General features: G+C 44.6%; 55 protein-coding genes and 2 tRNA genes (2 of these 57 running past the window's edge). 19 read left to right on the plus strand and 38 right to left on the minus strand.

Annotated features, from left to right (window positions below):
• Positions 1 to 80, plus strand: the 3' portion of a protein-coding gene (gene zwf / locus C7475_RS07460; RefSeq protein ID WP_110052668.1) for a glucose-6-phosphate dehydrogenase. Its footprint begins 1,450 nt before the window's first position; the window shows 80 of its 1,530 coding nt (coding positions 1,451–1,530); the start codon falls outside the window, past its left edge; it ends in the stop codon at positions 78 to 80.
• Positions 81 to 199: 119 nt separating this feature from the next.
• Here the strand turns inward: zwf and C7475_RS07465 are convergent, their stop codons facing one another.
• Positions 200 to 640 (minus strand): hypothetical protein, encoded by a 441-nt coding sequence (locus C7475_RS07465; protein WP_110052669.1) that lies wholly within the window; start codon positions 638 to 640, stop codon positions 200 to 202.
• A gap of 186 nt (positions 641 to 826) precedes the next feature.
• Between C7475_RS07465 and C7475_RS07470 the strand changes: the two genes are divergently transcribed.
• Together C7475_RS07470 and C7475_RS07475 are read left to right on the plus strand one after the other, a co-directional pair.
• Positions 827 to 1,645: a helix-turn-helix domain-containing protein gene (locus C7475_RS07470; RefSeq protein WP_110052670.1), complete on the plus strand. Its 819-nt coding sequence runs from the start codon at positions 827 to 829 to the stop codon at positions 1,643 to 1,645.
• Between the two features lie 69 nt (positions 1,646 to 1,714).
• A complete protein-coding gene (locus C7475_RS07475) occupies positions 1,715 to 2,170 on the plus strand; it encodes a VOC family protein (protein WP_199236182.1) in 456 nt (151 codons plus the stop codon).
• 106 nt (positions 2,171 to 2,276) lie between these two features.
• Here C7475_RS07475 and C7475_RS07480 read toward each other — a convergent pair whose 3' ends face one another.
• Positions 2,277 to 3,380, minus strand: coding sequence for an acyltransferase (locus tag C7475_RS07480; protein ID WP_110052671.1), 1,104 nt, complete (start codon positions 3,378 to 3,380; stop codon positions 2,277 to 2,279).
• 167 nt (positions 3,381 to 3,547) lie between these two features.
• Between C7475_RS07480 and C7475_RS07485 the strand changes: the two genes are divergently transcribed.
• Positions 3,548 to 4,198, plus strand: a complete 651-nt coding sequence (locus tag C7475_RS07485; RefSeq protein WP_110052672.1) for a dihydrofolate reductase family protein — start codon at positions 3,548 to 3,550, stop codon at positions 4,196 to 4,198.
• 273 nt (positions 4,199 to 4,471) lie between these two features.
• Here C7475_RS07485 and C7475_RS07490 read toward each other — a convergent pair whose 3' ends face one another.
• Positions 4,472 to 5,401: an exopolyphosphatase gene (locus C7475_RS07490; RefSeq protein ID WP_110052673.1), complete on the minus strand. Its 930-nt coding sequence runs from the start codon at positions 5,399 to 5,401 to the stop codon at positions 4,472 to 4,474.
• A gap of 124 nt (positions 5,402 to 5,525) precedes the next feature.
• Here C7475_RS07490 and C7475_RS07495 point away from each other — a divergent pair, with 124 nt between their 5' ends.
• Positions 5,526 to 5,870 carry a DHCW motif cupin fold protein gene (locus C7475_RS07495; RefSeq protein WP_110052674.1) on the plus strand — a complete coding sequence of 115 codons (345 nt, stop codon included), beginning with the start codon at positions 5,526 to 5,528 and terminating at the stop codon, positions 5,868 to 5,870.
• A gap of 197 nt (positions 5,871 to 6,067) precedes the next feature.
• Positions 6,068 to 6,754: a ribose 5-phosphate isomerase A gene (rpiA, locus tag C7475_RS07500; RefSeq protein WP_110052675.1), complete on the plus strand. Its 687-nt coding sequence runs from the start codon at positions 6,068 to 6,070 to the stop codon at positions 6,752 to 6,754.
• A 124-nt stretch (positions 6,755 to 6,878) separates the two neighbouring features.
• Here rpiA and C7475_RS07505 read toward each other — a convergent pair whose 3' ends face one another.
• Positions 6,879 to 8,249, minus strand: a complete 1,371-nt coding sequence (locus tag C7475_RS07505) for an SDR family NAD(P)-dependent oxidoreductase (RefSeq protein WP_110052676.1) — start codon at positions 8,247 to 8,249, stop codon at positions 6,879 to 6,881.
• 25 nt (positions 8,250 to 8,274) lie between these two features.
• Positions 8,275 to 8,348: transfer RNA gene (locus C7475_RS32925), tRNA-OTHER, on the minus strand.
• A 214-nt stretch (positions 8,349 to 8,562) separates the two neighbouring features.
• On the opposite strand from C7475_RS32925, the gene C7475_RS07510 reads away from it, so the two are divergent.
• Together C7475_RS07510 and C7475_RS07515 are read left to right on the plus strand one after the other, a co-directional pair.
• On the plus strand, positions 8,563 to 10,593 hold the full coding sequence (locus C7475_RS07510; RefSeq protein WP_110052855.1) for a serine hydrolase: 2,031 nt from the start codon (positions 8,563 to 8,565) through the stop codon (positions 10,591 to 10,593).
• A gap of 119 nt (positions 10,594 to 10,712) precedes the next feature.
• The gene (locus tag C7475_RS07515) at positions 10,713 to 12,035 is read left to right on the plus strand and encodes a sulfatase-like hydrolase/transferase (RefSeq protein WP_110052677.1); all 1,323 of its coding nucleotides are present in this window, start codon (positions 10,713 to 10,715) and stop codon (positions 12,033 to 12,035) included.
• 73 nt (positions 12,036 to 12,108) lie between these two features.
• Here C7475_RS07515 and C7475_RS07520 read toward each other — a convergent pair whose 3' ends face one another.
• The 3 genes from C7475_RS07520 to hmpA all read right to left on the minus strand — a co-directional run bounded on the left by C7475_RS07520 (position 12,109) and on the right by hmpA (position 15,331).
• On the minus strand, positions 12,109 to 12,909 hold the full coding sequence (locus tag C7475_RS07520) for a DUF1080 domain-containing protein (protein ID WP_233259783.1): 801 nt from the start codon (positions 12,907 to 12,909) through the stop codon (positions 12,109 to 12,111).
• A gap of 69 nt (positions 12,910 to 12,978) precedes the next feature.
• Positions 12,979 to 13,902 carry a hypothetical protein gene (locus C7475_RS07525; RefSeq protein WP_146217509.1) on the minus strand — a complete coding sequence of 308 codons (924 nt, stop codon included), beginning with the start codon at positions 13,900 to 13,902 and terminating at the stop codon, positions 12,979 to 12,981.
• A gap of 217 nt (positions 13,903 to 14,119) precedes the next feature.
• Positions 14,120 to 15,331, minus strand: coding sequence for an NO-inducible flavohemoprotein (gene hmpA, locus C7475_RS07530; protein ID WP_110052680.1), 1,212 nt, complete (start codon positions 15,329 to 15,331; stop codon positions 14,120 to 14,122).
• A 298-nt stretch (positions 15,332 to 15,629) separates the two neighbouring features.
• Here hmpA and C7475_RS07535 point away from each other — a divergent pair, with 298 nt between their 5' ends.
• Positions 15,630 to 16,493 (plus strand): YciI family protein, encoded by an 864-nt coding sequence (locus tag C7475_RS07535; RefSeq protein ID WP_110052681.1) that lies wholly within the window; start codon positions 15,630 to 15,632, stop codon positions 16,491 to 16,493.
• A gap of 171 nt (positions 16,494 to 16,664) precedes the next feature.
• Here the strand turns inward: C7475_RS07535 and C7475_RS07540 are convergent, their stop codons facing one another.
• Positions 16,665 to 17,450 (minus strand): AraC family transcriptional regulator, encoded by a 786-nt coding sequence (locus tag C7475_RS07540; RefSeq protein ID WP_110052682.1) that lies wholly within the window; start codon positions 17,448 to 17,450, stop codon positions 16,665 to 16,667.
• Positions 17,451 to 17,575: 125 nt separating this feature from the next.
• On the opposite strand from C7475_RS07540, the gene C7475_RS07545 reads away from it, so the two are divergent.
• Genes C7475_RS07545 through C7475_RS07555 form a run of 3 tightly spaced genes read left to right on the plus strand, consistent with a single transcriptional unit; the run spans position 17,576 to position 21,562 of the window.
• Positions 17,576 to 18,910 carry a TolC family protein gene (locus C7475_RS07545; RefSeq protein WP_110052683.1) on the plus strand — a complete coding sequence of 445 codons (1,335 nt, stop codon included), beginning with the start codon at positions 17,576 to 17,578 and terminating at the stop codon, positions 18,908 to 18,910.
• 5 nt (positions 18,911 to 18,915) lie between these two features.
• Entirely contained in the window at positions 18,916 to 19,980 is a 1,065-nt protein-coding gene (locus tag C7475_RS07550) for an HlyD family secretion protein (RefSeq protein WP_110052684.1), read from the plus strand.
• On the plus strand, positions 19,973 to 21,562 hold the full coding sequence (locus C7475_RS07555; protein WP_110052685.1) for a beta-carotene 15,15'-monooxygenase: 1,590 nt from the start codon (positions 19,973 to 19,975) through the stop codon (positions 21,560 to 21,562). The genes C7475_RS07550 and C7475_RS07555 overlap by 8 nt, the downstream gene beginning before the upstream one ends.
• 82 nt (positions 21,563 to 21,644) lie before the next feature.
• Here C7475_RS07555 and C7475_RS07560 read toward each other — a convergent pair whose 3' ends face one another.
• The 4 genes from C7475_RS07560 to C7475_RS07575 all read right to left on the minus strand — a co-directional run bounded on the left by C7475_RS07560 (position 21,645) and on the right by C7475_RS07575 (position 25,386).
• A complete protein-coding gene (locus C7475_RS07560) occupies positions 21,645 to 22,307 on the minus strand; it encodes a hypothetical protein (RefSeq protein ID WP_110052686.1) in 663 nt (220 codons plus the stop codon).
• A 41-nt stretch (positions 22,308 to 22,348) separates the two neighbouring features.
• A complete protein-coding gene (locus C7475_RS07565; RefSeq protein WP_158286443.1) occupies positions 22,349 to 23,767 on the minus strand; it encodes a ThuA domain-containing protein in 1,419 nt (472 codons plus the stop codon).
• A gap of 148 nt (positions 23,768 to 23,915) precedes the next feature.
• The gene (locus tag C7475_RS07570) at positions 23,916 to 24,305 is read right to left on the minus strand and encodes a DUF1801 domain-containing protein (RefSeq protein WP_110052688.1); all 390 of its coding nucleotides are present in this window, start codon (positions 24,303 to 24,305) and stop codon (positions 23,916 to 23,918) included.
• 322 nt (positions 24,306 to 24,627) lie between these two features.
• On the minus strand, positions 24,628 to 25,386 hold the full coding sequence (locus tag C7475_RS07575; RefSeq protein ID WP_110052689.1) for a hypothetical protein: 759 nt from the start codon (positions 25,384 to 25,386) through the stop codon (positions 24,628 to 24,630).
• 178 nt (positions 25,387 to 25,564) lie between these two features.
• Here C7475_RS07575 and C7475_RS07580 point away from each other — a divergent pair, with 178 nt between their 5' ends.
• The 4 genes from C7475_RS07580 to C7475_RS07595 all read left to right on the plus strand — a co-directional run bounded on the left by C7475_RS07580 (position 25,565) and on the right by C7475_RS07595 (position 28,558).
• Positions 25,565 to 26,533 (plus strand): SMI1/KNR4 family protein, encoded by a 969-nt coding sequence (locus C7475_RS07580; protein WP_110052690.1) that lies wholly within the window; start codon positions 25,565 to 25,567, stop codon positions 26,531 to 26,533.
• Positions 26,534 to 26,575: 42 nt separating this feature from the next.
• Positions 26,576 to 27,082, plus strand: a complete 507-nt coding sequence (locus C7475_RS07585) for a hypothetical protein (protein ID WP_110052691.1) — start codon at positions 26,576 to 26,578, stop codon at positions 27,080 to 27,082.
• A gap of 119 nt (positions 27,083 to 27,201) precedes the next feature.
• The gene (locus tag C7475_RS07590; protein WP_110052692.1) at positions 27,202 to 27,810 is read left to right on the plus strand and encodes a Crp/Fnr family transcriptional regulator; all 609 of its coding nucleotides are present in this window, start codon (positions 27,202 to 27,204) and stop codon (positions 27,808 to 27,810) included.
• A gap of 46 nt (positions 27,811 to 27,856) precedes the next feature.
• Positions 27,857 to 28,558, plus strand: a complete 702-nt coding sequence (locus tag C7475_RS07595) for an alpha/beta fold hydrolase (protein ID WP_110052693.1) — start codon at positions 27,857 to 27,859, stop codon at positions 28,556 to 28,558.
• 74 nt (positions 28,559 to 28,632) lie between these two features.
• Here C7475_RS07595 and C7475_RS07600 read toward each other — a convergent pair whose 3' ends face one another.
• From C7475_RS07600 to C7475_RS07645, 10 genes are all read right to left on the minus strand, one after another.
• A complete protein-coding gene (locus tag C7475_RS07600; RefSeq protein ID WP_110052694.1) occupies positions 28,633 to 29,256 on the minus strand; it encodes a hypothetical protein in 624 nt (207 codons plus the stop codon).
• Positions 29,257 to 29,463: 207 nt separating this feature from the next.
• Positions 29,464 to 29,820 (minus strand): DUF1801 domain-containing protein, encoded by a 357-nt coding sequence (locus tag C7475_RS07605; RefSeq protein WP_110052695.1) that lies wholly within the window; start codon positions 29,818 to 29,820, stop codon positions 29,464 to 29,466.
• A gap of 115 nt (positions 29,821 to 29,935) precedes the next feature.
• The gene (locus tag C7475_RS07610) at positions 29,936 to 30,511 is read right to left on the minus strand and encodes a Crp/Fnr family transcriptional regulator (RefSeq protein WP_110052696.1); all 576 of its coding nucleotides are present in this window, start codon (positions 30,509 to 30,511) and stop codon (positions 29,936 to 29,938) included.
• A gap of 131 nt (positions 30,512 to 30,642) precedes the next feature.
• The gene (locus C7475_RS07615; RefSeq protein WP_110052697.1) at positions 30,643 to 30,981 is read right to left on the minus strand and encodes a DUF3140 domain-containing protein; all 339 of its coding nucleotides are present in this window, start codon (positions 30,979 to 30,981) and stop codon (positions 30,643 to 30,645) included.
• Between the two features lie 155 nt (positions 30,982 to 31,136).
• Complete coding sequence (locus tag C7475_RS07620; RefSeq protein ID WP_110052698.1) at positions 31,137 to 32,564, minus strand: C10 family peptidase; 1,428 nt, start codon at positions 32,562 to 32,564, stop codon at positions 31,137 to 31,139.
• 374 nt (positions 32,565 to 32,938) lie between these two features.
• Positions 32,939 to 33,598 (minus strand): hypothetical protein, encoded by a 660-nt coding sequence (locus tag C7475_RS07625; protein ID WP_110052699.1) that lies wholly within the window; start codon positions 33,596 to 33,598, stop codon positions 32,939 to 32,941.
• A gap of 7 nt (positions 33,599 to 33,605) precedes the next feature.
• A complete protein-coding gene (locus C7475_RS07630) occupies positions 33,606 to 34,946 on the minus strand; it encodes an AAA family ATPase (protein ID WP_110052700.1) in 1,341 nt (446 codons plus the stop codon).
• 157 nt (positions 34,947 to 35,103) lie between these two features.
• Positions 35,104 to 35,176: transfer RNA gene (locus tag C7475_RS07635), tRNA-Lys, on the minus strand.
• Between the two features lie 75 nt (positions 35,177 to 35,251).
• Entirely contained in the window at positions 35,252 to 37,675 is a 2,424-nt protein-coding gene (locus C7475_RS07640; RefSeq protein WP_110052701.1) for a penicillin acylase family protein, read from the minus strand.
• 51 nt (positions 37,676 to 37,726) lie between these two features.
• Positions 37,727 to 38,836, minus strand: coding sequence for an 8-amino-7-oxononanoate synthase (locus C7475_RS07645; RefSeq protein ID WP_110052702.1), 1,110 nt, complete (start codon positions 38,834 to 38,836; stop codon positions 37,727 to 37,729).
• A 26-nt stretch (positions 38,837 to 38,862) separates the two neighbouring features.
• On the opposite strand from C7475_RS07645, the gene C7475_RS07650 reads away from it, so the two are divergent.
• Entirely contained in the window at positions 38,863 to 39,459 is a 597-nt protein-coding gene (locus C7475_RS07650; RefSeq protein WP_110052703.1) for a tRNA-(ms[2]io[6]A)-hydroxylase, read from the plus strand.
• Here the strand turns inward: C7475_RS07650 and C7475_RS07655 are convergent.
• Positions 39,456 to 41,696, minus strand: a complete 2,241-nt coding sequence (locus C7475_RS07655; RefSeq protein WP_110052704.1) for a patatin-like phospholipase family protein — start codon at positions 41,694 to 41,696, stop codon at positions 39,456 to 39,458. The genes C7475_RS07650 and C7475_RS07655 overlap by 4 nt on opposite strands.
• A 165-nt stretch (positions 41,697 to 41,861) precedes the next feature.
• On the opposite strand from C7475_RS07655, the gene C7475_RS07660 reads away from it, so the two are divergent.
• Positions 41,862 to 43,346, plus strand: a complete 1,485-nt coding sequence (locus C7475_RS07660; protein ID WP_110052705.1) for an MFS transporter — start codon at positions 41,862 to 41,864, stop codon at positions 43,344 to 43,346.
• Positions 43,347 to 43,403: 57 nt separating this feature from the next.
• Here C7475_RS07660 and C7475_RS07665 read toward each other — a convergent pair whose 3' ends face one another.
• The 10 genes from C7475_RS07665 to C7475_RS07710 all read right to left on the minus strand — a co-directional run bounded on the left by C7475_RS07665 (position 43,404) and on the right by C7475_RS07710 (position 52,773).
• Positions 43,404 to 44,384: a GSCFA domain-containing protein gene (locus C7475_RS07665; RefSeq protein WP_110052706.1), complete on the minus strand. Its 981-nt coding sequence runs from the start codon at positions 44,382 to 44,384 to the stop codon at positions 43,404 to 43,406.
• A gap of 9 nt (positions 44,385 to 44,393) precedes the next feature.
• A complete protein-coding gene (locus tag C7475_RS07670) occupies positions 44,394 to 45,239 on the minus strand; it encodes a hydroxymethylglutaryl-CoA lyase (RefSeq protein ID WP_110052707.1) in 846 nt (281 codons plus the stop codon).
• Between the two features lie 13 nt (positions 45,240 to 45,252).
• Complete coding sequence (gene rlmB / locus C7475_RS07675) at positions 45,253 to 46,044, minus strand: 23S rRNA (guanosine(2251)-2'-O)-methyltransferase RlmB (RefSeq protein WP_110052856.1); 792 nt, start codon at positions 46,042 to 46,044, stop codon at positions 45,253 to 45,255.
• A gap of 38 nt (positions 46,045 to 46,082) precedes the next feature.
• Entirely contained in the window at positions 46,083 to 46,640 is a 558-nt protein-coding gene (locus C7475_RS07680) for an NUDIX hydrolase (protein ID WP_110052708.1), read from the minus strand.
• A gap of 109 nt (positions 46,641 to 46,749) precedes the next feature.
• Positions 46,750 to 47,682 carry a GNAT family N-acetyltransferase gene (locus C7475_RS07685; RefSeq protein WP_110052709.1) on the minus strand — a complete coding sequence of 311 codons (933 nt, stop codon included), beginning with the start codon at positions 47,680 to 47,682 and terminating at the stop codon, positions 46,750 to 46,752.
• On the minus strand, positions 47,666 to 48,580 hold the full coding sequence (locus C7475_RS07690) for an EamA family transporter (RefSeq protein WP_110052710.1): 915 nt from the start codon (positions 48,578 to 48,580) through the stop codon (positions 47,666 to 47,668). Before C7475_RS07690 ends, C7475_RS07685 begins: the two co-directional genes overlap by 17 nt.
• A gap of 41 nt (positions 48,581 to 48,621) precedes the next feature.
• The gene (locus tag C7475_RS07695; protein ID WP_110052711.1) at positions 48,622 to 50,028 is read right to left on the minus strand and encodes a pyridoxal-dependent decarboxylase; all 1,407 of its coding nucleotides are present in this window, start codon (positions 50,026 to 50,028) and stop codon (positions 48,622 to 48,624) included.
• Positions 50,029 to 50,557: 529 nt separating this feature from the next.
• On the minus strand, positions 50,558 to 51,130 hold the full coding sequence (locus tag C7475_RS07700; RefSeq protein ID WP_110052712.1) for a methylated-DNA--[protein]-cysteine S-methyltransferase: 573 nt from the start codon (positions 51,128 to 51,130) through the stop codon (positions 50,558 to 50,560).
• A gap of 101 nt (positions 51,131 to 51,231) precedes the next feature.
• Positions 51,232 to 52,173, minus strand: a complete 942-nt coding sequence (locus tag C7475_RS07705) for a DNA-3-methyladenine glycosylase (protein WP_110052713.1) — start codon at positions 52,171 to 52,173, stop codon at positions 51,232 to 51,234.
• A 69-nt stretch (positions 52,174 to 52,242) separates the two neighbouring features.
• A complete protein-coding gene (locus C7475_RS07710) occupies positions 52,243 to 52,773 on the minus strand; it encodes a helix-turn-helix transcriptional regulator (RefSeq protein ID WP_158286444.1) in 531 nt (176 codons plus the stop codon).
• Between the two features lie 156 nt (positions 52,774 to 52,929).
• Here C7475_RS07710 and C7475_RS07715 point away from each other — a divergent pair, with 156 nt between their 5' ends.
• The gene (locus C7475_RS07715) at positions 52,930 to 54,357 is read left to right on the plus strand and encodes a PLP-dependent aminotransferase family protein (RefSeq protein WP_110052715.1); all 1,428 of its coding nucleotides are present in this window, start codon (positions 52,930 to 52,932) and stop codon (positions 54,355 to 54,357) included.
• A gap of 68 nt (positions 54,358 to 54,425) precedes the next feature.
• On the opposite strand, the gene C7475_RS07720 is transcribed toward C7475_RS07715, so the two are convergent.
• The 4 genes in view from C7475_RS07720 to C7475_RS07735 are tightly spaced (at most 12 nt apart) and all read right to left on the minus strand, a layout consistent with a single transcriptional unit that may run on beyond the window.
• A complete protein-coding gene (locus C7475_RS07720) occupies positions 54,426 to 55,541 on the minus strand; it encodes an ABC transporter permease (RefSeq protein ID WP_110052716.1) in 1,116 nt (371 codons plus the stop codon).
• On the minus strand, positions 55,538 to 56,644 hold the full coding sequence (locus C7475_RS07725; RefSeq protein ID WP_110052717.1) for an ABC transporter permease: 1,107 nt from the start codon (positions 56,642 to 56,644) through the stop codon (positions 55,538 to 55,540). Before C7475_RS07725 ends, C7475_RS07720 begins: the two co-directional genes overlap by 4 nt.
• A gap of 12 nt (positions 56,645 to 56,656) precedes the next feature.
• Entirely contained in the window at positions 56,657 to 57,400 is a 744-nt protein-coding gene (locus tag C7475_RS07730) for an ABC transporter ATP-binding protein (RefSeq protein ID WP_110052718.1), read from the minus strand.
• Positions 57,393 to 57,671, minus strand: the 3' end of a protein-coding gene (locus C7475_RS07735; RefSeq protein WP_110052719.1) for an ABC transporter ATP-binding protein. It continues 645 nt past the right edge of the window; only the last 279 of its 924 coding nucleotides appear in the window; the start codon falls outside the window, past its right edge; it ends in the stop codon at positions 57,393 to 57,395. The genes C7475_RS07730 and C7475_RS07735 overlap by 8 nt, the downstream gene beginning before the upstream one ends.

Genomic DNA, 57,671 nt, shown 5'->3' on the forward strand with positions numbered 1-57,671 from the left:
AACCTTATGCTAAAGAGTGGTATGAGTTACCGTTCAGCAAAACGGTGAAGGCGCTGCCAGACCTTAAAAGCGTACAATAAAATAAAGATCATAAAGGCAGGAAATTCTTCCTGCCTTTATGCTTTAATAAACAGCTTGCACGTTATTAACCACGCGATGTCCGTGTGCTTTTACCGTCGGGGCCAATATAAGCGTGCAATTAGTTCCGGCAGGAAATATCAGGACCGATCTGGATACGATCGGTCGTACAGATATGACTGGGCCAGCTCATACTCCAGGTAGCTTCCCATTTGGGACCGCTGCACCACATCACTCCTACGCCGGGATTCTCCGGATAGATACCGATCGATCCTTCGAGCGGCTCGGCATATGTCACATTAAAAACATACACGCCGGCTTCCCGTTCACCGAAATCGTACGGGAAAGTCGGGTTGTACACGGTTGTTGAATAACCGGTGTAGAAGTTCTTTAACTCAATGGTCAGAACAGGCAGATTGTGGTCATTGTAGGCCACAAACCTCGGACCACATGCAGCTGATGTGGATTCTTTCTTTACAGGCGGATCGCCGTCTTTAGTAGTGAAACCTGCATTAACAATAAACATGGCAGCCGCCAACAGGGCGATAAGTGTTCTTTTCATGGGACAGTGGTTAGATTAAGGGTGACGAGATGGTTAACGTTCGGATACAAATTACGGGGCTTTGTCAGATTAACCTATCCCGTAAAAAGGTGATATTTGAACATGATAGGATTTTCTTATTTAAGGCGCCTTTGGCTATCAATATACCGGCTAATTCATAAATGACTATTTTTATAAAAACAAGCTTTGAATATTCCACCCAATATACAACTGCTCTACACCCCCATACAGCCCTCCGTCAGAGGGACTACGGAAGATGTGGTATATAAGGAATATGCACCTCACCAACAGCTGCAAAACATCATTTACTGTTACTGGCAACTGAAAACCACGCAACCACTAACTGGCGACTTCATTTATCGCGTAGTGGCGGATGGTTGTATTGACGTATATTTTGAACCAGGCAATCCCCCGGAAAACTATGTCATGGGCTTCAGCAGCAAGTATACAGAGTTTTCCCTGGGCCATACGTTTCATTATATAGGCATCCGATTTTTGCCCACCATGTTCCCACAGTTATTCGGTATCAACGCAGCAGAGCTGACTAACCGGTACGAATCATTAAGCGCTGTAGCACCCGCCCTGGCCTGTTTTATAGAGAGCAGCCTTGACGAACAGCTTTCAATGGCGGAGATAATAAGCAGACTGGATATCTGGTTGCTGCAATTATCAGGCAATGCCATATTCAATGCTGACGGCAGGCTTTATGAGGCCATGGACCTCATTGTGAAGAATGCGGGCATAATATCGCTTGAGAGCGGCATTAATACAGGTATCAGCGCCAGGCAGCTGCGCCGGTTGTTTGAGTATTATGTGGGCGATACCCCGAAAGTCTTTAGTAAGATCATACGTTTTCAAAATATCCTCCGTGCGAAACCATCTGTACAAAGCCTGCGGCAGAACAAATTATTCTTTGACGCCGGTTATTACGACCAGGCACACTTTATAAAAGAATTCAAAAGCCTTTATGGCATAACACCCTCCAAAGCATTTGACGCGAAATAATGTTTGTCCGTTTTTTACAATGTTTGGGGCTTCGCTTATCTGAACTTTGTGGTATAAACTACAAGGAACATGAATAAACTAATAATACTGGCAATTGCCCTCCTGTTTGCTACCGGCATGCAGGCACAAAACCAAAAACCAAATAAGATGAAACTAAACGCAGGTATCGTTACAAGCAAGCTCGCGGAGAGCAAAGCCTTTTACACCAATGTGCTGGGATTTGGTGTTACATTCGAAAATGATTTCTATCTGCTGTTGCACACCCCTGGCCGTAAAGCTGAGATCAGCTTTTTATTACCGGACCATCCTTCCCAGCAATCATTGTTTCATCAACCTTTTAATGGAACGGGCATGTATCTGACCATTGAAGTGGAGGATGTAGACAAAATATATAAAGAGATCAAACAAAAAGGTATTGAAATAAAGATAGACTTACGCGATGAGCCCTGGGGCGACCGGCACTTCGCTATAACTGATCCTAATGGCGTGAATATTGATATTGTGCATTATCATGCGCAGCAATAAGCAGCCAGGCGATTCATTACAAATTATCAGCTGTGATAAAAACGATTAGATAGTACGTAATTGAAAGCGGCCATTCCGTTCTATACGAAATGGCCGCTTGTTTGTATTACTTATTTAATTTCCTTTTTGCGGTGAGATACTTTCTTAAAGGCACGTCATACAATACCATCGCGATATATGCGATACCGATCAGCACTATCGTTGAAATACTTATGACCCAGGCCAGTGTTGCGGTATCCGGCTTGTACTGATGAAAATAATTAGCAAACGCCCACATCACTGCGTAGTGTGTCATATACAGCGGATAGGAGATCTTACCAGAAAAGCTACATATGCCTTGTGTACGTGAACTAAGTTTTGAACCAACTCCCAGTGCGACCAGCAGCGGGAAATAAAAGATCACAACAAGCACTTCCGCCAGCCAGTTCAGCTTAAACCAGGGCATCAGCAAAGCTGCCAGCAGTAAAATTGAAAGCCCTATGAACCCAAGTTTGTTCCTGATCGCGATGTTGTAACGATATATCAGCATTCCTGCTGTAAAAGAGTATGAGATACGTGCTGCACCATCCCAGAAGCTGTCTTTACCCCAGCCCCCCATCACGTTACCGGCGCGGAAACCTACATACGCAAGCCATGCCCCTGCAACAACTGCTATTACCAGCAACACCTTTTTATCCAGTCGCCAGAGAATAGCGGCATAAACGAGATTAGCAACATACTCCCAGAACAGCGACCATGCCGGCGCATTGAGACCAAAGAGGTTGAAATATCTGTCTGGCATAACAGGATACGGGATCAACAATATGGAGGTCAGCAATATCAATACCACTTTCCCGAATGAATAAGCAGGAGCTACCGCTGCAAAAGGATCAAAGAAAAACGTCAGTAATCCAAGTACTGAGCCCAGCAATACCAGGGGATGTAAGCGGATTAACCTTGACTTGGCGAATTCCACTAATCCCATCTTCTCTATGCGGCCGTCATACGCATAAGCTATCACAAAACCACTCAGGCAGAAGAAGAAGTCGACCGCCAGGAATCCGTGCCCTGCAAAGTTCTTACTATAGTCGCTGTAAACTATTTCCATAAAGTGAAAGATCACCACCACTATGGCGGCAATGCCTCTCAGTCCGTCCAGTATTTCGAAATGCTGTCTTGTCTGTAATAGATCTGTCCCCGTTTTCGGCGCTGCTACCGTCGCTGTCTGCATAATTACAAGTTGATGAATTGTGTAAAATAATCATCGCAGGCTATATATACAAGGGAAATTATGCCAGCGGCGGCTTCGTCGCAAAATGCCTGCACATTGTCTTAATCACACCGCGTGTTGCTGTGAACGTACATGTAGCTTTGTAACATATCAAAAATGATGATGCCATGAGAAAAGTCATAGTTAGCATGTTTTTAAGTATGGACGGTGTATTGCAGGGCCCTGGCGGACCAGAGGAAGATACCTCTAATCAGTTTAATCTGGGCGGCTGGATCGTTCCCTACTTTGACGAACAGATGGGAACGCAGCTGGATAAGATCCTATCTTCCCCATATGACCTGCTACTTGGCAGGCGTACTTATGAAATATTTGCTGCTCACTGGCCATACCAGGAAAATGATCCGATTGCTGAGACATTCAATCGTATTGAAAAGTATGTAGTGGCTGATTCTCCTGTTGATCTCTCCTGGCAAAATTCGACGCAGATCACTGGCATAGATGGGCTGAAGAAGCTGAAAGAACAGGATGGCCCGGATTTGCTGGTACATGGTAGTGGCAGACTGGTGCAGGCCTTGCTGGCGAATCATCTGATAGATGTGTTACATACGTGGATATTTCCTATTACGCTTGGCCGGGGAAAGAAGCTGTTCGAAGAGGGAACGCAGGCAGTTCAATGGAAACTTACTGATTCAATGATATCAAGTACAGGGGCGATCTTTGCGAGTTATGTACCGGATGGTGAGGTTCGCACCGGGTCAATGCCTGTGGTAGTGAGTGAAGCGGAGATGGCGAGACGCGAGAAACATCGGAAGGGTTGATGTCCTGCTAAATACCGGTGTTACTTTTTAATCGCCAGTGTTCCTTTATTATTGTCAGCATATATTCGGCTGCTTCGGCTTCGGGCGGGTCCCTGGCTGTAGTTCTTTGAAGCTTCGTTCTCTTAGGCTTTATCAAGCGGATGGTCAATTGAATCGCTATTTAACCCCTATCGGTCGTATCAGCGCGCTTCAAATAACTAAGGCCAGGAACTCCGCCCGAGCCTCCGCTGGCGGGACGGCCTGGTTAATTCAGAGAGGAGAATGGATCAGTTGTTAGCGTTGGCTTTGATTGATCTCGTCGTTGATGGAGTGTAGTACGCCCATTTTCAGATCGTACATTGATAAACTGAGCTCGTTTATGCCAATACCTTTGAGGATGTAGCTGGTCAGTATTGCGGCCATTACGATCATATCTACTCTTAGAGGGATCAGTCCTTTCATTGCCGCCCTTTCTTCATGACTGGAGGCTATTAAACGATCCTGCAGCTTCTCATAGGCATCTATGTCTAAAGGTTTGAAAGCAATGTCTCCAATGTCTTCGCCGTTGTTCAGCAGTATCGCGAATGATTCGAATGCGCCTGCTGATCCTATGAGCATTTCCGGCTTATACTGGGCACACGCTGCTTTCAGGTCGCCCAATGTCTGGTCCAGGTGGTTGATGATGGCAGTATGGTCTGCATTGCTGATCGGATCGGAGTTAAAGTATGCCTGCATTAAACGTGCGGCTCCTATGTCGTAGCTTCTTTTCCAGATCATGCCTTTGTCGTTGCAGATGATGAATTCCGTACTGCCCCCTCCTATGTCCATGATCAGAGATGTCTTTTCAATTATCCCAATTGCCTGCACGCCGTTAAAGATCAAAGCAGCCTCCTCTTCTCCGGTGATCACGTCGATCTCAATACCGGCGTTCCTGGCTTCGTTTACAAAGTCTTGTCCGTTAATAGCCTTTCTGACAGCAGATGTAGCTACTGCTTTTATTGCGTCAGTATTGTGTGCGGCTATGGTAGCTTTGAATGATCTCAGGGTGCGGATCCCTCTTTCAAACGCTTCGGGAATGATCATGTTCTCATTGATGCGTCCCTGACCGAGTAGTACGGGTACCGTTGTTTTATAGACGATCTCCGGCGCTTTACCAGTGCCGGAAAGGTCTGCTATGATCAGATGGAATGTGTTTGTACCCAGGTCTATAACGGCCGCCCTCATGATGTCTTTTGTTTTTGCAAATCTAGTTTTTAATGGGTAAACAACTAAACATTTGGCCGATATCAGATAGTATTGTATAATGCGTCAGACAAATAGTTCCTCTACTAACCCAACGTAAACTATCATGAGCAATATTCCATTTCAAACGATAGACTGGAGCAATGTTGAGAAAACAGTACATACCGGAGAGACAGGTACCGCGTACTGGCAAACTATTCAGTTCCAGGGGCTGAGGATCCGGCTGGTTGAATATTCTAAAGGATATCTTGCTGACCATTGGTGTGAAAAAGGCCATATCGTTCATTGCCTGGAAGGCGCTTTTGTAAGCGAACTTAAAAACGGTGATCTTTTCCATTTAAGCAAAGGCATGACGTATGTAGTGTCTGATGAATTGAGCTCTCATCGTTCAATATCAGAGAACGGTGTTAAGTTACTTATTATCGATGGAGACTTTCTAAAGCTTAATTAAGGTTTAGTAGGGCTTGTTAAGGCTCGCTGAATGGTTTATCAGGGTTAATTAAGAGCTAGTGAGGACTAGTGAGGCGTTAGTATGTGTTAATAATGATTTCGTTAATACTATTATTAAATCCTGATGGTATTGTGTAATTTGAGCCTTATACTTCTTTTAAGTATTACATTGTTACAAGTCTACTAGTATTACCAGATATGACAGATCACAAATACGAGGCAGCCAAAGCTGCCAGGGCATTAGTCAGCGCAGGACAAACTATTGGATTGGGGGGCGGCAAAACGATCGCTTATCTGGCAGAGATGCTTGCGGAAGATGTGCAGCTAATGCAATCACTCACTGTTACCAGCTCCTCATTTGATACGACCGTACTGTTACATGAAAAAGGCTTCAGATTAGTAGCGCCGTCGCTTGTCAGTAAACTGGATATCTATTTTGATGGCTGTGATGTGTTTGATAGACAGCTTAATGCATTAAAGAGCGGTGGTGGTATTCATGTCATGGAAAAGCTGCTGGCGGCTGCGGCAGACAAGTTTGTGTTGCTGGGAGACGCCGGTAAATTTCAGACAGCTTTGAATCCTAAATATCCCATAGCAATAGAGTTTCTGCCACAAGCATTGGGTGTTGTGCGTAACAAGATGGAGTTGCTATGTCCAGGAACGAGGTTCGTTCAGCGTATGAGCTCCGAAAAAACAGGGGCAGTGATATCTGATAATGGGAATATGCTGGCGGATGTTTACTTCGATGCATTTCCTGATCTGGAGGCACTGGACATCAGGGTAAAAATGATCCCGGGAGTGGTAGGGCATTCATTGTTCTACAGGATGGCACATCAGGCTGTGATATCCGGAGACAATGGGGTGCAATATATTTATCCTGTGTAATGGGAGAATATCTATAGTGATTATTACCACATGTTGCTGTCATATGGTTATTGTTAGCATGGTTATAATAAGCTGACGGTAACCAGCCTTATTACTACTATCATGTTTGCTGTCAGTCTGATTATTACCAGCTAACTTCTACATAGTCTTTGAATAATTTCCCGAACAATTGCTCGCCATGCATTCCCCTGTATATGGGATCATAGATCCTTGCCGCTGCATCATCTAACATGAGTGGTGGTATCACTCCCTTTTCTTCGAGACGTGTACGCTTTTCTATCGGGTTACCGGTAGAGACCCAGCCTACATCGACACTGTTCATGTAAATACCGTTCTCGGCATAGTCAGAGCCGCTGGTGCGGGTCATCATATTCAATGCGGCCTTTGTCATGTTGGTATGTGGGTGGTAGATGGTTTTTCCTTTGTAGCTGAACTGTCCTTCGGAAGAGCTTACGTTGATGATGTACTTATCACTAAAAGGTGAATTCATTAGCATCTGCTTCAAGCGGCTGTTCAGCATGAACGGTGCGATGTTATTGACCAGATTAGCGGATAAAACTTCAGCAGTGTCCACTTCTTCGAGTTTCATCGTCCATGAGTTACTGCTACGCAGGTCGAGTGGCTGATCAAAAAAGTCTGTCTTATGCGCAGGAAAGAAAGTGTGTTCCGCCAGTAAGCGTTCGTTCGATTCAATCTTAAGTGGTGCGGCCACCATTGGGTTTACCAGCATCCGTGACTGATCATCCTCATGTACAGCACCAAGCTCAATTTTTTTGTCTACCAGTGGTTTATAATAGGCGGCAGGGTAAGAGATCGTTTGCGCCGCATTGTTGATGATGATGTCAATACTTGTGAAGTTATCCCTTACGTATTGCAGGAACATTTCTACCTGGGGAATAGATATCAGATCCAGGCTATAAATGAAGAGACGATGTTTCCAGGTATTGAAGTCGGGTTCTTTACTATAGTTCAGCAAAGCATCGGCTGCAAATCGTGTGGTGCCGATCACGGTGGCGCCATCCCTTAATAGTTTTAAGGTTGTTACATAACCGATCTTCATACGGGCGCCGGTAACGATGGCTGTACGGTTACTTAATTCCAGACGTTGCGCCTTTTTCAGCAAATGGATATCTGCACAAGCAGGGCATAATCTATGGTAATGATGATGTAGTTCTGTGTATGGCATCCGGCAGGCGTAACAAATGATCGCATTTGGTACGGTATGCTGCAGGGGGATGGGAATAATATTGGTGGGTCCCTGGCTAACGGAAATCTGCCTGGCCTGCCGCAGGACTGTGGTGTTTTCAATAGCAGCCAGATTCGCGGCCTTGCGTTCCGCAGCAGCAGTTTGTTTGATATCCTTCTTGGCCGTTTTATAGATTTTAGTGACCAGTCCTTTCAGGCGGTCGGTATCGGGAGAATCGAAGGGATGTTTGCCAAGGAACTGCAAAATTTCATAAAACTTATCCCACTCCTGCTGCGAAAATTCCTGCATGAAGAACTACTTATACTTCAAAAAATGGTTTAGCCGACAGGATTCGAACCTATTCTTCCTACGTGATTGGTGGGCGAGCTTCCAATACTCCACGGCAAACCGTTGCAAATGTATAACATGTACATTTATTATCATACATATTTTTTTCTATGGGAAGGACAAAGCTGTATGCCTGATGACAGGAAAGTGGTAAATTCATGAAGCCAGGAAAAAGCTCTTTGTTCCTGCAACCTTTTTGTAGCTAAAGCGTCTTTAGACATGGACAATGGTTCCTTTTGATAACACCCAACTGACACTATTAAACCTTTTAGACATGCCAGTACCATCTGTTAAAGCAATCTGCATATCTGCGATATGCATTCTCTTTTGTGCGTACTCGTTCGGTCATAACGGGAGTATCGCTTATGCGTACCCTATCAGTAAGATCACTGTTGACGGCGATCTTTCCGACTGGCCGAAAAATGCTGTCAAATATATGATCGCATTAAATCCATCAGACACAAAACCCAAGAGCGGATCAGACCTTTCAGGCTTCTTCCAGCTTGGTTACCGCCTTGACGAACAGTCTTTATACCTTGCGTTTACTGTCACAGACGACGATTTTATGGAGGATACCACTGAGAATGTACGGTGGAATACCCAGGACGGGCTGCAAATAAGCCTTGATGCGCGTCACCTGATCACGGGTTCGGGCGTGGCCTCCTTCATATACAGCAAAAAGCTGCGCCATAGTGATAATGCCTTCTTTGATCCATTTGCCAGCGCGGCCAAATGGGATATCATGGAGGTAGCTATGACCCGCAAAGGCAGCACCCGTTTTTACGAATGGCGTATAAAATTGGGGAATGAACTGGTAGTCGGGAAATCACTCGGTTTTGATGTTAATGTATTCGACAGAGACCAGGATAGCACCTTTTCATGGTCGGCCTGGGGCAAAGGTGATCAGAAATATATGAACCCGAACAGTCTGGGTGATATCGTTATTTTACCTACCGGCGCTAAACTGGCCGCTGTTTCAGGAAAATTAGCCTGGGAGAAACCAATGAAAGCAAAGCTGCCGGCACAGGTCCGTCTGAATGCGCTGGATGGTCCTAAGTTCTGGGTTGCAACATCGGTAGATAGTCTGGGCAATTATACAGCGATGGTCCCACCCGGTAAATACGAACTTCTGGTACCTGAGTCTTTTGTCCGAGCCGACAAAAAACTGTATGCTGTCAGTCAAAAGAATACCGTCAGTACGACGATCAGGACAGGGCAGAAAACCGTTGCTCCCGACCTCATTGTTTCGTCGGCAGCTGAACCAGACCTAATCCCTGATAAGGGAGTACTACTTGATTTCACAGATGCAGGAGCCGGTCAGGTAGATAGTTTTATTGAGGCTTACCGCCGTTACTATGGAATACCCGGTGTATCGTTAGCCCTGATCAAGGATGGGAAAATGGTGTATCACAAAACATATGGCGTACGCAACTCGATGGCTAATGATAAAGTGGATGATAACACACTGTTTGAAGCGGCATCTATTACCAAACCTGTTTTTGCATTTGCAGTTGAGCGGCTCGCGGAACGTGGGGTCATTGATCTTGACAAGCCGTTATATGAATATCTTCCTTATAAGGATATTGAAAATGACGAACGATATAAGCTGATCACCGCGCGACATGTATTAACACACCGGACAGGTTTTCCCAACTGGCGGTCAATGAACCCGGATGGAAAGTTAAACATCAAGTTTACCCCCGGTACGGCATTCAATTATTCAGGTGAAGGTTTTGAATACCTGAAGCTGGTTGTAGAAAAGATCACCGGTAAAAAGGTTGAGCAGGTATTGCAGGAAGAGGTGATTGAGCCTATCGGGCTTTATCATACATTTTTCTCAAAGAACGACTCTTTACAGCGGATGGTGGCATATGGTCATTATGACAAGCTACCAAGCCCGAACGATCTGCCGGAAAAACCAGGTATGGCCTATTCCATGCACACCGAAGCAGTGATCTTCACACGGTTTATGTTATACCTCCTGGAGCAGAAAGGGCTGAAGCCTGAAACTTACGATACCATCATGACTAAACATTCAGAATATAACTTTGACAACTGGGATGAGAAGCCGAAGGTCCCTACATACATGGGGATGAGCCTTGAAATAAGGGAAACTCCTTTTGGTAAGACGTTCGGTCACGGTGGTAATAATGGCGATTTCAAATGCAAGTTTGAAGTATATAAAGATCAAAAAATGGGCTATGTCATTTTCACCAATTCCAATACATCTGATGCACTGATCCAGAACCTTCGCAAGTTTTTAGTTGAAGGGAAGGACGATACTCCGCAGACAGCAGGCAATTAGTACCTGGTTGTTGCATCCTGGGAGGCAGCTAACGACATGAGATAAAGTATCCGAAGACATAAAATAAATGATTTGGGTATTATCTTAGCGATTCATTTTTTACCCTTAAATGAATTCTCATGCGTTTAGCTGCCTCCTCGTTATTGATACTGGTCATATCCTTCTGCAGCAGTAAGGTATTTTCACAGCAACGGCCTAATATCATTTTTGTATTAACGGATGACCTGGGTTATGCCGATCTTTCCTGTTATGGCAACCCGGTTATTAAAACGCCGTTTTTAGACCAGATGGCAGGAAAAGGCGTAAGAGCTACCAACTATGTTGTTACCAGTCCTACCTGCTCCCCTTCAAGGGCTTCTCTGCTAACGGGCAGGTATTGCACAAGGCCTGATATTCCCAGTCCACTGGCACCGGGTTCTAAATTAGGACTACCGGCAGCGGAAGTGACAATTGCCGAAATGCTGAAGGCATCAGGTTACCGGACGGCCATGGTGGGTAAATGGCATCTTGGCGATCACCAGGAAAATCTGCCGATGAATCAGGGCTTTGATTCCTATTTCGGATTGCTGTACAGTCATGATTACCGTCCGCCGTATTTTAAGGGCGATTCCACTATAAAACTTTATCGCAATAATGCACCTGTTGTTGTTAGTCCGCAGGACAGTTCTTTAGTGCAACTATATACCAAAGAAGCCATACAGTTTATAAAAGAGCAGAAGAAAGAAAAGCCATTCTTTTTGTACCTGTCGCACAACATGCCTCACCTGCCTGTTTATTTCGCAGCGCACAGAAAGAACAGCAGTATGGAAAACGGTGGAGAACTGGGTGCTGTGATCAGTGATATGGATGCAGGTTTGGCCGCTCTCTGGAAAACACTGGAAGAGCAAGGTCTGGCAGACAATACCATTTTTATGTTCTCAAGCGATAATGGCCCGTGGAATGACTATCCGTCACGTATGTCGGACGATAACGTTACTAAGTCCTATCACACAGGCTATACCGGTGTATTCAGGGGAAGCAAGGCTACTACTTATGAAGGCGGTGTGCGTGTACCGTTTATTGTTTACTGGAAGGACCATACATTGAAAGGAGAATCGGTACAAGCTGCAATGACTTGTCTTGATGTGCTGCCTACGCTCGCCGAATGGGTACATTGCCCATTGCCGGCTAACAAGGTGCTGGACGGACAATCCATTTCCACCGTGCTTACCAAGAAGAACGCCCCCGATAATCACAGAGAGATCTACTATGTACACAATAATATACCAGAGGTAGTACGCGAAGGACCATGGAAGTTGAGGAAAACAAAATCAGCCGGTCAGACCAGCACGGAATTGTTTAATCTTAACTATGATCCTGCTGAAAGAGTGAACCTGGCGAAAGAACATCCGGAGGTAGTAACAAAACTGGAAGGACTTTTAGGGCAATATCCGACGAATTAGTAAGCGTTGTTGATAGTTCTTATACGAAAGAAGCTCAATAGAAAGTTTTCTATTGAGCTTCTTTCGTATAAGGCTATTTTTTAGTCTTATCTGTAAGATCTTTGATCATTACTCTTCTGAAATCGATAGGCTGCCCCTCACTCTGTAATGCTATAAATCCTTTATTCAGCAACTTACCGTCCTGTTTCTCATTAGGGTCGTACCTATTGACTACAGGGCCACCGATCTGTGGCTTGGAGTATTGGAGTACGGTATCGCCGTTGATGATGTGTGTGATGAGTGAATCGCCGAGTACGATGAGTTCGGCTTTAATCCATTCGTCTTTATTGTATGTTTTAGAGGTAGAGTTAATACAGTGGCGGGTATCGAGTTTACCTTCGTACACGATATGCGTGCCAGGAGAGCACATGTTTCCGGTAGGACGTGGCTGACCGTCGTCCAGGCCGGCCAGGAATTGCATTTCAATTGAAATAGGCCAGTCCTGTTCTTTAGGCATGGTGTGCGGGTCTTGCGAGTGATACATCACCCCACTATTCAGCATTGTATAGGAAGGAGCCGTTTTCACCCATTCACCTGTAAAACGGTATTCCAGTTTGAGATGGTAATAGGAGAAAGGTGTTTTATAATACAGATGTCCGAACTGGTCGTTAAAGTTCCCGTATTGATCATAACGGACCTGGATGGTACTATCCTGTACGCGGAAGGTATTTCCATAGTTATCTCCGGTTTCATGATGATGGATCTTTACGACCCAGTCATTAATATCTTTACCATTAAATAATGGAACCCATTGTTCCTGGGCGTGGGCGGCATACTGAAAGATAACAGCCGGCAAGAGCAAGATCAGCGTACGAAACAGTTGTTTGTTTATCATAACGTTCATGAGTGACTTGCTTAAATATAGACAGAAATTATTTCATTTTATAGCTACTTTTTTACTGTTTTATGTTAGTGCTATGAGTGCCCAGGTGATCAATCCGGCAGTGAACGTCACTATTCCCAGGGCTGTAAATGTCATTCTCCTATTATATTTCCTCTCTTTCAGGAATTCCTTTTTTACCTCATCATGCCCTTTCACATCCTTCACAGCAGCATATACCCTTCTACTATATATTCCGGTTGAGAAGATCGCAGACCGGGTGTTTGGAAGATCTTCGGCAAGTCTGAAGAAATATTCCGGTTGCTTCATTGCGATGGTATCTATAGTTGTTACGAAGTAAATCCCATCGGCCGTTGAGAGTTGAGCCATGCTATCCTTCAGCGTGGCGTACGTGATACTTCGAATGTTCTGTGTGATGTAATTTGTCAGCCTGGTATGCTGATCATGGGAGGCACTGATGCTATCTTTTACTTCCTTAATTCTTTTATCCGCCCATAATTCAAACTGCCGGTGGTTCATCTGTTTCTCCGGAACCACCGTCCACGTATAAAAAGCATTCCTGAAACTGTGGTGACCCAACGGGTAAGTTTCATTCACTTCAGTGCTCATAGCGGCATAGTAGCGCTGGTAATAGGCATTGTTCATTTTTTCATTTGCAAGCAGTGTGTCTGTAACTGTATTCAGCAGGTATTTCTTTGTTTTCCCGGACTTGTAGAGCAGATAGAGCTTACCTTCCTCACGGACGATCTTTGAATTCCTTCCGGCATATGAGTTATCCGGCTGTTTTTGAAGCGTATCTTTCTTTTGCATATAATAACCACTGGCTCCCTTGTCATAGAATGTTGTTACCGGGTACACGACACCTTCCTGTTCATTTAGTTCTACGTAGTAGGGATGCCATTGGCTATCTGTCTGAAGAAGCCGTGCCTGTCCTAAAATAGCGGGACAGTGCGCTAAGATGAGCATTGTTAGTATCAGATGTTTCATAAGGGTATGAGATAGTCGGGTAACGTGAATTGTGTCAGAATAAATATATCGAAAAAGGACTGGTAATTATGTCTTGGGGAATTCTTTCACTTTTCTTTAACTATATACAAAAAAAGGATGTACCAATACTGATACATCCCCTCGCCTATTCTATCCTGACAATTAATAGTTCACTGTCAGTTCTCCTAAAAACACTCTCTCATTTATAATTCACATGTTAATTCATTTGCAATACCTGTGGGCCAAACTCTTCGAAGAAGATCCGTCCACTGTCTACACCTAAGGCTTTCAGATCACGTACCTGTTTCTGAATGAAAGGACCAGGTCCGCATACATAATACAGGGTATCTTCTGTATGCGCCAGCTCTTCCAATCTGTGTAAGTCCAGGTGACCTGTGTATATACCTTCTTCCAGTTCTGTATCTGTAGCCGTGTTATAGAAAGTGTATTGTGTCAGTCGCTCGTTCTGTTGTACCTGTTCCGTAATAAAGTCTTTAAAGGCATGTACACTACCATTTCTACAACCGTGCAGCCAGGTTACCGGTGCTTCGTGTTCCTGATTCAGGACGTGCTGCAACATGCTCACGAAAGGTGTTACACCTACTCCACCGCTGATAAACATTACCGGTTGACGGAGCTCTGATGGTATGATAAAATTACCTGATGGAGCGGTGAGCATTACTTCTGTACCTTCCAATGCATCTTTGTGGAGGGCATTACTGATCATACCGTTGGTATCGACAGAAGGACCTGTTTCTCTTTTGACAGAGATACGGAAGTAGTCGTTATTGGGTGTATCTGATAAGCTATATTGTCTGATCTGAGTAAGGCCTATAGCGGGCAGGAATAATTTCAGACTGATATATTGACCTGGTTGATGTGCGGGTACTTTGCCGCCATCAGCAGGGTACAGATAAAAAGAACAGATCTCATCAGATTCCATCACACGTTTCCCTACTTTGAATGTTCTCCATCCGTTCCAGCCATAAGGTATACTTTCCTTCTGCTTGTATAACTCTGTTTCATATCCTGACATCACGGCGGCCAGTTGTATGTATGCGGCTTTCCAGGCATCCAGTATTTCGGGTGTGGCAGCATCGCCTAATATTTCACCAATGGACGCCAGCAGGTGTTTGCCAACTATCTGGTACTGATCCGGCTGAATGTCCAGACTTGTGTGTTTCTGACCTATACGGTCGATTACAGGTAATAAAACGGAAGGATCATTAATGTTTTCGGCATATGCGAGAACAGCGCCTGCCAATGCGTGCTGTTGTTTACCTTGCTGCTGGTTACCGAGATTGAAGAGGTTCTTCAGTTCAGGATTATGTTGGAACATCCTGTTATAGAAATGACTGGTTAATTCCACACCGTTTTCCTTTAGGAAAGGAACTGTTGCTAACACTATATTTTTCTGTTCTGTCGTCATTGTATATAATATTAATATAAAAATACCTTTTTATCCGTTATTAGTTCAGAGGTTTGCTCTGTTTGTGAGGACAAAGCTAAAGCATAATCTTATAAAAGACAAAATTATCTTTTATTATTTAGAAGGGTGGTTTGTTATTTGGGGTTATTGGCATAGGGTGTCGGGGGCCCGGGGTTAACACCCCGCGTTACAACCAGGGGACTCCTGACGGAGTCCTATTGTGGTTTGTTTATTGTATTTATACCCTATATATAGGGCTGTTACAGTTTTATTTCATAATTTTCCCAAAAACAGAACAATGAAATATTTCCTCATGCACCTCATTCTATTAGCAGCTGGTAGTACTTTCGCTCAATCAGGGTTTCCTGGCTTTTTGCGGGGAACCTGGAAGGTGGAAAATGAAGAAACATATGAGCATTGGGACAGTCTTAATGAGCAGCGCCTGAAAGGGTTTGCCTATGAAATGAAAGATAGGCAAATGAAGGTTTCAGAATATCTGGATATCACCAGAAAAAATAAAGATGTTACGTATACTGCCAGTGTTGTCGGGCAGAATAAGGGGAAAGACGTTACGTTTAAGCTGATGAAGGCTGATAGTGTTTTCTCATTTGAAAACCCTGGTCACGACTTTCCTAAGAAGGTGCTTTATAAGAAAGTATCTGATACAGAAATTTATGTAGAAGTATCTGACGGAAAAGATAAAAAGTTCAGCTATTACATGCAGAAGCTGCATGTAAATAAGATTGCAAAGGATCCTACTAATGCAAACCCCAATTATGATAAGGCTTTAGCGCAGAAACTGGGCGCTGATGATTATGGCATGAAAGCTTATATATTGGTTATCCTTAAAACCGGTACTAACCAAACATCAGATAAGAGTGTGATCAGTGAGAGCTTTAAAGGGCATATGGCAAATATCAACCGGCTCGTAGAGGAAGGTAAGCTGATTGTGGCCGGCCCTATGGGGAAAAATGATAAAACCTACCGGGGTATTTTCATTCTGAAAGATATAGCTACACTCGACGAGGCAAAAGCACTATTACAAACCGATCCGGCAGTAAAGGCGGGTATACTGGATGCGGAAGTTTACAACTGGTATGGTTCTGCTGCCCTGCCTGAATATCTGCCTTTTTCAGATAAGATCTGGAAGGTTCAGCCCTGACATGTAGCAATAGTGTATTCGGGCTTGATCTATTTCTTAACCTTTACAATTATTGAAAACTGGAATGTATAGCACTCATGAGCGCTGTCCTGTTAACTCATGCCTATAATTTTCCTATAAGTATCCAGGTGTTGAAGGTATAACGCTGTGCCCCTTTCAGATGATATATATTTAGTTCTTACGAAAATCGGTAGGACGTGAGTGGGTAAACTCCTGAAATGCATCACTGAAAGAGCTAATACTATTGTAACCTACCATATAAGCTATATCGCCAATAGGTTTCTGTGTTTTCAAGATCAGCTCAATGGCCTTGATCATACGGATGGTTTTCAGGAACTGAAGGAAAGAGATCTGTAATGTAGACTGAAACAAGCGGGACATGGATCGTTCGCTGATGTTAAAACGGCTGCTGACACTTTTTGCTGTAAGCTGCTCACCCATATTTTTCTCCAGGTATTTACTGATCTTCTGCATCTGTTCATTGTCTGTCGTAGGCAGGATGATAGGCAGTGATTTATTGTCCAGGTGTGGCAGGATATTCTTCAGGGCAATCAGGAATTCAAAGTTTTCGTCCTTTTTAGACATATCCCGGCCATCCCATCGTTCTGAATAGTTAATCATCTGGATCAAGAGTTCACTGGCCGGATAGATCCCTAATTTGCCATAAAAAGGATTCACACCATCATCATGGGAATAGAAATACAGTGAACGAAGGACGGTTGCTGAATAACCGATCCTCAGGATATGCTCCACTCCTTGCGGCACCCAGAGGTAGTGCCTTGCAGGTATCACATAAGTGCGAAAATCAATTGTGATATAGGCTATTCCTCCCTCTACATAACTTAGCTGGCCTTTTGTATGCGTATGCAAGGGGATTAACTTCTCTGACTTTTCGTGCATCACAAATACACTCTCCGGCTGTTTGTCAATATCCGGTAATGAGGCAATGAGTCCCATGTTCTTTTATTGAATAAGCAATATTATCTGCAGAACGAAAATAAACAATTTGGCCGGAATGATGTAAAGATTGACTTTTTTAGGGAAAAGAGAGATGTGCTTGTAGTATAATTTTGCATTCCAGAATGAAACTAAGAACTAGTATATACTTAGCTGGTTTATTGTTTGCAAATTGTGCCGTTCCTTCTTATGGACAAGCGTTTAAAGCCGCAAACGATACCATTAAGATATCCCTGACAGAAGCCTGGCAAAGAGCAGAAGAACATAGCCGGTTAATAGAAATAAAGAAGAAGGCGGCCGGTATTGCCAATGAGGAAATAAAAGATGCGAGAATGGAGCGCTACCCGGAATTAGGTATAAAAGGCAGCGCAGAAAAAGCATCCAATATACCGGTCTATGAAGACGGTCTGTTCTCCAAACCAACACAGCATGAGGTTATCCATACATTATATAAAGCAAGTGCTGACTTCTACCTGAACCTCTACAACGGTAATAAACTCAATCTGAAAATTGAAGAAGATAAGACGCTGCATCAGATCAGTCTTATAGAGAAAGACCAGGCTGTGTCGGATATTCATTTCCGGACGGCAGCGCTATATCTGGACCTGCAGAAGTCATATATTTTCAGAGGCCTTATCATACAAGACATTGCTGATCAGGAGAAGCAGTTAAACGAGATTAAGGCATTTTATAAAAACGGTACGGTACTCAAAAGCGATGTACTGCGCGTTGAGCTTGAGTTGTCAAGGCGAAAAATGACACTGGTGACTATTGAAAATGATATCCTCATCGTCAATCAGAAACTGAACATCATTACCGGCGAACCGGATGAAAGAGTGATCATTCCGACTGATCCGGATACACACCAGGACGAACTTGCCGGCTATGAAAAATATCTGGCGGACGCTTTGCAGCACTCTTTTTCCTATCACATATCGGAGCGGCAAACTGAATTGAGCAAGATCCATCTGCGACAGGTAAAGGCAAACCTGCTGCCCAAAGCAGGCATGTACGGTGAGTTCTATTATGCCAATCCACAGATATTTCTGTATCCCTATAATCCATACTGGTATTCACTAGGTGTAACGGGCGTAAAAGTATCCTTTCCTCTGTCGGAACTGTACCACAATACTCATAAGGTCAGAGCGGCAAAACTGGAACTGGAAAAGGAAGAAGAAGCACATAAGGATACAGAAGACAAGGTACGTCAGCAGGTAAAAGAAGCATTCCTGCGTTATAAGGAAGCACTGGTGCAGATCGGAGTAGCAGAAGTAAATGTAACGCATGCACAGGAAAATGCCCGGATCATCAGGAACACTTATTTCAATCAGACATCACTGATCACTGACCTTCTTGACGCCGACGTACAGGTGCTGCAAACCCGCTTCGAGCTGGCTGCTGCGAAGATCATGGCACAAAACAAATACTACTTACTCCAGAATATTACAGGCATTCTATAAATACAATGAAAAAGAAATATACCGTTACAGACAGGTTGATCACAAAGATCACAGGATGGATCTCCGTTATTATCGTTATTGCACTTTCCATCTGGGGCATCTTTACTTTATGGGGCTATTATAATTACGAACAAACTAATGACGCGCAGGTGCAGGAGTACGTAAACCCTGTTATTTCGCGTGCGGGAGGGTTTATCGTAGCTGTAAAGTTCGAAGAAAACCAACTTGTAAAAAAGGGCGATACCCTTTTAATAATTGACAACAGGGAGTACGTTCTGCAACAAGAACAGACAGAAGCGTCCATCCGAAGGTCAGCAGCGCAGTTGGCCGTCCTGGAAAGCAATATCCATACAATGGAACAAACTGCGAAAGCAGCCCAGGCACAGATCACTGCGACGAAGGCTAGAGTATGGAAACAGCAACTCGACTATGACAGGTATCAGCAGTTGTATAAAGAAGAATCTGCTACCAAACAACAACTGGAAAATATACAGGCTACACTTGATGTCAATACGAGTGATTATCAGTCGGCGCAGGATAATTATGGTGCAGCCATTTCCCGCATAGAAGATATCAGGGCAGAAAAAGAAGTAGTGAGCGCAGAGATCACGCGGCAAAAGGCATTGCTTGACAGGCACAAACTGGATGTCACCTATACCGTTATCACGGCATCATATGACGGCAGGATGGGCAGACGTACTGTTGAAGTGGGACAAATGATCGATGCAGGTGAAACGCTTGCCTTCATTGTCAATAACGAGACAGACAAATGGGTGGTAGCGAATTACAAGGAGACGCAGGTAGCCCGCATGCATATTGGCGATTCGGTAAAAGTGACCGCTGATGCATATCCTGGTCAGGAGTTCAAGGGGACGATTATTTCATTGTCGCCTGCTACCGGTTCAGCCTTTTCCCTCCTGCCACCAGACAACTCAACAGGCAACTATGTTAAGATCGTACAGCGCGTACCGGTCCGCATCCGCATTGATGGCGACAGAAAGGATATTGACGTATTGAAGGTCGGGATGAATGTAAATGTTTCTGTACCAAAACACCAGCGTCATGGATAATTCCATTCCCATATTCAGGCCATGGGCGCCGGAGTGGCTGGTGAAGGTGATCTTATTCTCGCTGATCCTGCCGAACCTCGTTCTGTTCTTTCTTCCCCTGGCGAATGTCAATGCAGCGGCGGGTTATTACGGCAGTGAGCCGGCCGATATACAATATGCTGTAGCCCTTTTTTATGCGGGGTATGCCGGGTTTTATGGTCTGGAGCGCCGTTTCTTTAATTACCTTGCCAGCAAGGAGTATTTTATCCTGTTCACTTTCCTGCAGATCCTTACCAGCCTCATTTGTTACCTTACGCATGAGATCTATATTCTGTTTCCCGTACGGTTTATACAGGGTATGTTATTTGCCGGCACAGTAACGCTTTCTCTTTCTTTAATGTTTACCCGTTTAAGCAGTGAGCGGGCTAGGGAGGTTAGTTTCTCCGTTTTCTTTGGTGTGCTATTGTGCACGATACCATTCACAAACCTCGTAACAGCTGATCTGATCGATTCATACAATTTCAATATTGTTTATAAAGGGACCTTGTTCTCTTATCTGCCTTGTCTCATCATGTTATTGCTCAGCATGAACAATGTACGGCTCAATATCCGCTTTCCATTGTCTAAGCTGGACTGGCAGAGTTTTGTGATGTACAGTATTGTACTTTGCCTGATCGGTTACATTATGATCTATGGACAGGAATATTACTGGCTTGAAGATCAGCGGATCAGGTATAGCGTTATTGCGATTGTGGGAATTACAGTGTTGTATATGCTGCGGCAGAAAGCTATGAAGCGCCCATATGTAGATATGCGTGTTTTCCGGTTCCGCAATTTCCGGGTTGCGCTGCTGGCTCTTTTTGTAATGTACATCTGCCGGTTCCCTTTAGGGATCACCAATAGCTTCTTTGCAACTGTTTTACGGTTTGATCCTATGCATGTATCGTATATCAACGCTATCAATATTGCGGGGCTGATAACGGGTGTTATTATAGCCTGTTGCATGACACTTCAGCAGAAGTCTATACGCTATATCTGGCTGCCAGGATTCTTATTATTGCTTGTCTTTCATATCGCGATGTTCTTTCTCTTCGATATACAGGCGGATGAATACAATTATTTCCTGCCACTGTTTATACAGGGTCTCGGTGTAGGTATGATCATGGTCCCAACTATTATTTATGCAATATCTGCTGTGCCGGTTGCACTAGGGGTATCGGCATCTGCCATTTGCCTGGCGATCCGTTATCTCGGTTTCTGTGTGAGCATTGCCATCATTAATTATTTCGAGCTCTTTGAAAAGGGCAGGCACTATAGTGCCTTCCAGGACCATCTGACAAAAATTGACCCGATGGTAAGACAAACGAGGCATATCAGAGTTACAAATTTACTAGCGAAAGGATTGACGCATGCGCAGTCCATAAAGGCGTCGAACAAATTACTGGTCCGTGATATCAACGGACAGACACAACTCCGGTTTGCGATGGACTACTATGAGTTAATGTCATGGTTATTAATCGGGATCATACTCCTTATAGCGCTATTCCCTTACCTGAACAGGACTGTTGTGTATTTAAGATCGCGCAGGCTTTCTCCTGCATAATGCACACAGTACAGCCGTTACCGGAGACAGGAGAAAAATATCATTCATGGAACAGGTTAATATGTTCGTATAAAAACCAACATCATCTAAAATAATAATACCATTTGCTTTCATAATTGGTGTCAAAATTCTCTTTACTATCCAGATAAATGGCAAACTCGTTTCTGTCTATATAGCCAAATTCGTCATACTCTTTTAACAAAGCATAAAAAAGATCAGTCCACCTGCTTACGGTTTCGCTGCCCGTATAGGCTTTTACCTGTTCATCAGTGAAAAGGAAGAAACCAGGTCTGATGCCGAAAGAGGTCGCCATGATCAGCCAGAGGTTTTCGTCGTTCAGGTCTTGCTGTAATTGTTTGATCCGTTCACCCGGGACGTTATTGATCGTTTCCGCTTTTGCTATGGGTTCGAAGGCGCCGTAGATCACCCAGAGATCTTCTGTTTGATATTGTAAGCCTGCCGATTCCACTATTCTTGTAAACTCCTGTGCAATGGCCTGCTGTTTAGGAGCCTTCATGCTTCCGTTCCTTTCCAGAAATTTAGTCTCCTCAGATCTAAATTCAAAACAGATCAGCAGGCGGGGTCTATTGCCGTCATTGATGGTATCGTATAGTATGTTGATGGGTTGAACGCCATATGTAGTATTTATCCATTGAGCAAGAGGTTCGAAGTCAATGTTCATCTTCTCTTTACCCTTCTTAATGCGTTTGGTTTGCTGGTATGATCTATCCGAAGGTAATAACATAAGGACCAATATACGATAATTCCGGTAAGGCTATCGTATGCTTACAGCACTTCCAGTTCATAGATTGAATATCCTCTTTTTCCCGGCGGCTTTTCTTTCAGATCCAATTTAATAAATCTTGCAACTGACGATGATATATCCAGCGTTTCCTGCCCTCCTCTCCCATTGTTCACAGTATGTATTTTCGACCAATTTTTACCATCAATGGAAGCCAGCAGATCATAGCTTTTAGCATAAGACGCTTCCCAATTAATTACCAGCTTCTTAACAGTGTATTCCTTCTTCATATCCAGGAGTACGAATGCCTGGTTACAATTTTCACTTGACCACCTTGTGGAAAGGTCTCCATCAACGATATTGCCAACGCAGAACATAGGGTTTTCGTTTTCCGATCTGGTCCCGGACACAACATTGCCATAATAGTTAGCCATGTTGCCCTTTCCGTCTTCAACGATAGATAACAATTGTTCTTTGCTGGTGATCATTCCATTCCTGTTCCGAACGGATAACGTATATGATGCTGTGCCTTCGGTACCATTGAGTATTAAGTCGTACTGTCCCGTGGCTCCCTCTTTCAGCTTGAACAATGATTGCGGATTTCTGATGGAATGAATTGCTACGTCTTTCAGGTTTTCATCCGAGAGCATTGCTGCATTTATAAAATTCTTATAGGTGAGATCACGGTTTGAAATGTTGGGAATCTTACTGGTATAAATCAGCGGGTAATCTGTAAGCCAGCGGACGCCGTTCTTTAGTAATTCCTGGTATCCTGTATTTTCTTTGGCGCGAAGGTCATGTCCCAGGGTAAGGCTCATTACTTTGCCTTTCTTTACAGGATGCCACCACATTACCGGGTGATTCTCCGCCCTGGCGATAACATCAATTTCCGGTGTAACGGGTTGGAAATAGTATAACTCATCTTCTGTATCGAAATCATTTACAGATCTTGATACGGGATGTTCTGCAGACTTTCTGAACTGATATTTGTAACCCCAGAATTCTTCGTTGTTGGTATATACTCTGAACTTAGCAGGTTCTGTAGAAGGTCCGCCGATGAAGATGCCTCCTATCAGCTCTTCATACTTTTCCCAATTTAAAAAGCTGAGTATACCACAGTGCAATGTAAGAAGGGATTTGCCACTGGCAACAAACTGGTAGACGGCATCAAGCTCATTTACGCCCGGAGTAAGGAAAAGGGAGTTGCTGATTAAGAGGTCGTATTTATTTAAATGCTGGCTGTTCAGATCTTTGAGATCTGTGGTTGTGTCTATATCTACTATTCCCTGAAGGAGCTGAGCCACCTTATCGTTATGAAAATCATGTGTCCAGGGGGGATAGTTTTCTTTCAAGGCGGGTATATTACCATTGCCGGTTAAGATCAGCGCTTTGGGTAAACGCTGTGCATACGTGCTTATCGAGATTATCCAGCACGTCACAATGAAAAAGAGCTTCTTTATCATGATTGCCTGAGTTTTTCTTAAGCGAAAGATGCAATCAAGGTACATTACCTCTTCTTCAAAATCAACTATACTTTCGGATAAATTGTCTAGATGCCATTTAATAATGAAACGGGCATCTTCCGACAGTTTGTGGACCAGGGTTAAGTGATCAGACAAGCCGCTCGAGCACACCTTTTCGTTTAACGATGTTCTTATAATCCCATTGGATTTTTACGGACTTGCCTAGCCAACGTTTCAACAGGTCAGTATCTATCTGCTCTAAATCAGTATAACGTGCCTCAGCGGCTTTGAAGCTACCTTCGGGTAGCAGCTCAGGTTCATCAAAGGACTGACCACTCCAGAATAGTAGCCGGATACAGCCTTTCAGTTTACTGTAACCTACGATAGGGTTACCGTTGATAAACCATACCGGGTGCCGGTGCCAGATCTTACTTTCTGCTCCGGGCAGATGTTTATCAATTTCCTGACGCAGCTTCTGGCAGATCGCTTTGTCTTCGGCTGACATGGAATCATTGTATTCCTGTATTGTCTGGTCCATGTGGGATGGTTTTCTTATGAGGTATTAAGGTACGGCAAAAAAATGCGTTCCGGGCAGGCGAATATAAGCCCTGTACCTGAAGGAGCTATACTGTATACATAGCGTATGACCGGAGGTGGGGTGGACTTGATCAGGTGTTGCAATGGGGACAAGTGAGCGCAATAAAATCCGGTTGCGGGGAGTGTTGAGATGGGAACCGGCAATAGAGGGGGTACTTCAGCGGTTTGCTGCAGTTACAGTAGGGATCTGATATTTAATGAAATGAGGGTTAAAGTTCAATGGACATCTTAAGCATCAAAATATAGTAAAACGGCAGCAATATTTATTCACGCTGGATCAGGGGCTGATACATACCCGTATAAGCGAGATTTAAGGCGATTTCCGGCCTTAATATGCTTTTCCTGGGGTTAGTGACTTTTTTAAGAGACTTAGGTCTTTGAGGCTCTTTTACGGCAATAATGTCTGCCGCTACGTATTGTCGGTTACAGGAAGGATCATTCTTTTGCATTCCTCTCAACTGCAGGGCGACCAGCAGCGTTCCTTTACCTTCTACATTCAGGGGAATGTTTGTTCCGGCGAAAGGCTCATGGGCATTATCTATCATCATTACGACGGTCTCCATGTCAATGACCCGACGTGTTGTGAAGTCAATGCGAACAGCGATCACTTTTACTTCCAGCGCGGTGATCGCTTTGTGTTGAGCGAGGGCTTGCGGGGGAATGTGTAATGTATCATCCTTAAAAAGCTTTGGTGCAGCAGTGAAGAAACGATCAATTCCCGTGTGCTGATTGAACCGGAAACCTGCTATTGCAGCACTATTACCTGCTGCCGCAATGAGTACTTTGTTGAGCCGGTTGATATGACCGTTATCACATCGGATGTCAAGATCGTCGTAGAAGGCGTTACGGATAAGGGCGCCTTTTTTGCTGGCCATGCCAAAGCGATGGGCAGCGCGACGGGTAGATGCCGTTTGCCGTACCATGTCGGGCATACTGCGCAGGAAGAACTTACCATTGCGCTGGTAGCCGATAAGATTACCGAGTTTACCGGTAAATGGAATAACTGAATTTTGAAGTGCCATTTATGCTAAATTTTGTGCTAAACAAATTTAGCACAATCACTAGTAAACCAGCTGAATTTCAGTCGGTTGTTATCCACAACCGGCGACTCTCAATGTGGAAAAACGGGGTAACCTGCGGATCGTCTGGAATTGGAGGCTTTCTATTTTATGTATATATTGAGACAATTTATAATACTATATGAAACCTGAAATATTTAAAGACTTTGACCTTTCTAACTTCTGGGACAAGCGCGAGTATGCATTGCAGGAATATGTCAGCCGGGCTCCTTCTGACAAACTTATAGCTTCTGTTGAGCAGGAACTGGGCTTCAAATTGCCGGCATCCTACATTGAGTTGATGAAATTGAATAACGGCGGCATTCCTCACAATACCTGCTTCCCCATCAGCGAACCCACGTCCTGGGCAGACGACCATATTGCCATTTCAGGTATCATGGGCATCGGGAGGGATAAGGCACACTCGTTGTGCGGTGATTTCGGCAGTCAATTTATGATCGAAGACTGGGGATACCCTGACACAGGCGTTTATATCTGCGATTGCCCATCGGCAGGACATGACATGGTCATGCTGGACTATTCAAAGTGCGGTAAAGATGGAGAGCCGGAAGTCGTGCACGTTGATCAGGAATCAGACTATAAGAAGACATTTCTGGCTAAAGACTTTGAGACCTTCGTCAGAGGCCTTGTAAATGAGAGCGTTTATGACACTTCTGACGAGGAGCTCGCAGAAGCGCTTCAAAGTTTTAAGACAGGTAGGTTCTCAGATATACTGCAGCAGTATTTTGAAAAAGAAAAAGCTATCAATTTTGATAAGATCTTAAGGAACCTTTTTACCGAGCTCACAAAAGAAAAAGGATATTTTGCGCTGCATGGCGACCCGCTCTCATACCTTGCTTATGATATTCAGTTTTATCTGTTGTCCCGCAATGAGAAAATAGATTCAAAAGACGCTTTTGTGGAAGGCTATGTACCAATGGTTGCCCTGGGGAACAATGAAATATCAACAGGGGGTTATGCTGATTTCTTCGAGGACTGGTTTGACATTAAAGTAGAGAGTAAACAAATAACAAAGGGCTCTTCCGGCGGATTTGAATTTAGCGAAAGCTATAAAAAGAAATTGCTTGAAGAGATCAGCAGATACGAATAATTTACGGACTTTAAATTCTCATTTCCCTAGACCTAAATACTTATGAACCTGAAAGGAACTATTATCAAAGCACTTATCTGCGTTGTACTCACCTGGGCCGGATGGCAATTAACCGACATGGGGCTTACTTCTCCTTCAAAAAAGGACAAGGCCATGTATGAGCAATTATGCAAAAACGGGGTAAAGACAAAAGGCCGGATATCGGATGATTATGAGCATTCCACATTAAAGCTTATACGCGGCAGCAAAGGTACTGACATGAATACGTTTAAGTACGTTTATACCGTAAATGGCAACGACTATCACGATCAGTTTACAGTTAACACCATGCCTAAAGGAAAAGAAATTGACGTATGGTATGACCCTGATAACCCTACTGTACATTTTACTCATAACCCCTGTGCGCAGCTGGAATATTATAAAGGTAAAGATCATCCGCTCTGGTATGCGTTTATAGGTGTGCCTATGCTTCTGACAGGCGGAGGGACATTGTACAGTATGTTTAAAAATGGCTTACGGGCGCTGTTCTCACCCAAAAGCAGAAGATAGGATTGATGATAGATAAATATCTTAATTTCCTTGTGGACTATCTAGTGATCAGATGTGCCAACTTATCAGGTACGTAAACCAGAAAAATATCTAGCTTTGCAGGGTGAAATTGCAATATAATGAAAAACAATTCTCCTGATTGGTATCTCCCACTTAAGGGTAAATACCCGATCGTATCGGATACGGAGTGGGCATTGCTGGACAAACTCACAAAAGTTAAAGTCATTAAAAAGGGTGAGAGTTTCTTGCGTTATGGCAAGGTAGCCCGCTATGCGGCATTTGTCATATCAGGACAGTTTGCATTTACGATCATTGATGATGATGGAAATGAGAAGATCATCAGATTCAGTTTCTCTGATGATTTTCTGGCGAATTGTGAGAGCTATTACAAGATGGCCCCTTCCGCTATTAGTATCACCGCACTGGAAGATTCTGTCATCAGGAGGATTAATATAAAACAGTTGCAGCCGTTGTATGACCTGCACATGAGTTTATCTGCCGTGAACTTACAGATATATCAGGAAGTGGCGGAACAAACATTTGAGCATCAGTATATTTTATCTTTAAAAAGCCCGGTAAAACGTTACCAGTTTCTATTAAAGCACAGACCTACTATCATAAAGAAAATCTCTCTCACTAACATTGCAAAGTATCTGTACGTAAGCCGTGAGGCTATTAGCAGGGCAAGATTGCTTCTCCTTAACAAAGGTCAGAACTTTTGTGATTGAAATCACACACGGGCTCTTTTCAGCTTTTTAGCTTTGTAGAAAAAAAATGAAACAGAGCCTGGTATTGTTACACGGCCTTTTTGGCGGACTAAGTAATTGGGATGGGGTAATTGACCATTTTGGTAATGAGTACAATATTCACGTGCCGCCGTTGCCTATCTACGATGAACATGATCAGGGTATTTTAGACTACCTGGTAGCTTCGCTTCATCATTATATAGTTTCTAATAACCTGACTGATGTTATACTGGTTGGCAATTCACTGGGTGGCCATGTCGCTGTTCTATATGCACACCGATATGCAGCAAATGTGAGGGCTATGATCCTTACAGGCAGTTCTGGTCTGTATGAAAACAATACACTGGGCAGCTTTCCCAGGCGGCACAGTCGCCCGTACATCCAGGAGCGCGTCGAGTATACTTTTTATGAGGCGAAGACGGCAACGAGTCAGCTTGTTGATGAAGTATTCGCTATTGTGTGTGACAACCGGAAGTGTTTTCGGATCGTTAAAACCGCTAAGACAGCTCAAAGAGAATATGTAACAAAAGAGCTGCCTGAACTGACTATGCCAGTGCATTTGATCTGGGGTACTGATGACAGGATCACTCCGCCAAGCGTTGCCGAAGAGTTTAAGCAGATGTTGCCCAATGCTACGCTGGTGTATTTGTCTGAATGCGGCCATGCACCAATGATGGAGAAGCCCCTGGAATTTAATACGCTGATGGAAGAGTTCCTCAACAGGCTTTAGTGATTTCATCACAAGCTAAATGTACAGATAGATACCGGTGTTCCCGGCATCTATCTGTACATTTGCCATATACGTTACTGTTTATTGCAGCTGAAACTCTCTCTAAGTGTTTTCAATTTTGTCCATGTCGGACTGGTAAAAGGTTGTGGAGAAAGCTGATGTAAGACAATGGTATTAATCATCCCGGGACATTTTATAACATGTACTATGCAATTTAGTATCATAGGCTTCTTAGCCATATAATCAAGCATACTAATGGTACCTGAATAGGTGGCTTCGTCGCCGCTCTGAGGTTTACCAAGCTTCTTTATCCGGGTGTCAGTTTTAGTAACCATGCCCGCAGGAATGTTCCGTCTTTCGATGTTGCGGCCAATCAATCCATCATAATAAGCATTTAAATTCTTATCGATGATCTCAGCACTGAGCTTTTGCGGTCCTTCTATATACCATAAGAAAGCGTACGACCAGTAATTCTGATGACCAGATTCTCCCCAGCCTTGCGCAAAACGGATATCCTCTATCCCTTTATAAGGAATAGCAGGCGCGAAGTCGATCGGCATCGGAAAACGCTCGATCCCCCACTCTTCGATAGGTAAATAATATGGCGCTTTCCATGTTTCCGGATTAAATCCGGTTTGTTCCTGGCCTAACGAACGCAGCGCCCAGCAACACAACAGTAGCATTAAAGTTTTTTTCATAGCATTGAGTTTACCCCGGGGCTTCCCAGGTGCTAATCTCCCTCAATGACTGTGCCTTTTCCGAAGGCTCGTTGTAGCTGCGAATATAGGCCGTATTGGGCCAGTAAAACTGTTCGGGAGTGAACAGTCTTTGTCCGTATCTGCACGGAAATACCCTATGGCTGAAAGGGCTTGCCCATTTCAGTTCAGTTTGATTGTTTAATGTCCTTATGATTTATCCATTAGTTTAATCCATTGCTTAATTATAGCTTGAAGGCCTTTACTTTTTGCTTCTACTTCGGCCATACTTTTGAATTTAGCATAGGCTTTACCCTTCGGCGCTGATTCAAGCACTTCACCTACAGTCAGCCCTTCCGCGTGATGGAATACCAGCACAGCCGCGTCTTTAACGCGTGGACTGAAAGTGGCGATATCTCCCTTGTAATAAAAGCTAGGGCCGCCCCATTTGACATCTTCTGTAATTTCAGGGTGTACCTGCATAATCATATTACGCAGCATGCCCATCTCCTTTTTTAACGGATGATCCAGTTTTGCCAGGAAGTCATCCACTTTTTTTGCGCTCATTTGTTTCTATTTAGCGTTCGCGATGTCCGGATAAGCAGAACTTAACCGGCGTTGACAATGCTAAATTCGTAAACGCATGCTGGAAAAAAATTTACAAATGTTGAGAAACGGAAAATTATTTGCCGCTGATGATACGGCTCAACTGAGTAGGCGTAATTCCAAGATAGGAAGCAATATGGTATTTTTTCAGACGGGGTATAATGTGCTCATGTGACAGCAAAAATTGTTGGTAACGTGTAGCGGCTGTATCTGAGCGAAAAGCGATTTCCAGTGGTTCTTTTTCAACCACCCAATGCTTTTCCAGATAATTGATGTAAAACAACGCGATATCCTGGTGTGTATCGACTAGTTTCCTAAATGCGCTGAAATCATATTCCAACACTGTGGTGTGCTCAATAGCAGTGATTGCGAAATTACTTGCGGTCCCGGTCATAGTCGCACTGACCGATGCCGCCAGGCGATTTTCCGGGAAAAAGTATTTAATGATCATCTCGCCTTCAGGCGGGAGAAACGACTGATATGCCAGTCCGCTGCAGATAAAAGCGAATTTGCGCGGCACCTGGCCTTCTGTCACCAGCAGCTCGCCCTTGCGGTACATTTTCTCCTTTAGCAAGCCAGCCCATGCTTGTTCCGATTCAGTTGTGATCGGATAATATCTGCGGACATGCTGGAAAAACTGTGCGTGGCTCATTGTGGCTTGATTTAGGGATTAAGTTAGTAATTATCAATAGCCGGGGCAACTGGGATATTTTTAATAGTAAGGGACATCCCGCAACTGATTATGTATGAGCTGCGGGATGTCGTTTACTATTTGGATGTAGTTTATTTTTTTATTTTATAATCGTGGCCCCAGTTTTTGAGAGAATAATTCCAATTGGTCTCCGAAACATCTCCTTCAGGCCGTTGGGCTTTATGACGTTTAATATATCCGTTTACTTTCTGCATATGCTTATAATCTGCCTCTGTAAGATCTGCCTTGTTCTTGTGAAGGATCCGGACAATCTTTTCACCAGATTTGTGGCCTATCGATTCGCCATCACCACTGTCCCAACCTACAGATTTCGATTCTTCCGTTCTCAACCATTTTTCAATTACCGATGGGGACATATTAACGAGTTCTTTGAACTCCTGGTATATTTCCTGGTATTCATTCTGTTCCATAGTCTTTTAAGGAACATGTAACAAATACAATACCTTAGTGATTATAGATGAGCTATCAGCATCAGATCATGCAAGAATTAACCAAATTGATTAGGCCGGTGCGATGTCGGTTGAAGCCCGGATCCCAAATGAATCCGGGCTTCGTAAACATAATGTTAGGGTCTGGTGATGTATAAGTTTTTCCGGCTTGAGCTGAAATTATTACTTCCACTGTTCGTAAAACTTGAATACCAGCCGTTATAGCTTTCGCCCCATCCCCAGTTAATATAGAAGTAGAGGTACATGTTTCCTGGCTGATAGTATTGGATACCGTCAGTCTGGTACGTATAAGAACTGGTTTGCCATTCAATACGGAATGCTTTAGCTTCTTCAATCTGTCGATACCCCTCAGTCACCCATGCATGACATTCTGCACCATCACATCCACGTAAATAAACGGGTCTCCCGGTGTTAATTGCACTTTGAACATCAGAAAGGGCATGGTCTTTAACAACGACATTGTAACCATAATCTTCCAAGGCGTCTTCCACATCCTGGTAATTCGCGCCTGATCCTGTTGGTGTATAGTCCATATGGAACGCCTGGCCTAATGTATACATAAACTGAGATATGTCAGGATACACGAAGAGATTACTGTTAGTCATGTTGTTCCAGTTGAACTGAACAGGGTACCGGTAATAATTCATAATCTGGCCTGCGGCGATAGCGGTACAACCTGCATAACCATTAGGAACAGCCGCGCCGAAGACGCCTTGCTGATACCAGTGCGTACCCATAAGCGGACCTCGCTGGGTGGTGACGTTTTTGTTCAAAATTTCCACTATAGTATACTGCTCTGGTGAGCTATGGCTTTGAGCAATTGATTTAAAATGAGACAATCTTTCCGGCGGAAGATAGCTTGCGGCTGCTGACAGCGGTATCACTGATGATGACCAATCGCTTGCTTCGAGCAACTGGGCCATTCTTTGATTCATCGCCGTCATACGCGGGTCTGTAGACGTTATGCCATAGGACAACGCCGTGGTGGTCCTCGCCTCTGCAGGTGCATTTTTATCCAGAAGAAGCGCCCATTTCAGATTGTTCGATCTCGACGTTGAATCGCTGACAAGCTTCCGCTCTTTTACGTAAGTTAAACTTTCATCTACCCAGCCCTCCAATCCAACACTAAAACCGATCTTGTTAATGTCGAATTCACCTGAATCGGAAAAGGCTAGCACCGGATTGGCATTCTTATTATCGCTTAATATCGTAAACCCAACCGGAGAATAGTTAACGACAAATACTGTCGAAAGGCCATCTTTCGACTTGTGAGCAACAACGTTTTTGACATTCTTTTGAGCGCCTGCTCTCCTTACCGGGCCACGGGAGCTTGATGATAAATTGCCGACTGCTGGATTTTGGGCTTGTCGTGCATTGATGAAATTTAAACCCGCTTCTTTGATCTCTTCAATTGAAATATTCGATTGGGATTTGGCTGCCATCTCAGACATTTCGTGTCCTGGCAATTCCGAGAGCGTTGCTTCGTCTTTCTTACAGGAAACAACAAGGATGCTCAAGAGCAAAGGGAAAACTAATTTTTTCATTATACTTTTATCTTAGGTTGAATAAAACTGGGACAAATGCTACACTGGTATTAAATATTAGTTCAGGTTTTTTAAAAAGTTAGCAAACTATTTAGGTCAACGTTAGCTTACATAGGAAACCTGTTGTGATGTATATGCTTTCTGAAGAACAATAAACGAAAAAATGCTATAAATTCAAAGGATTGAAGGATTTCATTTTTGCCCAGGCATGGGAGAGCTGGATAGGATTAGTGTGTATGCTGTTGGGATTGTGTTGCATCATCCGTTATCCTATCACTTATTTAAGACACTTTTGCTTTTCAAAAGCATTCGTTAAAATGGTTACAATAAGGTTTCGTCTTTCAAGGTTGCTGGAATCAAACAATGCTGCGCTACTACTCTACCTGGATTACAGCCATTTCAAAGGCAGTATAAAATTGGGTTAATTTAACCCGGGCTTGATCTGCCGTTTGCGCCTGATATTCAATATCAGTTAAATAGGGTGCCAGATATTCCTTTCTTATATCTATAATAGGCTCAAAATTCAGTCCTAGACAGCTTAAGTCATGACGCACCTTTTCTTGCGTTTGAAAATCAAGGTTTCTGTTAGGGACAAAAATATGATCAGGTAATTTATATTCAAGATATATGTTTGGATCAAAGGTGGTTACATCTGGTTTTAATATACCATTAGGGCGGTTATCCCTTTTATTCTTTACGTTTACATCCGCATCTATGAGAAAGAAATTATCCCAGTCCCATCCTTTATTATTCTTCAATGTTGCATCATAGTGATCTAATTGACCAGAAAAATCGAACTGTTTAAAAGCGCCATCTAACCATTTGTCCGGAGCACACTTACGATAGTCCTGCATCTTTCTTTCAGAATATGCACATAGTCCAGCCTGCAACCATATAAGGCTAGCGACTATATCGTAATAATATTTAAAGTTCGAAGAATTGTATTTAGGATGAGTTTTTCCATTCGCAGCTAAATCATCCAACCATTTTTTGTACTTGGTAGCTAACAATCCAGACTTATCAATTTTGCGCATGATTGAGTCATTCAGTTTTCCAGGCTAGTTTTTTAGCCAGCGATTTATAACGAAGAAGTATGTCCTTTGCTTTTTTGGTCTGCAGTTTACCTTCCTGTTTCAGTTGGTCTAACTGGTTTTTTAACATCGTTAATTCGACTAACGCCTCCATTCGTAAGTCTGTACTTGTATCCTTCAGATCAAAAACCTTTTTAAGAATGAGGTCATAGTCCAGATATCGCGGATCTACAAAGTAATTATCCACGTGATTTTCACCTTCATAATATTTATCGCGGTAAACATTCCACTTCTTATCAAATTTCAGTTCAACTATTTCCCAGGGCTCAAAAGATGATGCAATAATAGGAGAATGAGTTGCAAAGAAAAACTGTGAATCTGTCGTCAAACTTAAGTAGTAGTCAATGATAATCCTTTGGATATCCGGATAAAGAGACCTTTCAGGCTCATCGTAAAAAATCAAGCATTTATCAGGCTTTAACAAATACAATGGAAGTGCAGATAGCATGACTTGCTTAGTTCCCGTACTAAGCAACCCGTTGGGCACTTCATTTCCATTTAAATCTTCAATCTTCACAAACCCTATATCATCTTTTCCTTGAAAATCCAACTTTGTCTTGACTCTTAATCCAAAGTGTATAAGTAAAGGATTCAGGCATCTTTCAGCAATATCCAGGACTGGATTAAAGCTTTTCTTTCGCCAATTATCCAGTTTCTTAACTGCTTTTTGAATCGATTCGACGTCTTTGAAATTTTCAGCCACTTTTGAAATCTCCTGCCGCAACTTAATTTCTTCTTCCTGATATTTTTGAATATCTTTTAAAATAATCTGCCAGGCATTAACAGCCTTTACAGACGAAAAGTCTATAGTCAATCTATCTTCCAGATTCATAGTTGTGTAGGAATCTACTTCAAGACTATAATCCAATTCTGCAGGAAAATAAATAGAATGGTTGTTCTTACTTTCTTTGAACTTTTGCCAAATCTCTACACCCTTTTCAAATTCGACGTTCAGGCCACTGATTGACTGGTTCCTCCACATATTAGTGACTTCTGTATCAGAATCCTTCTTAAGTTCAAGGTGTTTGGTTACCGATAACTCACCTAATTCAAACTGCAGGTCTATTTCTTTAATTAAATCAAGAGAAGCAACTGATGAATATCTATTAGAATTATAAGAGAGAATAGACAGCAATTTCAATAAAGTTGTTTTTCCTGTCCCACTCTGACCAATGATACACACTTTATCTAATGGCTTCCCCGCTTTCTCATGACCTGCCGGATAAGTAAGGTCCAAATGAAAATTCTTAAAGTGAAAAAGATTGGGGATGTTAATGCTTCTTACTTTCATTTAAGGCTATCTTTAAACTCAGGAGATAAGTTTACTTAAACTAAGATACTTTTTATTTATATAAGGTTTGTCAAAAGCTGATTATTTATAAAAGGCAAATTAATCTAAGCTTCCTGAAAAGAAAAAGCCTCACATTTCTGTGAAGCTTTTCTTCTTGTGATCCCGCTGGGACTCGAACCCAGGACCCATACATTAAAAGTGTATTGCTCTACCAACTGAGCTACGGAATCATTCCCTTTTTTTGTGATTGGGAGTGCAAAGATAGGAATTATATATTCCCTTCCAAATATTTCTCTAAAAAATTTTTACCCCTTGCTAAACTTCACCTTAAACTTCACTGCCGGGTCATTATCTTCTTTCAGATCGAACACATGCAGCAGATAATATTTCCCTTGCACCCAATCCTGCACAGCATTGTCATAGAACGGACTACCAGGGTTACCGCTTTGTCCGCCGGGATAGATGCCGTACGCTTCCGTCTTACTGCTCAGCTGTACCACCATTTTCCAGGAAGGCCCATGCAGTTGTTTGGTCGCGTTGACGATATGACGCCCACCGCCGGTACGCAGATTCATGGCGCTGAATGGAATAATTGACCGTGTCAGGTGACGGATATTCGTACCACGGAAACGCCCAAACTCCAGTTTATGCTGACCATCCAATACTTTAGCGCTATCAGCAGCATAAGTAAAGGCAGCTAACAATGTACCGGAAAGCGTCTCTTTCTCCGGTGTATTTTTGTTGTCAATGAATTTCATGGAAGAATCACGAATGAGCCAGAGTAAGGTAGTCTTCTCCCACGGTTGCTGCATCGGTGTTTTCTCACGTACTATATCATCGTCCCAAATTTCGGACTGTAATTTATCCCAGAAGATGTTGAAGATAGTAGCGGCTTTGCTATCGGGGCTACTTTGCAGATCCCATTTGTCGAGCATTTCCCAGTAGGATTTCTGATCTGCGGATAACATGGATACCGGCAAATGTTTTCTGACCATTGGCAGAGCAGCCCGTGCAAAAGGATTCAGGAAATCATTCTGCAGGTCCATCATTTGCTGTATGGTGATCTGGCTGTCTGCCGCCAGTACTTCATTGATACGTTTACCGCGGAAGAGGTCAAAATCAGCCACATAACGGTATGGATAGGTGCTGTCAGTGGGATGCTGGTTGGCGGAGCTGACAAACCCGCGCGCCGGATTGAATATATGCGGATTCTCTTCCTGCGGCACATATCCCTGCCAAGCAAAAGTGCTGTCGCTTCCCGGCATGATCCATTTTCCCTGGTCTTTCCAGCGCAAGGGGAACTGCCCGTTATGCCAAAGCGCAATTTCGCCCGTTTTAGCCGCGAATGCGAAGTTCTGAGCAGGACAGGTGTAATATTTTATAGCAGCTAAATAATCCTGGTAATTATGAGCTTTATTGAGATCCAGGAATGTCCTGATCTCTGCGGACGGGTCCAGTGCTTTCCAGCGCATAGCGAGGAACTGGTGGCCGGTCGCTTCATCGGGGAATACATTATCATACACCACAGGTCCCCATACGGTATAAGCCACTGTATCGTAGTAAGGCTTCTCCCCTTTTACATTGATCTTTTCAATGCGTAGCTCTGCATCCCGGTAAGTGCCGTTAAAAAGATACTGTTGTTTGCCATTACGGAACTGCATCATGTAGAAGTCTTTCACATCCTCTGCAGCATTTGTTACTCCCCATGCAATATGATCGTTGAAACCGATGATTACACCAGGGGCACCAGGTAAGGTCGCGCCGTAAACATTCATCTCAGGTGTATGAATCTGTGCTTCGTACCAGAGAGATGGCAGGCTCAGACCAAGGTGAGGGTCGTTACAAAGGATCGGAGCACCTGAACGCGTTTTAGAACCGGCAACAGCCCAGTTGTTACTACCGTTATCAGGATCTGGTTTATCCTCTTTGAAATGCAACATAACCCCTGCTGCTTTGAGCACGCTATCTGCAGGTGACGTCACTTTTACGCTGGCTGCAGGGTATTGTGTACCACGGGGAATGATAGGATCAATACTATCCCCGAAGTCAGGATACAATTTATCGAAGTCTTCTTTACTAAAGATCTGACGGGCATTGTTATAAACAAGATCATTTGCACCACCCGCAAGATCTGCCGCCATCATTTTCAGCAGCAATGCTGAATTCAACGGCGTCCACTTCTCAGGTTTATAATTCAGCAGTTTATATTCCAGCGGCAGTGTTGCGTCGGTAAGCGTGCTGATATAAGCATTGATACCATCAGAATAAGCATTGATAGCCGGGCCAGCTACCGGATCATCTTCCATCGCCTTCAACGCCTGCTCTGCGCCGTATAACATGCCCAAACGCCGCTGCTGCCTGTCATAATTGATCATCTTACTACCCAGGATCTCCGACAAACGGCCGGCTGCCGCAAATGACTGCAGCTCCATCTGCCAGAGACGGTCGCGGGCATGCATATATCCCTGTACGTAATAAGCATCCAGATTATTTTCTGCAAAGATGTGAGGCACCATTCTATCGTCCAGCCATACTTCCACCTTTCCCTTTAAACCAGGCACCTGCAGCTCTTCATTGTAGTCTTTGCTGATAGAAGTGGCGTTCTGCCAAAAACCTTCCTGCGGACTTAACAACCGTCCCAGAGGCGGTAAAGAGCCCCAGGAACGATCAAGACATGTTATCAATGCAATGGTTATCACCGCCGTAACGGTAAAGGGAAGAAATCTCATATGTGTTAGCTTGTCTGCTAATATACACAAAATATACTGGCCATAATATCGCTAATGGACTAACGCTATAACCAGCCTGTCCACTTCTTCCATAGTATTGAAACTATGCAATACGATCCGTAAACGTTCCTTCCCTTTCGGAACTGTAGGATGGAGAATAGGCCGCACGTCCAGCCCCGCTTCCTGTAAGCTTGCCGCTAGCGTACGCGTGGCTTCGTTTCCTGGCGAGAGGACGATCTGAATGGGCGTTTCACTATATAATGTACTGAGCCCTGCTACTCCTTTCCTGAAATGAGTAATTAACGAAGTCAGGTGCTCACGGGCGGCATGCATATAAGGGAACAGCTCATAACTGGCCACAATTGCGGCTATGGCTGTCGGTGGCAGTGAAGTGGTATAAATAAATGATCTCGAAAAATTAATAAGGAAATCTCGCAGATGAGGACTGCCCAACACAACCGCTCCATGACAACCTAACGCTTTACCAAATGTATGCACACGTGCAAAACAGGCATTCTGCAATTGAAGGTGCTGCACAAGCCCCTCTCCTTTTGCTCCTACTACGCCGGTGGCGTGTGCTTCATCCACGATCAGGTGCGCCCCGTATTGCTCACAGATAGCTGCTATTTCTTTCAACGGCGCCATATCTCCATCCATAGAATAGACAGATTCAACAGCCACAAATGTATTGCCCGTAGCATGCTGCAGTTTCTTCTGCAGATCTGCTACATCATTATGTAAAAAAGAAAATGCCTGCGCCTTTGACAAACGGATACCATCCCTGATAGAGGCATGAATCAGCTGATCGTAAATGATGGTATCTCCCTTCTGGGGTACAGAAGAAAACAGTCCAAGATTAGCGTCATAACCGGAATTGTAGATCAGGCCAGCGCCACTCTGATGAAAGGTAGCCAGCATGATCTCTGCTTCTTCGATCCAGGCATAGTTTCCAGCCAGCAGGCGCGATCCTGTACTGCCATGCATATACGGTCTTGCCTGTAATAATGTATGGACTCCTTCCTGCATCGCTGCACTATGTGCCAGGCCCAGGTAGTCATTGGAACAGAAATCCACTGCACCGGGAGCCGGAAGCCGCAACTGCCGGAAAGCATGTTGCTCCTGGCGCTGCGCTAATTGCTGTAAAAGAAAAGCTTCTTTCATCTCCCAAAGCTAAGTAACTTTGCCCTATGAGTAAAGTGTCCATTTTAGGTCTGCACCTTCCTACTGATCCCCGCTGGGTAAACCTGGCCGCTATTTCCCTGGAAGAAGTTCTGACAGATCATGCCTTCTGCGAACAAAAAGCCGCCACATCCTGCATCTCCCTGATACAGCGCTATCCCGAAAAGGACAGGCTGGTACAGGAATTAGCGCCTATTGTAACAGAAGAATGGGGACACTTCCGCCAGGTATTGGCCGAGATGCGCAAACGCGGTTATACACTGGGAAGACAGCGGAAAGACGTGTATGTTAATGCCCTGATGACACATCAGCAGAAAGGTGGCGACCCGCAATCAGTACTGCTGGACAGACTGCTCATCTTTGCTCTGATCGAAGCCCGCAGTTGCGAGCGTTTCCGCTTGCTGAGCGAGGGATTGGAAGATGATTATCTGCGGGAATTCTACCGTAAGTTCATGATATCTGAAGCAGGCCACTATCGCCTCTTTATAGATCTCGCCAATGAGTACGTACCGGAAGACAAAGTAAGGACCCGCTGGCAGGAATGGCTGAATATAGAAGCTGAGATCATCAATAACCTGGAGGTCAGAGGTGACAGGATGCACTAGAAATTGAAGCCGATGTTCACATACATCCGCAAACGGCCATCCTGATCGCAATACATCACGGAGGCTTCTATTGGTCCGAGGAAGGAGGAATAACCTCCTGTCAATCCGTACCCACTCATGTACTTATACTTAGCGGAAACATCTCCCAGGAAATCGTATAAAGCTACACCTGCACGGGGAATGGCATAGGTGTTCCGCATGAACTCATATTGATAGGATAACTGGATGGTAGCTGCACTTGATGTCGTGATCTCAGCCTCCCTGATACCCACTATCGGCAGCTGATTGCGGATGACGTTATTCAGCCCTCCCAATAAGAATGCATTCACAGGGCCCTGGCGGTGACTGAAGTTGGCTGCGCCTCCCAACTGTACCTGCAAAGTACCGTTGTAATTGAAAGGGATATTGTACTTCATCTGCATCAGCGTACGCTGATAATTATTGAAATTGTAATTATAATCTTCCGGCAATACCTCAACCCCGTCTTTATAGAGACGGTATCCCTCCTGCTGACGATATACCCAGCCAGATTCCAGCTGGAAATCTACACCACGACGCGGATAAACCTTCCTGTCGAGGGAGTTAATACCGACATACACATAACTGTTCATCTGATTGCCATTTCCTCTCAGCACTTCAACAGATTCGTACCGGGGATTGATATTCAGAAACTCATAGCGTGAACCAATACCCACTGCCATCATGCTGTTCAGTGTGTACTGGAAACGGATATCACCACTCAGATATTTCAGGTGATATTCCATCTGCCGTTTATAGTCTTTATATAAGGTTAGCGCATTGTCCTCGAAATAGCCACCAAGCCCAAACCCAAAGTTCCTTTTCGGACCCAGGTATTTAAAGAACTCTGCCAATACCCGCGGATTTTCTCCTATTGCCACACTCACAAATGCACGGGAGTTCGGTACAACGAAGTTGCGCTGTGTAATGTTCATGATAGCACTGGCATTGGTAAAGCTGTTATATTGCAAGGCGAATTTCACGTAGGTCAGCGGGTTCTCTTCTACTGAAATATCCATCACACTTTTACCATCTCCTTTTGGTTCCAGCTGATAGGTGATCATCTTGTAAAAACGGGTACCAAATACGTTCAGCACCGCTTCCTTGATATCAGTAGGTGTGTAACATCCTCCTTTCAGTAATCCTAATCTTCCGAGGAAAAAGCTTTCGTCAGAATGTACCAGGCCCGTTACTTTTATATCCGTCAGTTCTATGTCGGGCGTGAAGGGTAAGCGGTTCTTGCGGAAAGGTGTTTCCGGCGGATAAAGCGCGTTTAATGAATCTGCCATCTGTTTGAATACAGGGTACAATTCAGCGCCTTTTTTCTTGCCGATATCCAGCAGAGAATCCACACTGCCAAAGCTGGCAGCGCTATAATTATCCAGGTGATGCTGAATGTAGATGTCCGTTAGCTTTTTTGCCTGCTTAAAATCATCTGCATCTTTATAGAAACCAAGTTGGTAGATAATATCCAGTGGCGTGACCAGCTGTTCCGCTTTCCTTAATCCACCACTCACATTGGAACCGATAACAAGGTCAGCACCCATCTCTTTTGCTGTAATAACAGGGAAGTTGCGCACTACACCACCATCCACCAGCTTCTTATCGCCGATCTTTACGGCTGTGAACACAGAAGGGATTGCCATGCTGGCGCGGATAGCAGTAACAATATCGCCCGTATCGAGGGTTACGACCTCGCCGGTGGTAACATCGGTAGCAATACATTTAAAAGGAATGTCGAATTGGGAAAAATCTTTCACCCCATTCACCGGCCAGCATAACCGCGCCAGTTCTAACCACAACTGCTCACCGGCTATTACGCCGGATGCCAGTTTGGGTTTCCCGTATTCAAATGGGATCTCTATCAGGTATTTATTGTATTCCCTTTTTTCTTCGAAGGAGATGTCGGTAAGTACAGGCTGATTAGAGAACAGGTTATCCCAGTCCATCTGGCGGGCCATCTTTTCTATCGTATCGCCGGAATACCCCATGGCATAGAGTGATCCGATAATACTGCCCATACTCGTACCCGTAATATAGTCCACTTTCAGGCCGGCACTGTCCAGCGCCTGCAGAATGCCAATATGCGCCAGCCCTTTGGCGCCACCGCCACTCAGGGTCAGACCTATCTTAGGCCTCTTCCCTCCCTCCTGCGCAAAAACCAATGCAGGTAAAAGGAGTAGGGTGAAAAAATAAACTAAAGCCGGGCGTTTACGCATATAAAGTCTTGAGTAGAGCAATCCTGAAGTCCCCAATAAAGTTAATAGAAATACTTATAATATCAGACGGCTTATCGCCCTCTTACCACTATAGAAAAAGTAAGTAGTATAACATTTACAACAATTTCCCTATATTATACATCCGTATCAACCAAGTAACCACGTATGAATAACAGCAAAATTTCTCAATCCATCTGGCAGGTAATACTGGCCTCTTCCGCAGGAACGCTAATAGAATGGTATGATTTCTACATTTTTGGGAGTCTTTCAGCCATTATCTCCCAGAAGTTCTTTCCGCCCAGCAATCCTGATCTGGCCTACATTGCCACACTTGCCACCTTTGCTGTGGGATTTATTGTAAGACCTTTCGGCGCTATCGTATTCGGCAGACTGGGAGACATTGTAGGTCGTAAGTACACCTTTCTGCTTACCCTGATGATCATGGGTGGCTCTACTTTTGCCATTGGCCTCATACCCGGTTATGAAAGTATCGGTATCCTTGCACCTATTATCGTATTGGTGTTGAGGTTATTGCAGGGCCTTGCCCTGGGAGGTGAATATGGCGGCGCCGCTACCTATGTCGCCGAACATTCTCCCCATCATCAGCGCGGGTATTACACCAGTTTTATTCAGACGACGGCCACCTTGGGACTTTTTGTTTCCCTTGCGGTCATCCTGATCACCCGTGCCAGTCTGACCACTGAAGACTTTAACAGCTGGGGATGGCGTATTCCTTTCTGGCTGTCCATTGTGCTGGTGGTCATGTCATATTATATCCGTATCCGTCTGCACGAATCGCCTCTTTTTCTTCAACTGAAATCGGAGGGAAAAACTTCACGGAATCCTATTAAAGAAAGTTTCGGTAAAAAGGAGAACCTCCGGCTGGTATTGCTGGCGCTCTTCGGCGCTGCCATGGGACAAGGCGTGATCTGGTACACCGGTCAGTTCTATGCCCTCTCCTTCCTGCAAAAAACGATGCAGGTTGAATTCGTACAATCCAATATTATCATAGCAGTGGCCCTTTTACTGGGTACTCCTTTCTTTATATATTTCGGAAAGCTGTCTGATAAAATAGGGCGTAAAAAGATCATGATGACAGGCATGCTGGTCGCTGCGCTGGCTTATTATCCTATTTATGCCGGCATGGACCGCGTGGCAGACATCAGCCTGAAAACAGAGGATACATCTCAGTACAGTATCCAGAATTCCATCTCCCGGAATGATAAAATGCAAAACATTGAGAAGTCAGTGAAGACTAGAGTTTTTACTGACGGGGCAAAGGCCAGGGAAACCGTTACAGTAACGGACGGAAAAACTGAAACAGTAAAAGAGCTTATTGTCAGCAATGCTCAACTATGGTGGCTGATACTATTGGTATTTGTACAGGTGATCTTCGTAACCATGGTATACGGTCCGATTGCGGCTTTCCTGGTAGAGCTCTTCCCTACCCGCATCAGGTATACTTCCATGTCCTTACCTTATCATATCGGGAATGGGGTTTTCGGGGGATTGTTGCCAACTGTATCGACCTTACTCGTAACGCAAACCCACAATCATCTTGCGGGCTTGTTATACCCGATCATCGTTGCGCTGATCTGTTTTGTGATCGGCGTAGTGGGCATTAAGGGGAATATGATCAATCAGGATTAATCAAACATTTATCAATACAAATAACAATGCCGCGACGATCATCGCGGCATTGTTATTTTATCGTCCTTCAAAATAGGCCAGATCATCTTCCAGATGCAGGAAAGGATGCTGCTCCATTAACTGCTTCGTTTTCTTTGCGTAGGTTTGCAGGAATTGCTGATGCTGATTACTTAACGGATTGAAAGGCCTGTGTTGCCTGGCCCGGTTGATCTCTGCTACCAGCGGCAGCAAACGACGTCCGTCCTCACTTACACAGCTGGCGGTAAAATGGTCCCAGACATAATTAACTGCCAATTCATTGGGATGTACCAGATCTTCCTTATAAAAGCGATAATCACGCAGATCATCTATTACCAGTTCGTAAGCCGGAAAATAGAATAGCCGGTCAAATTTATTCACCAGGTGATGCACGGTCTGGATCAGAACAGCCTTACTGAGATTATTCTCCACTACGCCGTCCCTGGCATAACGCACAGGGCTTATTGTAAACATGATCTTTACTTTCCTGTTCCTGAAGAAAAGGCGGTGCATGAGGTTATCCAATGCAGAAATAGCATCTGGCGGAGAGAGTAATTTCTTATGGAAACGGGAAGCCGGCACTTTGTGACAGTTGCCAACCACCTGGTTGCCTTCGGCAAGTGAATACATATAGGCAGAGCCCAATGTAATGATCAGCCAATCTGCCTCTTCCAGCCGTTTAGCAGCCAGTTCCTGCTGTGTATTGATGCCTGCCAGTACCTGTTCAGGTTCCATACCGGAGAAACGGCTGTGATGGTCCCAGCTATGCCACAGATCACCATGAGAAAAGAGATCGTCTGCGGTATATTGTTTTCCATCCAGGTAGGTATGCAGCGCCTGGGTGATACTGATCGGGTTATATAAAATGCCATGCGGATTTACCAGGGCATCAAAATGATATTGTTGTAAACGTTCCCCTATTTCCTCCGCAAAACAGGAACCTGTCATCAATATCTTATCGTCATATTGGACAGGTGTTGCAAGCGGTGGAACGGGAAAAGTCAGGCGAAAGTTTGTCATGTTGGAAGACTAATAAAAAATACTGTCCGCAATGTCCCGGGCTAACTGGAAAGCCGTCATATCAAGGCCCAGCGCCTCGTGGTGTTGCACGCTGAAATCAAGCAAACGCTCCGTGGCCAGGTTTCCCACCAGGTCATTATGCGCCATCGGACAGCCCCCTATTCCTTTAATGGCGCTATCAAAACGCCTGCATCCCTGTGCGTAGGCAGCCGCTACCTTCTCTTCCCATTTGTCAGGGGCAGAATGAAAATGCGCGCCAAACTCCACGTTAGGATAGGCAGGTATCAGTGTAGAGAACAATTTGGTAATGACTTCCGGATTGGCTACCCCTACGGTATCTGCCAGGGAAATCGTTGTAATATCCCGCTTTACCAGTTCATCCACCCAGAGGAGGGCGATAGAAGCATCATAAACATCCCCGTAAGGGTTTCCAAAGCCCATAGAGATATAAACCACCAGTTGTTTACTATTCTTGATACACAGTTCCTGGAGGGTCTCCACCAGTTCCATTGACGCGGCAATGGTCTTGTTGGTATTCCGCAGCTGGAACGTTTCTGATATGGAAAAAGGATATCCCAGGTAAGCGATCTCATCGAACACCACGGCTTCTTCTGCGCCCCGCTGATTCGCTACGATGGTCAGCAGTTTACTTTTTGTGCCGGTCATCTCCAGCCGTGGGATCACTTCAGCAGTATCCGCCATCTGGGGGATGGTTTTAGGAGATACGAAGCTGCCGCAATCGAGGGTATTAAATCCTACTTTCAGCAAAGCATTCAGATATGCTACCTTTTCATCCGTGCTTATTAACCTGTGCCAGCCTTGCATGGCATCACGTGGACATTCGATCAGTTTCATTTACTGGTGATTTTTATGCGCCTCTTTGCTTCATGGCTTCATACAGGATGATGCCTGCCGCAACAGATACGTTGAAGGATTCGAAGTTACCGGCCATAGGTATGTGGAACAGGGTATCTGACGCCTTCAGCAGAGCCGGGTATACACCCTTGTCTTCCGAGCCCATGATCACCGCTACCGGCTCCTGCAGCTGACAATCATACAGCTTTGTTTCAGCCTCCATCTCACTGGAAATCACTTTAATACCATTCAGGTGAAGGGTATCGATCGCTTTCAGCAAGCTATTCACCCGGCATACGGAGATCCTTTCCAGGGCGCCGGCAGACGATTTGATGGCTTCTTCATTCAGCGCAGCGATCCCCCTGTCAGGGATGATAATGGCCTGGGCGCCACAACAAACAGCACTACGGGCAATGGCCCCTATATTACGTACGTCAGTGATCCCATCAAGAATGAGGAACAAAGGCGTTTCTCCCTTATCGGTTACATGCGAGATCACATCCTGGAGGTCAAGGTAGTTGATCTGCCCTGTAATGGCAATAACACCCTGGTGATTGAATGAGGTCAGCGCATTCAGCTTTTCCACCGGTACGAGATTGATAGGAATGTTAACTTCCTCTGCTAACTTCCTGATCTGGGGGATGATATCCCCGGTTGCACCACGCAACATATAAATACGTTCGATTGCCTTCCCTGAGTTGATCGCTTCCACAACCGGCTGCCTGCCAATCACCATTGACGATGCCTTTGGTCTGGGGGCATGCTGGCGAAATCCACCAGGCTTTTTAAATCTTCTTTGTTCCATTATCTGCAAAGAACGGAATTTAATACCAATTGGGGAATTCATATCTCTCCTTCGAGCATCATCAGTTTTATCTTCTGAATCGCCGCTATGGACAGGGAATCGGTGATCTCGAAGTTTTTGACCATCTGGTAGGCCGTCTCAAAAGGCACCCTTTTTACATACAGCTGCTCCGTTTCTTCCGGTTCGGCCGTCCTTTGCTCCAGCTGGCGGGCCAGATAAACCACCCCAGCCTCATCACATACAGAGTTTGACAGATGCATCCGCACAATGGGCGTCCAGCTTTCAGCTACGAGCCCGGTTTCTTCCAATAACTCCCTTTTGGCTCCTTCTAATGGATCTACCCCCAGCTTTCCCCCTCCCTCGGGGATCTCCCAGCTGAATTGTTCCAATGCCAGGCGGTATTGCCCTACCAGGTAAATATGATGCTCTTCATCGAGCGCCACCACCCCGATAGCCGTATTCTTAAAATGTACGATGCCGTAAATGCCTCTGCCTCCTGAGGGGTTCAGTACCTGGTGCTCGGTTACCTGGATCCAGGGATTATCATATTGCTTTTCGCTGGATAAGATCGTCCAGGGATTTATTTGTGTGTCCATATAACAAAGAAAACAAAAAAAAACCGCCTCGTTAAGAAACGAGACGGTGTCAACCAGATGTCGGCGGTAAATACCTTTTGAACATCATACCTAAATCTAAATCGTATCTTTATAATATTATTTTCACCTGTGACAGATGGTGTTTTAAATGCTCTAAATAATCCGTCACCACATATTCCAGTGTGACAGGTTCGTTCTCATTAATTTTTATCAGATGTTGTAATGCTCCCGCGGGTATGGCGCGTATAGTTAACGCCAAATGTTTATTCATCCCCGACCATAATTCAATCAATTCCTGCCAGCTGCTCAACTGCCAGGCTTGTCCCTTTACCCAAAAATCCTGTGTATAGCCAGGAATTTCCAACAAAGATATCTGTTGGGAACGTATAAAACGAACGTTATTATTAATTGCTGAATCAATTAAATGTCCAATTATCTCCTTTGGACTCCACTTACCTCTTGAAACCCGCTCTGCTGCTACTATTTCAGGGATCTGCAATAAAAGTGGCACAGCTGCATTTATTGTTCTTATCAAGTTATCAGCAACTGCATAATGCCTGTTTTCTTCTCCAAATACTATTTCCATCTTGATCGTACTACGCTCGTACCGTCCTTCTTCAACGGATATTTCCCTGAATCCGAGTTTCTGATACATACTGATAGCAGGTACAAGTTTAGTATTAGAGTACAAGACAACTTTCTTCAATCCCCTCTTTCTCGCTACTTCCAGGATGCCTTCCGCCAATTTCCAGCCTATACGATGTCCCTGATATGCTTCGTCAACCGCCATCTTGGTCATTTCAGCCGATTCTGCGTCTATAGTTTTTAACGCCACAGTGCCTACAATTGTTTCACCTATTGCTGCAAAAATGATATCTCCTCCTTTAGCAATGATATGCTGGTCCGGATTTCCGAGCACATCCACATCGACCGGTTCCACTGTAAAATACTTCTCTATCCACCACTTGTTGAGGCGCTCAAAATGCGGCTGATAGGCCGGGATATAGTAAACTAATTTTACTTCATTACTTAGCGGCGCCATATTGTTGTCTGTTTTTATTTACAGCCCTGTTTACCATATAAACGCCTCCCAGCGTTACCATGCAGGATATTCCTGTTACCCAGTTCAGATGCTCCTGCAGGATCAGCCAACCCAGCAATACTGCCACTATCGGATTGATATAAGCATATACTGATGCCAGGGACGGCGGCAGATTATTCAATACGAACACGTAAGACGAATATCCAAGTATTGACCCTATAAAGATCAGGTATACCAGACTGCCCCATAATTCTATATTAAAACCATCTAACGGTAACGACTGTCCCATCATTGTTGCAACGATCGTCATTACGATACCACTGAACAGCATCTGAAAACCTGCTCCGTAAAGGAAATTAATCTTCAGTGCCCAGCGTGCCGTCAGTACCGATCCTATTGCCCAGCTGATACAGGCGATCAGTGTGAGCAGGATCCCGAAACGGAATTCAGGGTTCGTCAGACTAGCCAGGTAATCATAAAAGATCCCTCCTACTCCTAACAATCCAACTGCCATTCCGGTTACCAGTAAGATGGTAAACTTTGTACGCTGCACCAGGAAATAACTGAAAATGGTGATCCAGATGGGTACTGTTGCAACAATGATTGCACACAATCCGCTGGGTATATATTGCATGGCCCATGTGATCAGGCCGTTACTCATACAAAGCATCATCACACCGATCACAAAGAGTCGCGACAAGATAATTTTCTCCGGAAACTTATATCCTTTCAGTAAAAAGAAACTTGTTAAAAGTATACCGGCAACTGCCTGCCTGATTCCCGCCAGCATGATACCATGCATGTGACGTACACCGATCCTGGACGCCAGGTAAGTGGTACCCCAGAAAATACTGACTATCACCAATGCCATGTAGGCATTCGTGTTTGACTTTTTCATACTCCGAAGTTGTTATGGGTTGTGAATAATATATACGTGGGTTATTCTACCGTCAATACTGCTGCTTGCCGCTTTATCTCCTCCCATACGATGGAGAGGTCATTTTCTTCCGTACGCCAGTTTACCAATGCGGCTCTGATTGCAGGCACTCCCTGATAAACTGTCGGCGTCAACATCACCTTTCCACTTTCGTCCAATGCTTTTATCAATGCATCAGTTGCTGCCTGCTTCTCTTCATCGGCTACATTCAACGTAAAACAAACTACACATAACCTGACTGGCGCCAGCAAACGGAAAGCTGCATTTTCTTGTATCAATGCTCCCAGCCGACGGGCCAACTGTATATTATTATTTACAATATCCGCATATCCGTCTGCGCCATAAGCCACCAGTGTATACCAGGCTGGCAATGCCCGCAGTCGTCGTGAATTCTCAGGTGTATAATTGCTATATTTAAAATCTTTTGCCGGATCTCCAAGATAAGCTGCTCCCGCATTCTTAAATGTATCAAGCTGCAGGTCGGTATGACGGGTGAAGATCATCGCTGCATCATACGGTACGTTTAGCCATTTGTGTGCGTCAATAGTAATACTATCCGCCGCTTCCCATCCGTTCAACAAATGGCGGTGTTCCGCTACACAGGCTGCAAAAGCTCCGAACGCCGCGTCTACGTGCAACCAGAAGCCATATTCGTTTTTCAGCTCAGCGATAGCTTCGAGGTCATCAAAGTCTACCGTATTCACTGTTCCCGCACTGGCTACAACGATCAGTGGTTCTCCTTTGTGTGCTTCCAGATATTCTTTTAGTACTTTAATATCGATCGATTCTCTCTCCGGCAAACTGGATAACTTCAACATGGCGTTCCTGCCGAAGCCCAGCATGGCCAGTGATTTCACGGTACTCGAATGAGGTGTGCATGACACGATCTTCGCGTTCGCTAATGCTGCCATTCCTTCCTGTGCTACGTCCACTCCCAGTTGTTTTCCGAGCCATTGTCTTGCGATAGCAAGTCCCGCGAAATTAGCCATGGTCGCTCCTGTTACAAAACATCCGGAAAATGCTTCCGGCAACCCGAACAGCTGCCGGAGCATTGCAATTGTTTCCGTTTCTATCTGTAATGGCGCCGTATCCTTATCTGCGGCATTCATATCAAAGACTGTTGTGAGCCAGTCGCCTGCAATGGCGGGCAATGTTGCGCCACCTGTTACAAAGCCCCAGTTGCGTGGGCCGCTATTGCCTGCAAGGTGTTGCCCGTAACGTTCGTTAAATTGCTGCAGTGCGTTGCTGGCACCCTTTCCCTTCCGAGGTAATTCTAAACGCTCAAATGTTGCGCTGGCGGCTTTCACCGGCAATGCGTCTATTTCTAATAAATGAGATACGCTGTAGTCTTTTACTTCCTGGAGGAATGCATCAACTTCCTGTAGATCCTGGCGTATTATCTTATTCATCTGAGGTTGATTTACTGTTAAAGGGAACGAGACTTCAAAATTGGCGTAAAATCGGGATATAAAACAGATTCAGTTTTGTAATTTTCGACCAGATCAGATTAGGATATCGTACACATGATTAGTTCATAGTTTCGCTATGTTTTGCTTTGTTTTATTTCGTGTTTTGTTTTGTTGCGGTTTGTTGTTTGGGTTGCTTTGGGCTTTGCTTTGGTTTCAGATGGGATTTCGGGCTGTCGCCCTTTTCGGGTCCTTGCTATATAGCTTTATCAAGCGTAGGGGCAGTTAAGTTCTATTTAACCCCTGTCAAGCGTATCAACGCTCTCAAAGGGCTAAGGCCCTGCATCTCCATCTGAAACCACCGCTGTTTTAATGTACCGCTGGTGGCAGATCAGAAAAGAGAACTGCTATGCCTACTATTGCAGAACATAGTGGTGCTTCACGACTTCGATGAATCATATCTTTTGGCATTCTGTCTATCGTATTGCTTCTTAGTTACTTCAATTAAGGGCACTTTATTGACCAGATCAGATCAGAATAATTCCAATGATCCGAACTTCTGCTTTATTTCATGTTCCAACAACCATTTCTTACGCCAGATCCCTCCCGCATAACCAGTAAGCGATCCATCACTACCTATCACTCTGTGGCATGGTACCACTATCGCAATTCTGTTCTTTCCATTTGTCGTACCTACTGCCCTGATACTCTTTGGATTGTTGATCCGCTTTGCCAATTGCATATAGGAAATGGTCGTGGCATAGGGGATCATCGTTAGTTGTTGCCACACTGTTTGCTGGAATGCCGTTCCCGGTTGTGCGATGGGAAATGTAAATTGCTGTAAGCTGCCTGCAAAGTAGGCTTCCAACTCCTCGATACACAGTCTGAATGTATCTGGCAGCGGACCGTGTGTAACAGGTAATTCTTCCTTGAAAGTCAATTCATTGATAGCCTGTGCATCACCAATAATAGTCAGTGCTCCTACCGGCGTTATAATTGAATGGGTATATGATGGTGTGCCGGTTGGTATATCAGATGGTACATCTGACGGTATACCCGACTGTATATCCAATGGCGTTTGCTGTTGTATGTTTGGCTTTTTCATATTGTTCAGTATTACTTTTACTATGCGTCACTATATTAGTGTGCCTACGACTCTTTTTTATACTATTTGCTATTGTCCTTTACTACTCAATTACTCCGGTCTTAATATAATGAACGCCATAAATAGAATGTGGCATATGCTGCATGTTCCCTCCAATGCTGTGTATACGTCTTTACATCTGCCAGTGATGGTTTTGCTGTCAATTGCAGCTGATATTTCAATGCATTGTGCAAACCCGCATCTTCCAACGGTAATGCCTGATGATGGCGATGGTATTTCATCAGTACATAATTAGCTGACCAGTTCCCGATACCCCTGAAGGATACCAGATGGTCCCTTGCCTGCTGATAATTCATATTCTCCAGCTGCTCTACTGTTAAATGTCCGTCTGTCATTGATTGCGCCAGCCTGATGATGTAATCTGCTTTACTACGCGAGAACTGCATACTGATCAGGGTAGCCGGCTCCAATGCCGCAATTACTGCCGGATGAGGATATACATAGTGGTCTTTCCCATCTATTACTGCATGATGCCCGAATGCCTGTATAAAACGCTGGCGTAATGTATACGCAAAGCCCAATGTGATCTGTTGCCCCATAATGCTCCAGGTCAGCGCTTCAAAGAGTTCCGGGATACCTATTAGCCGAAGCCCCTTGTAGCGGGTTACTAATGGCCCCAATACAGCATCCTTCGCTGCAAAATCATAAAAGGGACGGAGATCTGCATCCAGATGCAACCAATGACTGATATACCGACGGATATAAGCTTCATCCATTGCTATCTGTTCTCTCGATCTTTCCGCTTCTTTCGCTTCATCATTAGTAGCGCTCCTGACTGCAACCCGTAGTGATCCCGACGCTGTATCATCACTGATCTCCATTAGCACAGGCTCTCCATTCGAAACGATCATCTTCTGTACCACTCCATCCTGTACATAATGCAGACACTCCTTTTCTGAACGACCAAGAAATACCAGGCACTCCGCAAAAGAAAAGTTATCGTGATCAGTAACCGGTATATTGACAACTGTTTGTCGACTCATGAATAACCATTAATAATGAAATAATAAACTCCCGCCTGGCTGACCGTCCTACCCTAGCCCAACTAATCGTCACGGCTTACAACGCTTGCAGGCCCGGTAACCATTCTTAAGTGCTTCATCCCTCGTAATATAAAAGGTCACATTATCGGGCCGGGGATTAGCGGAACAAGAGGGTTTACAAAAGATACCTGTTGTTCTCACCGCATTATAGAACAGTCCGTCGAACTCCTTATCCTTACTCAGCATGGCCTGCAGCATAACAGGTTGTGTCAAGGGCGCACCTTTCTTATAAGCTGTTTGCTCCAGGAAAACGCCATGATCATTCTCCAAAGATTGTTTTCCCCATTGCAGATATGAATCGAGCCATTCCTTAAAAGAATAGAAGGCTGTCTTATTAAGATATCCGTACCGCTCTCTGCCCGCCTGATATATCTTTATCCAGCCGCTGTCTTCCAGCAATTGCAGATGTTTGGACACCGCCTGCCTGCTGATATCGCCAAAATGCTCATTGATCTGATTCACATTTAACGGCTGCAAACGTAACAGGGAAAGGATCTCCCTGCGCACCGGATCGGCTACGCCTTTAAACAGTTCATCCATTATGCAATTTTTTAGTTGCATAAAGTTATGCAATTATTTTGTTGCGCAAAATAAATACAGCTGTTATTAAACAACTCCGCAAGAAAACATATTGATGCAAAAAAACAGATCAGATGATTTTTACTTACATTTGAACCATATCAGATTAACCGCGCCATGCTAAAAACTGCCGAACATCTCTATCTCCAGATAGCAGAGAAACTGGAACAGCTGATCTCCAAAGATGTACTGAAGATCGGTGACAAACTCCCCTCCGTCCGCACCATGAGTGAAGAACAGGGCGTGAGTATGAGTACCGCATTCCAGGCATACTATCACCTGGAAGCAAAAGGGCTGATAGAATCCCGTCCGAAATCAGGATACTACGTGATCTTTAGTCCGCGGAGAATGCCGGAAATGCCTAAGGCATGTGAAGCGGTTAAAAAGCCTTCGGAAGTAACACTGCATGAAATGATCACGCAGGTATCCCAGGATATGAGCCTGCAGAATATTACCAGGTTCGCCTCCGCTGCACCGCCGGAAGCCCTGTTGCCCGCAGCCAAGATATCCAAAGCACTGATACAGGCACTGAGAAAAACACCCAATGCCGGCATTGCATATGAACAGGTACAAGGGAATGCGGACCTCCGCCGGCAGATCGCCCGCAACTCTATCCTCTGGGGAGGCGCCATCAGCGAAGATGATATCGTTACTACCAATGGTTGCATGGACGCGCTGACACTCTGCCTCTCCGCCACAACGCAACCGGGTGATACTATCGCAGTAGAAAGTCCTGCGTATTACGGGTCACTGCAACTGGCGGAAAGCCTGGGACTAAAGGTACTGGAAGTACCCACACATCCTGGTACCGGCATTGACCTGGAATACCTCGACAAAGCTATTCCGAAGTTTAAGATCAAAGCCTGCCTGTTCGTAACCAATTTCACCAATCCGCTGGGTGCCTATATGCCGGACTGCAACAAACAGCAACTCGTCAGATTGCTTGAGAAATATGATATACCGCTGATTGAAGATGATATCTACGGAGATATGTACTTTGGTAAAGAACGTCCTACTGTGTGTCAGACATTCGATACTAACGGCCTGGTACTGCTGTGCAATTCATTTTCCAAATCACTTGCACCGGGATACCGTGTAGGATGGACAGTACCCGGAAGGTACAAAGAAAAAGTGCTGACGTTGAAAAGACATCACTCCATCTCCTCTCCCTCCCTCCCCGGCGCCGCCATTGCCTGCTTCCTGGAGAATGACCGGTATGAGCACCATCTCAGGGGAATGAGAAAGAACCTGCATACACAATATATGCGCCATCTGCAGGCTATCAGAGAATACTTTCCTGAAGATTGCTGTGTGTCAAGGCCCCAGGGTGGTTTTGTACTGTGGGTGGAACTGCATCCTAAAGTGAATACTTACGAACTGTATGAACAGGCCGTCAAACATAAAGTGTCCTTTGCCCCCGGCAGGATCTTCTCCCTGCAGGAACGCTACAATAACTGTATGCGTATCAGCTTTAGCAATCCATGGACCAAACAGATTGATGAAGGACTGAAAACATTAGGAAAGCTGATCAGAAAGATGTCATAAATAACAGGCCGGGATAAGACTATCCCGGCCACCTGCGTAAACCTACAACTGTATATACTGTATAAATTTTATGCTGTTTTACGGTAGTTCCAGATCGCCCAGCCATTCAGCACGATAGCAAATGCTATTTCATACAAAAACTGCATCTTGATATCCGCGAAGCGGCTTCCTTTCAATACGATCATCCTCACCACATCTATAAAATGCGTTACAGGGGTCAATTTTGCGATCATCTTCGCCCAGGCAGGCATATTATCCACCGACACAAATAAGCCGCTCATGAGCATAAATATCATGATAAAAAAGAAGGCTACGAACATGGCCTGTAACTGGTTATCACTATAGGTAGAGATCAGCAGACCAAATCCAAGCAGCGCCACCAGATATATAGACAGGAAACCATATAACAGTAACAAACTGCCCAGTGGAATAATGCCATATACAAACCTCGCCAGCAATAATCCCAGTGTGAAATCTACCATACCGATCACCCAGAAAGGGATCATCTTTCCTATGATGAACTGCCACTTTTTGATAGGCGTTACATTGATCTGTTCAATAGTCCCGATCTCTTTTTCCTTTACAATGTTCAGTGCAGAAATAAAACCGCCTACCATCGTTACCAGCAACACCAGGATGCCCGGCACCATATACAGACGATAGTTCATATTCGGATTGAACCAGTTGGACGAGGTCACATCAATTGTGCCAGCTGCCGCCGCCTTCGCGGGCAGCCATTTCATGCGGATCTCATTGTTAAAGTCGCCCAGGATCGTATTGAGATATGCGCTGCCTAACCCGGCTTTGGTACCATTGATGGCATCAGCTGCCAGGTAGACTTCTGCCTTGTTCTCCCGCACCAGGTCTGTTTCAAAGTGTGCCGGGATCTCCAGGATGATGTCCGCCTTTTCTCTTTCTACTTCGTGCAAAGCAGGTGCATAGTCGTTATAGTAACCTTTGATATGGAAGTATCCGGAAGAAGCTATCTTCGTTACCATTTGCTGTGTATAAGTGGAATGGTCCCTGTCCACCACTACCAGGTTGATGTTCTTCACATCGAAATTAGCCGCCAGTGGCATGATCAGCAGCTGGATCATTGGCATGATAAAGATGACAGGTAGTATTCCTTTATCGCGGAAGATCTGCCTGAATTCTTTCTCCAGTAAAAGTCGCAGTGTTCTCATGACAGGCGTGTTTTAAAGCTTTTAATACTAATGGTCAGCAGCAAGACCGTCATACCGGCTAATACCAGCGTTTCCTTCCATATTACGCCGATGCCCAGTCCCTTCAGCATGACCGCCTTAACGATCACATAGAACCAGCGGGAAGGCAGCAGGTTGGAAATGAACTGTAAAGGCCATGGCATGTTCTCCAGCGGGAAAATGAAACCGGTAAACAGGATGGTCGGCAACATCATGCCCATCATCGATACCATCATAGCCGTTTGTTGTGAGCGGGTAACACTGGAGATCAGCAGGCCAAGCGAAAGGCAACTGATGATAAACAGTGTACTTTCCAGGAGCAGCAGTATAATACTTCCCCTGATAGGCATATTCAGTGCTACAACAGCAAGCAGCAGAATAATGATCAGATCGATCAGCGATAATGCCAGGTAAGGCACGGCTTTGGCCAATACTACGTAAGTAGGTTTGAAGGGAGATACGAGTAATATTTCCATCGTCCCCATTTCTTTCTCCCGTACGATCGATACTGATGTCAGTGTGGTACAGATGATCATCAATACCAGCGCCATCACGCCAGGCACAAAGTTCATCGAGCCATTCAATTCAGGATTGTACAGCATCCTGGTAACAGGTTCTATACGCATGGGAATGTTTGCCGTAGGATTGATCTGCTGCTGATACTCGGCTGTTATTGCCGTCAGATAGTTGGTCAATGTTTTCGCTGTATTGGGATCAGAAGCATCTGCAATGATCTGTATCTGGGCCACCTCTCCGTTCAGCAGGTCGTTACCGAAACCTATCGGGAACACCACTGCGCATTTCACCTTACCTTTTTTGAAGGCTTTATAAATATCTTCATCTGACTTATCACTGGCGTTGATGTCGAAATATTTACTGGCGGCGATCATAGTAGTGAGTTGCTGAGAGGCCGCATCGCCTGCATGATCTACCACGATGATCTCTGCGTTCTTTATTTCTGTTGTCAGCGCATAACCGAACAACAGGATCTGCATTACCGGTAAACCGAACAGGATCAGCAAGGTGCGCCTGTCCCTGAATACGTGGTAAAATTCTTTTCTGACAAATACCATGAATTGTTTCATGTGTATATTGGTTTAGTCGGCGGAACGTTTTGCAGTCCGCGCCAGTGCATAAAATACTTCATTCATAGACGCCGCTTCAAACTGTTGTTTGAGATTGGCCGGCGTGTCCAGCGCATCAATACGGCCATCCACCATCACAGAAATGCGGTTACAATATTCCGCTTCATCCATGTAGTGCGTTGTTACAAATACAGTGATCCCACTATCAGCCGCATCATATATCAGATCCCAGAACTGCCGGCGCGTAACAGGATCAACGCCGCCGGTAGGCTCATCCAGGAATACGATCCTGGGTTGATGTATGATAGCTACAGAGAATGCCAGCTTCTGTTTCCACCCCAGTGGTAAACTGCCGACCATCATCTTTGCTTCTTTCTCCATACCCAGTTTTGTGATCAGCTCATCTCCTTTCTCTTTTAACTGTTTATCCGACAGGCCATAAACGCCACCATAAAAACGGATGTTCTCTCTTACCGTTAAACTTTCATACAAAGAGAATTTCTGGCTCATGTAACCAATGTTACGTTTGATATCTTCCTGCTGTTTAAACACGTTATAACCTGCCACAGAAGCCTCTCCCGAAGTGGGGTACGACAACCCGCACAACATGCGCATGGCCGTTGTTTTCCCTGCACCGTTTGCGCCAAGGAAACCAAAGATCTCTCCCTGGTCAACGTCAAAAGAAATATGATTGACAGCAAAGAAGTCGCCGAAACGTTTTGTGAGGTCTTTACAGACAATTGCCTTTTCACTCATGGATGCTTGTTTTAGCAATAAAACAATCTTCTATATCTGGTGTGATCTCTTCGATACTTACACCTTTATGGCCCTTACTTTCCAGCCAGGACAACAGTCCGGCAGGATGATCTTTCGCTTCGTCTTTAAAAGAAAGATGAAGTGTATCGCCTGCTGCATAACATTGCGCCATCCCTTCGTATTGCCTGGTATCTTTTAACAACAGGTATACTTTAGGCGCTCTTAACGCATACAGTTTACCAGGATATGCTTTAATGATATTGGCAGGCGT

The organism is Chitinophaga sp. S165 (assembly GCF_003182155.1).
Lineage (GTDB): Bacteria > Bacteroidota > Bacteroidia > Chitinophagales > Chitinophagaceae > Chitinophaga.

Bases quoted from the DNA above. Each gene is read 5' to 3' on its own strand.
- C7475_RS07465 (WP_110052669.1), bottom strand. From the start codon at position 640: ATGAAAAGAACACTTATCGCCCTGTTGGCGGCTGCCATGTTTATTGTT.
- C7475_RS07475 (WP_199236182.1), top strand. From the start codon at position 1,715: ATGAATAAACTAATAATACTGGCAATTGCCCTCCTGTTTGCTACCGGC.
- C7475_RS07480 (WP_110052671.1), bottom strand. From the start codon at position 3,380: ATGCAGACAGCGACGGTAGCAGCGCCGAAAACGGGGACAGATCTATTA.
- C7475_RS07485 (WP_110052672.1), top strand. From the start codon at position 3,548: ATGAGAAAAGTCATAGTTAGCATGTTTTTAAGTATGGACGGTGTATTG.
- C7475_RS07490 (WP_110052673.1), bottom strand. From the start codon at position 5,401: ATGAGGGCGGCCGTTATAGACCTGGGTACAAACACATTCCATCTGATC.
- C7475_RS07495 (WP_110052674.1), top strand. From the start codon at position 5,526: ATGAGCAATATTCCATTTCAAACGATAGACTGGAGCAATGTTGAGAAA.
- rpiA (WP_110052675.1), top strand. From the start codon at position 6,068: ATGACAGATCACAAATACGAGGCAGCCAAAGCTGCCAGGGCATTAGTC.
- C7475_RS07505 (WP_110052676.1), bottom strand. From the start codon at position 8,249: ATGCAGGAATTTTCGCAGCAGGAGTGGGATAAGTTTTATGAAATTTTG.
- C7475_RS07510 (WP_110052855.1), top strand. From the start codon at position 8,563: ATGCCAGTACCATCTGTTAAAGCAATCTGCATATCTGCGATATGCATT.
- C7475_RS07515 (WP_110052677.1), top strand. From the start codon at position 10,713: ATGCGTTTAGCTGCCTCCTCGTTATTGATACTGGTCATATCCTTCTGC.
- C7475_RS07520 (WP_233259783.1), bottom strand. From the start codon at position 12,909: ATGATAAACAAACAACTGTTTCGTACGCTGATCTTGCTCTTGCCGGCT.
- C7475_RS07525 (WP_146217509.1), bottom strand. From the start codon at position 13,902: ATGAAACATCTGATACTAACAATGCTCATCTTAGCGCACTGTCCCGCT.
- hmpA (WP_110052680.1), bottom strand. From the start codon at position 15,331: ATGACGACAGAACAGAAAAATATAGTGTTAGCAACAGTTCCTTTCCTA.
- C7475_RS07535 (WP_110052681.1), top strand. From the start codon at position 15,630: ATGAAATATTTCCTCATGCACCTCATTCTATTAGCAGCTGGTAGTACT.
- C7475_RS07540 (WP_110052682.1), bottom strand. From the start codon at position 17,450: ATGGGACTCATTGCCTCATTACCGGATATTGACAAACAGCCGGAGAGT.
- C7475_RS07545 (WP_110052683.1), top strand. From the start codon at position 17,576: ATGAAACTAAGAACTAGTATATACTTAGCTGGTTTATTGTTTGCAAAT.
- C7475_RS07550 (WP_110052684.1), top strand. From the start codon at position 18,916: ATGAAAAAGAAATATACCGTTACAGACAGGTTGATCACAAAGATCACA.
- C7475_RS07555 (WP_110052685.1), top strand. From the start codon at position 19,973: ATGGATAATTCCATTCCCATATTCAGGCCATGGGCGCCGGAGTGGCTG.
- C7475_RS07560 (WP_110052686.1), bottom strand. From the start codon at position 22,307: ATGTTATTACCTTCGGATAGATCATACCAGCAAACCAAACGCATTAAG.
- C7475_RS07565 (WP_158286443.1), bottom strand. From the start codon at position 23,767: ATGATAAAGAAGCTCTTTTTCATTGTGACGTGCTGGATAATCTCGATA.
- C7475_RS07570 (WP_110052688.1), bottom strand. From the start codon at position 24,305: ATGGACCAGACAATACAGGAATACAATGATTCCATGTCAGCCGAAGAC.
- C7475_RS07575 (WP_110052689.1), bottom strand. From the start codon at position 25,386: ATGGCACTTCAAAATTCAGTTATTCCATTTACCGGTAAACTCGGTAAT.
- C7475_RS07580 (WP_110052690.1), top strand. From the start codon at position 25,565: ATGAAACCTGAAATATTTAAAGACTTTGACCTTTCTAACTTCTGGGAC.
- C7475_RS07585 (WP_110052691.1), top strand. From the start codon at position 26,576: ATGAACCTGAAAGGAACTATTATCAAAGCACTTATCTGCGTTGTACTC.
- C7475_RS07590 (WP_110052692.1), top strand. From the start codon at position 27,202: ATGAAAAACAATTCTCCTGATTGGTATCTCCCACTTAAGGGTAAATAC.
- C7475_RS07595 (WP_110052693.1), top strand. From the start codon at position 27,857: ATGAAACAGAGCCTGGTATTGTTACACGGCCTTTTTGGCGGACTAAGT.
- C7475_RS07600 (WP_110052694.1), bottom strand. From the start codon at position 29,256: ATGAAAAAAACTTTAATGCTACTGTTGTGTTGCTGGGCGCTGCGTTCG.
- C7475_RS07605 (WP_110052695.1), bottom strand. From the start codon at position 29,820: ATGAGCGCAAAAAAAGTGGATGACTTCCTGGCAAAACTGGATCATCCG.
- C7475_RS07610 (WP_110052696.1), bottom strand. From the start codon at position 30,511: ATGAGCCACGCACAGTTTTTCCAGCATGTCCGCAGATATTATCCGATC.
- C7475_RS07615 (WP_110052697.1), bottom strand. From the start codon at position 30,981: ATGGAACAGAATGAATACCAGGAAATATACCAGGAGTTCAAAGAACTC.
- C7475_RS07620 (WP_110052698.1), bottom strand. From the start codon at position 32,564: ATGAAAAAATTAGTTTTCCCTTTGCTCTTGAGCATCCTTGTTGTTTCC.
- C7475_RS07625 (WP_110052699.1), bottom strand. From the start codon at position 33,598: ATGCGCAAAATTGATAAGTCTGGATTGTTAGCTACCAAGTACAAAAAA.
- C7475_RS07630 (WP_110052700.1), bottom strand. From the start codon at position 34,946: ATGAAAGTAAGAAGCATTAACATCCCCAATCTTTTTCACTTTAAGAAT.
- C7475_RS07640 (WP_110052701.1), bottom strand. From the start codon at position 37,675: ATGAGATTTCTTCCCTTTACCGTTACGGCGGTGATAACCATTGCATTG.
- C7475_RS07645 (WP_110052702.1), bottom strand. From the start codon at position 38,836: ATGAAAGAAGCTTTTCTTTTACAGCAATTAGCGCAGCGCCAGGAGCAA.
- C7475_RS07650 (WP_110052703.1), top strand. From the start codon at position 38,863: ATGAGTAAAGTGTCCATTTTAGGTCTGCACCTTCCTACTGATCCCCGC.
- C7475_RS07655 (WP_110052704.1), bottom strand. From the start codon at position 41,696: ATGCGTAAACGCCCGGCTTTAGTTTATTTTTTCACCCTACTCCTTTTA.
- C7475_RS07660 (WP_110052705.1), top strand. From the start codon at position 41,862: ATGAATAACAGCAAAATTTCTCAATCCATCTGGCAGGTAATACTGGCC.
- C7475_RS07665 (WP_110052706.1), bottom strand. From the start codon at position 44,384: ATGACAAACTTTCGCCTGACTTTTCCCGTTCCACCGCTTGCAACACCT.
- C7475_RS07670 (WP_110052707.1), bottom strand. From the start codon at position 45,239: ATGAAACTGATCGAATGTCCACGTGATGCCATGCAAGGCTGGCACAGG.
- rlmB (WP_110052856.1), bottom strand. From the start codon at position 46,044: ATGGAACAAAGAAGATTTAAAAAGCCTGGTGGATTTCGCCAGCATGCC.
- C7475_RS07680 (WP_110052708.1), bottom strand. From the start codon at position 46,640: ATGGACACACAAATAAATCCCTGGACGATCTTATCCAGCGAAAAGCAA.
- C7475_RS07685 (WP_110052709.1), bottom strand. From the start codon at position 47,682: ATGGCGCCGCTAAGTAATGAAGTAAAATTAGTTTACTATATCCCGGCC.
- C7475_RS07690 (WP_110052710.1), bottom strand. From the start codon at position 48,580: ATGAAAAAGTCAAACACGAATGCCTACATGGCATTGGTGATAGTCAGT.
- C7475_RS07695 (WP_110052711.1), bottom strand. From the start codon at position 50,028: ATGAATAAGATAATACGCCAGGATCTACAGGAAGTTGATGCATTCCTC.
- C7475_RS07700 (WP_110052712.1), bottom strand. From the start codon at position 51,130: ATGAAAAAGCCAAACATACAACAGCAAACGCCATTGGATATACAGTCG.
- C7475_RS07705 (WP_110052713.1), bottom strand. From the start codon at position 52,173: ATGAGTCGACAAACAGTTGTCAATATACCGGTTACTGATCACGATAAC.
- C7475_RS07710 (WP_158286444.1), bottom strand. From the start codon at position 52,773: ATGGATGAACTGTTTAAAGGCGTAGCCGATCCGGTGCGCAGGGAGATC.
- C7475_RS07715 (WP_110052715.1), top strand. From the start codon at position 52,930: ATGCTAAAAACTGCCGAACATCTCTATCTCCAGATAGCAGAGAAACTG.
- C7475_RS07720 (WP_110052716.1), bottom strand. From the start codon at position 55,541: ATGAGAACACTGCGACTTTTACTGGAGAAAGAATTCAGGCAGATCTTC.
- C7475_RS07725 (WP_110052717.1), bottom strand. From the start codon at position 56,644: ATGAAACAATTCATGGTATTTGTCAGAAAAGAATTTTACCACGTATTC.
- C7475_RS07730 (WP_110052718.1), bottom strand. From the start codon at position 57,400: ATGAGTGAAAAGGCAATTGTCTGTAAAGACCTCACAAAACGTTTCGGC.